The sequence below is a fragment of the Longimicrobium sp. genome, from assembly GCF_036399935.1.
Taxonomy (GTDB): domain Bacteria; phylum Gemmatimonadota; class Gemmatimonadetes; order Longimicrobiales; family Longimicrobiaceae; genus Longimicrobium.
Map to the genome: position 1 here is coordinate 342,604 of NZ_DASWMD010000016.1, position 57,149 is coordinate 399,752.

The 57,149-nt window shown below is 70.1% G+C and carries 51 protein-coding genes (1 of these 51 running past the window's edge); 35 read left to right on the plus strand and 16 right to left on the minus strand.

From position 1 onward, the window contains the following. Window positions 1-51: 51 nt before the first annotated feature. Both VGB24_RS06185 and VGB24_RS06190 read left to right on the plus strand, forming a co-directional pair. A complete protein-coding gene (locus VGB24_RS06185) occupies window positions 52-1,821 on the plus strand; it encodes a DUF2339 domain-containing protein (RefSeq protein ID WP_331072090.1) in 1,770 nt (589 codons plus the stop codon). Beyond that, window positions 1,818-2,015 carry a hypothetical protein gene (locus VGB24_RS06190; protein ID WP_331072091.1) on the plus strand — a complete coding sequence of 66 codons (198 nt, stop codon included), beginning with the start codon at window positions 1,818-1,820 and terminating at the stop codon, window positions 2,013-2,015. The genes VGB24_RS06185 and VGB24_RS06190 overlap by 4 nt, the downstream gene beginning before the upstream one ends. 74 nt (window positions 2,016-2,089) lie before the next feature. Here the strand turns inward: VGB24_RS06190 and VGB24_RS06195 are convergent, their stop codons facing one another. From VGB24_RS06195 to dcd, 9 genes are all read right to left on the minus strand, one after another. Further along, entirely contained in the window at window positions 2,090-2,668 is a 579-nt protein-coding gene (locus tag VGB24_RS06195; RefSeq protein ID WP_331072092.1) for a hypothetical protein, read from the minus strand. A gap of 56 nt (window positions 2,669-2,724) precedes the next feature. Beyond that, window positions 2,725-3,480 carry a carboxypeptidase-like regulatory domain-containing protein gene (locus tag VGB24_RS06200; protein WP_331072093.1) on the minus strand — a complete coding sequence of 252 codons (756 nt, stop codon included), beginning with the start codon at window positions 3,478-3,480 and terminating at the stop codon, window positions 2,725-2,727. Between the two features lie 196 nt (window positions 3,481-3,676). Continuing rightward, on the minus strand, window positions 3,677-5,209 hold the full coding sequence (locus VGB24_RS06205) for a hypothetical protein (protein ID WP_331072094.1): 1,533 nt from the start codon (window positions 5,207-5,209) through the stop codon (window positions 3,677-3,679). Between the two features lie 16 nt (window positions 5,210-5,225). Then, window positions 5,226-8,423 carry a SusC/RagA family TonB-linked outer membrane protein gene (locus tag VGB24_RS06210; protein WP_331072095.1) on the minus strand — a complete coding sequence of 1,066 codons (3,198 nt, stop codon included), beginning with the start codon at window positions 8,421-8,423 and terminating at the stop codon, window positions 5,226-5,228. A gap of 429 nt (window positions 8,424-8,852) precedes the next feature. Beyond that, on the minus strand, window positions 8,853-8,981 hold the full coding sequence (locus VGB24_RS06215) for a hypothetical protein (protein ID WP_331072096.1): 129 nt from the start codon (window positions 8,979-8,981) through the stop codon (window positions 8,853-8,855). 139 nt (window positions 8,982-9,120) lie between these two features. Next, a complete protein-coding gene (locus tag VGB24_RS06220) occupies window positions 9,121-10,815 on the minus strand; it encodes a glycerol-3-phosphate dehydrogenase/oxidase (protein ID WP_331072097.1) in 1,695 nt (564 codons plus the stop codon). An 11-nt stretch (window positions 10,816-10,826) separates the two neighbouring features. Beyond that, entirely contained in the window at window positions 10,827-11,438 is a 612-nt protein-coding gene (locus VGB24_RS06225; protein ID WP_331072098.1) for a chemotaxis protein CheC, read from the minus strand. 205 nt (window positions 11,439-11,643) lie between these two features. Continuing rightward, window positions 11,644-12,066 carry a Bor family protein gene (locus VGB24_RS06230; RefSeq protein ID WP_331072099.1) on the minus strand — a complete coding sequence of 141 codons (423 nt, stop codon included), beginning with the start codon at window positions 12,064-12,066 and terminating at the stop codon, window positions 11,644-11,646. A 164-nt stretch (window positions 12,067-12,230) separates the two neighbouring features. Next, window positions 12,231-12,785, minus strand: a complete 555-nt coding sequence (dcd, locus tag VGB24_RS06235) for a dCTP deaminase (RefSeq protein ID WP_331025139.1) — start codon at window positions 12,783-12,785, stop codon at window positions 12,231-12,233. A gap of 257 nt (window positions 12,786-13,042) precedes the next feature. On the opposite strand from dcd, the gene VGB24_RS06240 reads away from it, so the two are divergent. The 20 genes from VGB24_RS06240 to VGB24_RS06335 all read left to right on the plus strand — a co-directional run bounded on the left by VGB24_RS06240 (window position 13,043) and on the right by VGB24_RS06335 (window position 35,658). Continuing rightward, window positions 13,043-13,399, plus strand: coding sequence for an NADH-quinone oxidoreductase subunit A (locus VGB24_RS06240; RefSeq protein WP_331025138.1), 357 nt, complete (start codon window positions 13,043-13,045; stop codon window positions 13,397-13,399). A gap of 29 nt (window positions 13,400-13,428) precedes the next feature. Next, window positions 13,429-14,154, plus strand: a complete 726-nt coding sequence (locus VGB24_RS06245; protein WP_414676717.1) for an NADH-quinone oxidoreductase subunit B — start codon at window positions 13,429-13,431, stop codon at window positions 14,152-14,154. A 5-nt stretch (window positions 14,155-14,159) separates the two neighbouring features. Continuing rightward, a complete protein-coding gene (locus tag VGB24_RS06250) occupies window positions 14,160-14,891 on the plus strand; it encodes an NADH-quinone oxidoreductase subunit C (protein WP_331072101.1) in 732 nt (243 codons plus the stop codon). Further along, window positions 14,891-16,180: an NADH dehydrogenase (quinone) subunit D gene (nuoD, locus tag VGB24_RS06255; RefSeq protein WP_331072102.1), complete on the plus strand. Its 1,290-nt coding sequence runs from the start codon at window positions 14,891-14,893 to the stop codon at window positions 16,178-16,180. The genes VGB24_RS06250 and nuoD overlap by 1 nt, the downstream gene beginning before the upstream one ends. Beyond that, the gene (locus VGB24_RS06260) at window positions 16,177-16,866 is read left to right on the plus strand and encodes an NAD(P)H-dependent oxidoreductase subunit E (RefSeq protein WP_331072103.1); all 690 of its coding nucleotides are present in this window, start codon (window positions 16,177-16,179) and stop codon (window positions 16,864-16,866) included. The genes nuoD and VGB24_RS06260 overlap by 4 nt, the downstream gene beginning before the upstream one ends. A 7-nt stretch (window positions 16,867-16,873) precedes the next feature. Then, the gene (gene nuoF / locus VGB24_RS06265) at window positions 16,874-18,172 is read left to right on the plus strand and encodes an NADH-quinone oxidoreductase subunit NuoF (protein ID WP_331072104.1); all 1,299 of its coding nucleotides are present in this window, start codon (window positions 16,874-16,876) and stop codon (window positions 18,170-18,172) included. Between the two features lie 35 nt (window positions 18,173-18,207). Then, window positions 18,208-19,830, plus strand: coding sequence for a 2Fe-2S iron-sulfur cluster-binding protein (locus tag VGB24_RS06270; protein ID WP_331072105.1), 1,623 nt, complete (start codon window positions 18,208-18,210; stop codon window positions 19,828-19,830). Between the two features lie 105 nt (window positions 19,831-19,935). Continuing rightward, the gene (nuoH, locus tag VGB24_RS06275; protein WP_331072106.1) at window positions 19,936-21,282 is read left to right on the plus strand and encodes an NADH-quinone oxidoreductase subunit NuoH; all 1,347 of its coding nucleotides are present in this window, start codon (window positions 19,936-19,938) and stop codon (window positions 21,280-21,282) included. A 33-nt stretch (window positions 21,283-21,315) separates the two neighbouring features. Beyond that, window positions 21,316-21,804 (plus strand): NADH-quinone oxidoreductase subunit I, encoded by a 489-nt coding sequence (locus tag VGB24_RS06280; protein ID WP_331072107.1) that lies wholly within the window; start codon window positions 21,316-21,318, stop codon window positions 21,802-21,804. 422 nt (window positions 21,805-22,226) lie between these two features. Beyond that, a complete protein-coding gene (locus tag VGB24_RS06285) occupies window positions 22,227-22,751 on the plus strand; it encodes an NADH-quinone oxidoreductase subunit J (RefSeq protein WP_331072108.1) in 525 nt (174 codons plus the stop codon). A gap of 7 nt (window positions 22,752-22,758) precedes the next feature. Then, entirely contained in the window at window positions 22,759-23,064 is a 306-nt protein-coding gene (gene nuoK / locus VGB24_RS06290; protein WP_331025128.1) for an NADH-quinone oxidoreductase subunit NuoK, read from the plus strand. A gap of 5 nt (window positions 23,065-23,069) precedes the next feature. Continuing rightward, entirely contained in the window at window positions 23,070-25,475 is a 2,406-nt protein-coding gene (gene nuoL, locus VGB24_RS06295) for an NADH-quinone oxidoreductase subunit L (RefSeq protein ID WP_331072109.1), read from the plus strand. 13 nt (window positions 25,476-25,488) lie between these two features. Further along, window positions 25,489-27,099, plus strand: a complete 1,611-nt coding sequence (locus VGB24_RS06300; RefSeq protein WP_331072110.1) for an NADH-quinone oxidoreductase subunit M — start codon at window positions 25,489-25,491, stop codon at window positions 27,097-27,099. 19 nt (window positions 27,100-27,118) lie between these two features. Beyond that, window positions 27,119-28,693, plus strand: a complete 1,575-nt coding sequence (locus VGB24_RS06305) for an NADH-quinone oxidoreductase subunit N (RefSeq protein WP_331072111.1) — start codon at window positions 27,119-27,121, stop codon at window positions 28,691-28,693. A gap of 127 nt (window positions 28,694-28,820) precedes the next feature. Then, window positions 28,821-29,891 (plus strand): alpha/beta hydrolase, encoded by a 1,071-nt coding sequence (locus VGB24_RS06310; protein ID WP_331072112.1) that lies wholly within the window; start codon window positions 28,821-28,823, stop codon window positions 29,889-29,891. Window positions 29,892-29,940: 49 nt separating this feature from the next. Further along, on the plus strand, window positions 29,941-30,279 hold the full coding sequence (locus VGB24_RS06315; protein ID WP_331072113.1) for a hypothetical protein: 339 nt from the start codon (window positions 29,941-29,943) through the stop codon (window positions 30,277-30,279). 307 nt (window positions 30,280-30,586) lie between these two features. Beyond that, window positions 30,587-32,230, plus strand: a complete 1,644-nt coding sequence (locus VGB24_RS06320) for an Ig-like domain-containing protein (protein ID WP_331072114.1) — start codon at window positions 30,587-30,589, stop codon at window positions 32,228-32,230. Window positions 32,231-32,382: 152 nt separating this feature from the next. Continuing rightward, on the plus strand, window positions 32,383-34,224 hold the full coding sequence (locus VGB24_RS06325; RefSeq protein WP_331072115.1) for a M2 family metallopeptidase: 1,842 nt from the start codon (window positions 32,383-32,385) through the stop codon (window positions 34,222-34,224). A gap of 223 nt (window positions 34,225-34,447) precedes the next feature. Beyond that, entirely contained in the window at window positions 34,448-35,215 is a 768-nt protein-coding gene (locus VGB24_RS06330) for a GGDEF domain-containing protein (RefSeq protein WP_331072116.1), read from the plus strand. A 146-nt stretch (window positions 35,216-35,361) separates the two neighbouring features. Continuing rightward, window positions 35,362-35,658, plus strand: coding sequence for a hypothetical protein (locus VGB24_RS06335; protein ID WP_331072117.1), 297 nt, complete (start codon window positions 35,362-35,364; stop codon window positions 35,656-35,658). A 610-nt stretch (window positions 35,659-36,268) separates the two neighbouring features. Here VGB24_RS06335 and VGB24_RS06340 read toward each other — a convergent pair. Then, window positions 36,269-37,204 carry a hypothetical protein gene (locus tag VGB24_RS06340; RefSeq protein WP_331072118.1) on the minus strand — a complete coding sequence of 312 codons (936 nt, stop codon included), beginning with the start codon at window positions 37,202-37,204 and terminating at the stop codon, window positions 36,269-36,271. Between the two features lie 285 nt (window positions 37,205-37,489). Continuing rightward, window positions 37,490-38,488, minus strand: coding sequence for an L-threonylcarbamoyladenylate synthase (locus VGB24_RS06345; protein ID WP_331072119.1), 999 nt, complete (start codon window positions 38,486-38,488; stop codon window positions 37,490-37,492). Window positions 38,489-38,677: 189 nt separating this feature from the next. Between VGB24_RS06345 and VGB24_RS06350 the strand changes: the two genes are divergently transcribed. After that, complete coding sequence (locus VGB24_RS06350; protein WP_331025094.1) at window positions 38,678-38,992, plus strand: hypothetical protein; 315 nt, start codon at window positions 38,678-38,680, stop codon at window positions 38,990-38,992. A 70-nt stretch (window positions 38,993-39,062) separates the two neighbouring features. On the opposite strand, the gene VGB24_RS06355 is transcribed toward VGB24_RS06350, so the two are convergent. Next, on the minus strand, window positions 39,063-40,391 hold the full coding sequence (locus VGB24_RS06355) for a pitrilysin family protein (protein ID WP_331072120.1): 1,329 nt from the start codon (window positions 40,389-40,391) through the stop codon (window positions 39,063-39,065). Beyond that, window positions 40,384-41,703 carry a pitrilysin family protein gene (locus VGB24_RS06360; RefSeq protein ID WP_331072121.1) on the minus strand — a complete coding sequence of 440 codons (1,320 nt, stop codon included), beginning with the start codon at window positions 41,701-41,703 and terminating at the stop codon, window positions 40,384-40,386. The genes VGB24_RS06355 and VGB24_RS06360 overlap by 8 nt, the downstream gene beginning before the upstream one ends. 84 nt (window positions 41,704-41,787) lie before the next feature. On the opposite strand from VGB24_RS06360, the gene asd reads away from it, so the two are divergent. Beyond that, window positions 41,788-42,765 carry an archaetidylserine decarboxylase gene (gene asd / locus VGB24_RS06365; RefSeq protein WP_331072122.1) on the plus strand — a complete coding sequence of 326 codons (978 nt, stop codon included), beginning with the start codon at window positions 41,788-41,790 and terminating at the stop codon, window positions 42,763-42,765. Window positions 42,766-43,124: 359 nt separating this feature from the next. Here the strand turns inward: asd and VGB24_RS06370 are convergent, their stop codons facing one another. Both VGB24_RS06370 and VGB24_RS06375 read right to left on the minus strand, forming a co-directional pair. Continuing rightward, window positions 43,125-44,738: a M2 family metallopeptidase gene (locus VGB24_RS06370; RefSeq protein WP_331072123.1), complete on the minus strand. Its 1,614-nt coding sequence runs from the start codon at window positions 44,736-44,738 to the stop codon at window positions 43,125-43,127. Further along, on the minus strand, window positions 44,735-46,096 hold the full coding sequence (locus tag VGB24_RS06375) for a dipeptidase (protein ID WP_331072124.1): 1,362 nt from the start codon (window positions 46,094-46,096) through the stop codon (window positions 44,735-44,737). Before VGB24_RS06375 ends, VGB24_RS06370 begins: the two co-directional genes overlap by 4 nt. 191 nt (window positions 46,097-46,287) lie before the next feature. On the opposite strand from VGB24_RS06375, the gene VGB24_RS06380 reads away from it, so the two are divergent. After that, on the plus strand, window positions 46,288-47,235 hold the full coding sequence (locus tag VGB24_RS06380; RefSeq protein ID WP_331072125.1) for an SMP-30/gluconolactonase/LRE family protein: 948 nt from the start codon (window positions 46,288-46,290) through the stop codon (window positions 47,233-47,235). A 63-nt stretch (window positions 47,236-47,298) separates the two neighbouring features. Here VGB24_RS06380 and VGB24_RS06385 read toward each other — a convergent pair whose 3' ends face one another. Continuing rightward, window positions 47,299-47,478, minus strand: coding sequence for a hypothetical protein (locus VGB24_RS06385; protein WP_331072126.1), 180 nt, complete (start codon window positions 47,476-47,478; stop codon window positions 47,299-47,301). Window positions 47,479-47,607: 129 nt separating this feature from the next. Between VGB24_RS06385 and VGB24_RS06390 the strand changes: the two genes are divergently transcribed. The 10 genes from VGB24_RS06390 to nadC all read left to right on the plus strand — a co-directional run. Beyond that, entirely contained in the window at window positions 47,608-48,039 is a 432-nt protein-coding gene (locus tag VGB24_RS06390) for a DUF4186 domain-containing protein (protein ID WP_331072127.1), read from the plus strand. 134 nt (window positions 48,040-48,173) lie between these two features. Then, window positions 48,174-48,989, plus strand: a complete 816-nt coding sequence (locus tag VGB24_RS06395) for a methyltransferase domain-containing protein (protein WP_331072128.1) — start codon at window positions 48,174-48,176, stop codon at window positions 48,987-48,989. A gap of 1 nt (window position 48,990) precedes the next feature. Further along, the gene (gene dtd / locus VGB24_RS06400) at window positions 48,991-49,428 is read left to right on the plus strand and encodes a D-aminoacyl-tRNA deacylase (RefSeq protein ID WP_331072129.1); all 438 of its coding nucleotides are present in this window, start codon (window positions 48,991-48,993) and stop codon (window positions 49,426-49,428) included. Window positions 49,429-49,430: 2 nt separating this feature from the next. Further along, on the plus strand, window positions 49,431-49,739 hold the full coding sequence (locus VGB24_RS06405; protein ID WP_331025081.1) for a hypothetical protein: 309 nt from the start codon (window positions 49,431-49,433) through the stop codon (window positions 49,737-49,739). A 10-nt stretch (window positions 49,740-49,749) separates the two neighbouring features. Further along, window positions 49,750-50,370, plus strand: coding sequence for a Maf family protein (locus VGB24_RS06410; RefSeq protein WP_331072130.1), 621 nt, complete (start codon window positions 49,750-49,752; stop codon window positions 50,368-50,370). A 294-nt stretch (window positions 50,371-50,664) separates the two neighbouring features. Next, window positions 50,665-51,429, plus strand: a complete 765-nt coding sequence (locus VGB24_RS06415) for a TatD family hydrolase (RefSeq protein WP_331072131.1) — start codon at window positions 50,665-50,667, stop codon at window positions 51,427-51,429. Window positions 51,430-51,814: 385 nt separating this feature from the next. Beyond that, window positions 51,815-53,656: a DNA mismatch repair endonuclease MutL gene (gene mutL / locus VGB24_RS06420; protein ID WP_331072132.1), complete on the plus strand. Its 1,842-nt coding sequence runs from the start codon at window positions 51,815-51,817 to the stop codon at window positions 53,654-53,656. A gap of 673 nt (window positions 53,657-54,329) precedes the next feature. Beyond that, window positions 54,330-55,277: a tRNA (adenosine(37)-N6)-dimethylallyltransferase MiaA gene (gene miaA, locus VGB24_RS06425; RefSeq protein WP_331072133.1), complete on the plus strand. Its 948-nt coding sequence runs from the start codon at window positions 54,330-54,332 to the stop codon at window positions 55,275-55,277. An 88-nt stretch (window positions 55,278-55,365) separates the two neighbouring features. Next, a complete protein-coding gene (gene bshA / locus VGB24_RS06430) occupies window positions 55,366-56,535 on the plus strand; it encodes an N-acetyl-alpha-D-glucosaminyl L-malate synthase BshA (RefSeq protein WP_331025076.1) in 1,170 nt (389 codons plus the stop codon). Continuing rightward, window positions 56,536-57,149: the 5' portion of a carboxylating nicotinate-nucleotide diphosphorylase gene (gene nadC, locus VGB24_RS06435; protein ID WP_331072134.1), read on the plus strand. The gene runs 235 nt beyond the window's last position; the window shows 614 of its 849 coding nt (coding positions 1-614); the start codon lies at window positions 56,536-56,538; its stop codon lies beyond the right edge, outside the window.

Here is a 57,149-nt window from a genome sequence, read left to right on the forward strand (position 1 = left end):
CGGCGCCGGGATCCATTGCCCTCCGCGGACCCACCCACCACAACCGACCGCATGAGCACGCTTCCGGACGACGCCCTCGAACAGCGGCTGGCCCGCCTCGAACGGATGGTGGAGGAGCTGCACCGCCGCCTTCCGCCCCTCCGCGACGAGGCGGTGAAATCGTCGCGTCCGCCGCTTCCGGCCCAGGCGCGGCCGGTTCCCCACACGCCGGACGACCTTGGTGGATGGGGCACGCGCGGACCGCGGACGGCCCCGCGGCCCCCCCCGTCGGACCTGAGCCTGGCGGCGCTCTTCCCGTGGGATGGGCAGACCTGGCTCAACCGGCTGGGCATCGTGATGCTGCTGCTGGGTGTGGGGCTGCTCTTCCGCTACTCCATCGACCAGGGGTGGGTGACGCCGCAGGTGCGGGTGGGCTTCGGCGCGGCGGTGGGCGCGGTGCTCTCCGGGCTGGGGCTGCGCATCGACCAGCAGCGGCGGTTCGCGCCCGTGCTCCTGGGCGGTGGCGCGGCAACGTTCTACATCACCGGCTGGGCGGCGTACTACCTGTACGCGCTGGTGCCGTACACCGCGGCCTTTGGGGCGATGGTGGCCATCACCCTCGCCGCCTTCGGGCTGGCCCTTTCGCGTGGGCAGCCGGCGCTCGCCGTGCTGGGCGCGGGGGGCGGGTTGGGCGTTCCGCTGCTGCTGGGGATTTCGCTCGCCAGCCCACGCGGCCTGGCGGCGTATACCTCGTTCATCCTGGCGTGGACGGTGGTGCCCTACCTGCGCCGGGGATGGCGTTCCAGCCTGTGGACCTCGATGGCGCTGGCGTGGACGCTCCTGGCGCTGTACGCTAACCTGCTCGCAGGGACGTTCCGCGCGGGAGCGGGGGGGCGGGGATGGATCCAGGCGGCCGTGGCGTTCGCCTGGATCGTGCTGGGCGTGCTGCCGCTCGCGCGGCGGGTGGCGGACTGGCGCGCGGCGGAGCACGGGGGGCACGGCCGCTGGTCGGGCAGGGACGTGCTCCACTGGTACGGCATCGCCCTGGTGCCGCCGGTGATGGCCCTGGCGGTCAGCGGCATCACGTGGAGAATGAGCGTCGATCGCTGGGGCGCCGCCGCCATCTCCCTCGCCGCCCTCTACCTGCTCGCCGCGTGGGCCCTGCGCGTGCGCGACGCGCGGATCGCGAAGGTGCTGCTGTTTTCCGCGGCCGTGCTCCTCCCCGCCGGGTGCCTGGGCGCCGTGGACGGCGAGGCCCTGCTGGTGGCGCTGGCGCTGCAGGGGCTGGCGCTTCACGTGCTGGCGCGCCGCGGCGCCGGGGTGGCGGTGCGGTGGATGGCGCACAAGCTGGTGCTGGCCGCGGGCGCGTGGCTGGCGTGGCGCATCGCCTTTCCGGGCGCCACGGGCCCCTGGCGGCTGGCGGCCGACGCGGCGGTGGTCGGGGCGACCTTGGCGGCGGCGGGGTGGATCCGCGTACCCTCCGAGGCCATGGCGTACCGCATCGCCGCGCAGATGGGCGCCATGGCGCTGGTGGTGCGCGAGGTGGCGCACCTGCCGGGGGGGCAGGGGATCGCCACCATCGCGTGGGGCGCGTACGGGCTGGGGCTCCTCGTCCATGCGCTGCGGCGGGGCTCGCGGGTGCTGGAGCGGCTGGCCATCCTGACGCTGCTCGCGGCGGTCGCCAAGCTGTTCATGGTAGACCTGGCCCGGCTCGACGCGCTCTTCCGCGTGCTGCTGTTCCTGGGCTTCGGGTCGGTGTTCCTGTGGCTGAGCTACTCGCTCTCCGGGTGGTGGGACGCATCGGCCGAGGCGCGCGCGCGGCCGGCGGGGCGCGACGCGTGACCCGGCCCCACGCGCCGCCGCCCGGCCTGTGCGGCTCGTGCGCCAACGTCCGCATCGTCGAAACGCGCAAGGGCTCGCGCTTCTTCCTCTGCCAGCTCTCGGAAACGGACCCGCGCTTTCCGAAGTACCCGCCCATTCCCGTGCTGCGGTGCGGCGGCTTCGTGCCGATCACAGCGAGCCCGGGCGGCGGCTGACATCGTGGGGACCCCACAAGCGAAAGAGGGCCCGGCGTCCGCCGGGCCCTCTTTTCCTGGTCCCTCCCGCGGCGTCAGTTCGCGGTGACGCGCACCTGCACGGCCCGCGCGATGGCGCCTTCCAGCTCTCCCGTGCTGGAGCAGGCGACGGCGCCGCTGGACTCGGCGCTCGTGTAGACACCCTCGACCACCGTACGGAGGCGGCTTCCCTCGCCCTCGGGGGTCACGGACGAAAGCACCGAGAGGCGAACCGGGAAGGAGTTCGCCGCGGCGCCCTGCAGCCCCGTGTTCCCGCAGTCCAGGTAGGTGGAGATCGGTGCCCGTCCCAGGCGCCCGCGGGCCCGGATCTGGGTGTTGCCGGTGGTGCGGTTCGGCGCGTCGATGGTGCCGACCGTGATCCCCAGGTCCTCGTACACGCCCCCCAGTACGCCGAACACGGCGTCGGGTGCGCGGGCGATCTGCGTCTCGGCCGCCGCCGCGTAGCTGGTCGTGGTGACGGACGTCACCTTGGAGCCGCCCGCGGCGTCGACGGTGGTCACCATCGTCGTGTTGCGGGTCACCCTCTCGGGGCCCCGGGTCGTCGCGGGCTCGGCGGCCGCCGCGCACCCCGCGGCGGCCCAAACGAGCGTGGAAGCAAGGATCGATCGTAGCATGTGTGGCTCTCCGGAAAAGATTGAAGGCAGCGCCAGGGCGGCTGCCAGGACTTCGCTTACGCCTGCCGCCGGCTCCAGATCACGATGACGCCGCACCCCGTTTCCGGCCCGGCGAACTGCGGCGGTGTCTGGCTGGGCCCGCGGTACACCTCCATCGCCTCGATGGCGGTGACGGCGATGATGTCGTCGATGCCCTCGGCCCTCACCACCGGCATCCCGTCCAGGAACACCGCGGGCGGGCACGCCCGGCCCGTCCCCCCGGACCGGCCCAGCGAAACGCCGGCGCGGCCCTGGATGGTGGCCCTTCGCACCCCGGGAACGGAGCCCAGGACGTCCGACATCCGTGCCCCGCGGGTGCGGGCGATGTCGTCGCGCCTCATGAACAGCCCCGGCGCCGTCCGCTCGCGCGCATAGAACCCCGCGCGCTCCAGGTCGGGCAGGTGCGGAGGCGCGGCGCGGCCGTGGATGACCAGCGGATCCAGGTTGATGGACTCCACCGTCATGTTCAGGTCTACCTCGAGCACCTCGCGCGCGCCCACGTCGAAGCCGGGGCTGGTCACGGGCCGGTAGCCGATGCGCTGGGCCTCGAGGCGGTAGCTGCCGGCGTTCCGCAGATCGAGCGAAAAGGCACCGGCGGAATCGGAGATCGTCTGCCCGATGCGCCGGCCGCCGACGGTCACGGCCGTCACCTCGGTCGTGGCGATGGGCTGCTTCGTCGCCCTGTCAACGACCCGGCCGCGGACGACCTGCGCGTCCAGTGCGGCGGCGGCGAAAAGGCAGAGGGTGGCGTGGAGAAAGGTGTGACGCAGCATAGGGGTGCGCTCCGGGTTGGAGGCAGCGTTCTCTTCGTACCGCCGGCGGGGTGCCGGGCGTGGCCGCGGGAATGCCCTGTATGTAGCCTATCTGGGCCGTGCGTGTTTGTCCAGCCTGGTGGAAGGGGGTGCCGAAAACATCTCGGCACCCCCTTCCCGCAATCAGTCCCGCCGCAGTACCGTGGTCAGGCCTGGATCAGGCCTGGTCCACGTTGCACTTGGACGCATCGAACTGCGTGTTGTTGACCTCGGTGAACGGAATCGGGAACGCCACGTCGTTGCCGAACACCCCGAGGGGGCCGTAGAAGTAGGCGCCGGTGGGGAACACCGACGACTCCGCACGGCCGTACTGGCGGATCAGGCGGCGCATGTCGCCCAGGCGGTGGCCGGTCACGTACATCCAAAGCGCGCGCTCGCGGAAGAGCAGGTCCACGCGGCCGGCTGCCGTGCCCGGGTCCGTCAGCGGAGCCAGCGTCTGCGGGAACGTGGCCTTGAGGGCATCCGTAATGGCCGGGTACAGGATCGGGATCAGCGTGGAAGCCGAGGCCCGAAGCGTGTTCAGCGTGGCCAGCCACGCGCCATCACCCGGGTTGGCCGCCAGCTGCGCCTCGGCCTCGATCAGGCGCGCCTCGACGCCCGAAGCGAGCGGTACGTCGGAGTTCTGGTCGATGTACCGGCCGTCCCGGAACAGGTTCACGCCGCCCGCGAACGCGGCGCCACCGGCGAACCACGTCACGCGCGGGTCCATGTACGCACGGTACGCCAGCCCCTCGCCCTCATCCGTCCTGAAGCCGACGGTATCGGCCGGCGTGGCGCTGGTCGCCAGCTGGTCCGGGCGCTGGATCCCGCCCTCGTCGTTGGCCACGCCGTAGCGGCCGTTCGACTGCAGGCTCCAGATGGGGTTGGTCTGCGCTCCCGAGTTGGCCGAGTGCTCGATGCGGAACACGAACGAGGTGGGCACGCCCGCCACCGCCGCCGCCGCCGCCGCGTAGTTGCCGCGGTTCAGCTGGGCGCGGCCCAGCCCCACCTTGGCCAGGTAGCTGGCGTTGAGCGCCGCCGAGCCGGTCGGCGCCGGCTGCGCCGCCACGGCGGCAGTCATCCGCACGATGGCGCTGTCGAACGCCGCCAGCGTGGTGATGCCCGGCCGGAACTGCGTGGGGTCCACCGGATCGATGGGGCCCGAGTCCGGCGTAACCGAGAAGGGGATGTTGCCGCAGAAGCCCTCGGCGAGCGCCACGTACGTGAAGCCCTCGATGGCGCGCAGCGTGGCCAGCGTGGCCGGAAGGCTCGCCGCACCCGCGCTGCCCACGCCGAATTTTTCCGCCGCCGCCGCGGCGCGCCGCGCGTTCACGCGGGCAAGCTGCAGGCGTGCATACGCGGCGTCGGAGGTGTTGCCCACCACCGGCGGCTGCTGGTCGCGCTTGTCCGTCGCCTGCCGCGTGACGAAGGTGTCGGCGGTGTACAGCTCGTCGGACAGCGCCCCCGATACCGTCAGGTAGGCGTCGTCGGCCGCGCCGCTGTAGGCGACGAAGAACGAGCGCAGCGCGCCGTTGTACAGCCCCGGCACCGACTCGGGGTTCTCCAGCTCTTCCGGCGCCACCTGCTCCGGGTCCCGCACCGCCAGGATCCGGTCCAGGTCGCAGGCGCCCAGCGGCAGCGCAAGCACGCCGAGAGCAAGGATCCTGGGAAGAGGCCGAAGCCCCTTCCCGAAAATTCCAGTGAATTTCATTGGTTCAGCTCACCGCTCAGAAGGAGAGGTCCAGGCGGACCGTGAAGTAGCGGACCGGCGGCTGCGTGTTGAACTCATTCTGGTTGAAGTTCGTGCCGCCGCCCGACTCGTTGATTTCCGGATCCAGCCCGGTGTAGTTCGTCCACGTCTTCAGGTTGCGGCCCGAGAACGTCACGCTGGCGCCGCGAAGCGCGGGCAGGCTCTGTCCCAGGCGGTCGGGCACGCCCACGCGCAGCGCAAGCTCGCGCCACTTGATGAACTCGCCGTCCTCGATGTAGCCGAAGGTGGTGGCGCCCAGCCCCTGGGCCGCCGGGGCCGTCTGGGCCACGTAGCGCGCCTGGTCGGCGAGGTCCGCGTCCGGGTTGCCGGTGGCGTTGCACTGCGACTGCGTCTGGCTGCGGCAGCGGAAGTACTCGGTGTAGTTCAGCTGCTTGTGGCCGGCCCGGCGCTCGAAGAGCGTCGTGATGGACACGGTGCCGAACAGCGTGAGGTCGGCCGAGAACGACTGGGTGTTGGTGGGAAGCGACGGCCCCACGTACATGAAGTTGAGCGTGTCGCTGCTCAGCCCCTGCGCCAGGCGGCCGGCGTTGGTCGTGGGAACCACCAGGAACCGTGACGAGTCGACCTTCACCTCGGTGCGGCTGATCAGCCCGTCGCCGTTCGCGTCGGCGTAGGTGTACGGCGTCGCGAAGAAGGCGCCCGTGGGGAACCCTTCGCGGTGGTTCTGCGGGCCGCGGCCGAAGACGATGGGAGCGATGTCCTTGCCCAGCTCCTCGACCTCGTTGTTGAGAGTGGTCAGCGCCAGGCGCACGTTCAGACGGGTGTTCGTGCGGTCCAGGAGCAGCGCGTTGATGCCCAGCTCGGTTCCCGAGTTGCGGATGCTGCCCAGGTTCTGGTACACCGCGCCGCCCGCGAGGCCCTGCGAGGGGGCAAGGGGGCGCAGCACCAGCGCGTCCTGCGAGCGCTTGGTGTAGACGGTGAAGTCGGCGGCCAAACGGTCGTTGAGCAGGCCCACGTCCAGGCCGCCCTCGTACTCCGTCGTGATTTCCGGCTTCAGGTTCGGGTTGCCCGTGGACGAGGGCACCGCCGCGATCTGCGTGCTCGCCGCAAGCTCCACCGGCACCGCGCGGGCAAAGCTCTCGGCGTCGCCGAACGACGGGCGAAGGCCGCTGCGGCCGGCGGCGGCGCGCAGGCGCAGGTTGCTCAGGAACGAGCTCTGCGGGAAGAAGGGCTCCTCGCTCACCACCCACGACGCGCTGGCCGAGGGGTAGACCACGAAGTCCTCCACCAGCCCCGAGTTGCGGTCGCCGCGAAGGCTGGCGGCCAGGAACAGGCGGTCGTTGAGCGCAAGCTCCTGGCGGCCGAAGATGCCGAAGGTCTTGTTGTCGGAATCGTCCTCGTTCACCGCGTACTGGGCCGTGCTGCCGCCGCAGGAATCGGTGCCCACCAGGATGCCTTCACCGTAGCAGGTCACGTTGCCGAAACGCTGCTGCTGGTAGCTGAGGCCGGCCGTGGTGGTGGTGGTGAGCGCGCTCGACACCTCGAAGGTGCCCACGGCGGTTCCGTTCAGGGTGTACTGGTAGTTGTTCGCCCGCCGCGCGTCGCGATACCCGATGATGTAGCTGTTGGCGAGCGGCAGGTTGTTCGGGTCGATCGTCTGCTGGTCGAACCGCGAGAAGAAGTCGAGGCCCGTGTTGCCGTTCAGCGCCAGCCACGACGTCGGCCGGAAGTTGGTGTTGGCACCAACGATGAAGCGGTCCACGCTCTGGTTCGCCACCACGAACCGCATGTCCTCGTTGTTGTAGTTGAACTGCGCACCCAGCCGCTTGCCGCCGCAGGTGGGCGTCGTGCACTGCGTGGCGCCCGAGGCGAAATTGCGGCCGATCGTGGCGCTCTCCATCCCCGGGATGTACTGCCCCGGCCCGGTCAGGCCGTTGATCAGGGGGCTGAAGACGTTGTTGTCGCCGGAGGGCGACTGGAGGTCGGTGCGGACGTAGCCCGCGTTGACCTGGGCGGTCAGGTTGGGCCGCAGCTGGGCGTTCAGGTTGGCGCGGAGGTTGGTGCGGCTGAGGGTGTTGTAGTCCACCACCCCGCGCTCACCCTCGCGGTCGCCCGAAAGATAGTACGTCAGGTTCGCCGTGCCGCCGGAAACGTTCAGGCCGACCTTGCGGCGCTGGCCCGTGCTGAACGGCGTGGTGCGGGGATCCCGGAACTGGTTGAAGCTGTACGTGGCACCCTGGACGCAGCGGCCGGCCGCGCCCACCGCGCGGGTGGAGGCCTCGTTGGAGCAGAGGCTGAGCCCGGTCGCCAGCGCACCGGTGCTGGGATTGTAGATGGTGGTGTCGGCGTTGGTCGTGCCCGCCACCGTGGCGAAGTTCAGGGGATACTGGTTGACGTCCTCGATGGACCCCGACTCCACGTACCCGCGCCACACCGTCTGGCCGGCGCGGCCGCGGCGGGTGGTGATCAGCAGCACGCCGTTGGCGGCCGCGGTGCCGTACAGCGCCGAGGCGGCGGGCCCCTTCAGGACCTCGATGTTCTCGATGTCGTCGGGGTTCAGGTCGTTCAGACGGGTCGGCTGCTGGCCGCCCACGCCGATGCCGCCCTGGCTGGTGCTGGCGAGCACGCCGTCGATGTAGACCAGCGGATCGTTGCTGAGCGACAGCGAGTTGGCGCCGCGGATCCGGATGCGCTGCGAGGTGCCGGTGGTGCCGGCCACGCCCTGCAGCGTCACGCCCGTGGTGCGGCCGGTAAGCACGTCGGCCACCTTCGTGATGGGACCCATGTTCAGGTCACCCACGTTGATGTTCGACGTGTTGGTTCCCGCCTCGCGGCGGCGCTCCTGCTGGCCCGTCACCGCGTTCACCACCACGCCTTCCAGCAGAACCGCCGACGGCGACAGCTGGAAGTTGGCGGTGGTGGTCTGCCCGGCGACGACCGTGATCGTCCGCGAGCTGGCGCTGCGGCCCACCAGGCTTACCGCCAGGGTGTGCGTACCCGCCGACAGCTGGCCCATCCGATAGCGGCCTCCCGCGTCGGTCACCACCTGCTGAGTCGTTCCCTGAACCCGAACCTGGACGCCGCTGAGCGGCTCTCCGGTTTCGGACGCCGTCACCTGCCCCGCTACCTCACCCCGACCCTGCGCATGCGCAGAGGAGGGGAGGGCAGCCAGGGCGAGCAGCAACGACGCACCGAGCGCACGAAGCTTGGACATGCTGATCCTCCTGATGGTTTCCCGATTTGATGTCACGAGCAGAGGTGCTCGCGACACCGCCCATCACCCCGCGCCGCACGAGCCTTCGCCGAACAGTCGGCAGGCTCGTGAGGGCGGATACGCATCCCGGTGCGCGGCATGAACGGACGTTCGCTCATGGCCGAACCCCGAGATTCGCGGCGGAGATACCGCCGCACCACTGGAAAAGAACCCGGACACCCGGGCCGTGCACCGCCAGGTGACGGCCGCCGTGGCCGCCGCGTCACAGATTCGTTTATATCCGGGGCTCAGGCGTGGCAACCGCGTGCACAACCGAAAGCCCGGTACGATGTAACTGCATGGAGTGTATGGAGGATAGGGCACCGGGAGGCCCGTGTCAACGCCCGGGCCGTCGTTCGGTCGCGGCTCCGCTCGCCCACCATCGGAATACTACACCTGCGCGGCCCCGGTCCGCCAGCCGTCCGTGTCGCGCACGGGTGGGAACGCGCGCCCCGCGCGGCTGGCGAGAGGGATTCGCACCATCGTCACGACGTTGTACGAACCCGGAACGGCTCGCATCGTGGCCTGCGAGTTTCGGGCCAACTGATCCAGCCCGCCGTTGCAGCGGGCGCCGCTACCGCCCGTCCGGCATGCGCGCACCGGGTTCGGCGGAGCGGCTGCGGGCGATGCTCGGCGTTTGCCACGCCGGCCCGGCGGTTCAGCCGCCGAAGCCGCGCGTCGCCTCGACGGACGTGCGGTACGCATCCACCTGGGCGGCGATCTGGGCCGCGGACCAGCCGATCCCTGGCTGCGCCCCCATCAGCCGCGCCACGCGTTCCGCCACCGCGAGCCCGCCGTCCATCGCCTCGTAGAACAGGTGAAGGCGGCGGACCAGGACGTCGTCGACGCTCATCGCCATCTCGGCGCGCACGGCGTGCACCACCTCGGCCCAGATGTAGGGGTGTCCCTCCATGAGCCGCGCGGAAAGCGACGCGTCGGCGCGGGCGGCGGCGAGGATGGCGTCGGCGTCTTCGCCGTAGGCCCGCGCCAGGTGCTCGCCCGTGTCCGCCCCCAGCCCGGCCGCCACCGCCTCGCCCACCAGGCGCTCGCGGAAGGCCTCCCAGGGCTCGCGCGGGTCGCCGGGAAGGGGAAGGTGCGCCGTGGGCGACATCCCCGCCTGCACGCCCCGGGGCTTCAGCTCGCGCAGGGCCCGGTCCACCAGCTGGCGCGCCATCACGCGATAGGTGGTCAGCTTCCCCCCGCCGATGTTCAGCAGCCCGCCGGGGTCGCGCCAGATCTCGTGCTCGCGCGAGGTGGCGCTGGCCGTCAGCCCGTCGCCCGCGCCCTTGTGCGGGGCCAGGAGAGGGCGCACCCCCGCCCAGGTGCTGACGACGTCGGACTCCGTGAGCTTCGCGCCCGGGAAGATGCCGTTGGCCGAGTCCAGCAGGTACTTCACGTCTTCCGCGTCCGCCCGCACCTCGGCGGGCGAGCCGGTGAAGTCGGTGTCGGTGGTGCCCACGTAGCTGAACTCGCCCCAGGGAAGGACGAACATCACGCGGCCGTCCACGGGCGAGCGGAAGGTGACGGCGCTGCGGTTGCCGATGCGCTCGCGGGGAACGACCAGGTGCACGCCCTTGGTGGGCCGCAGGCGGGGCGCGGCGCCGGGATCCGCCAGCTTGCGCACGGAATCGCACCACGGCCCGGTGGCGTTGATCACCACCCGCGCGCGCACCTCCACCGGCTCGGCGCCGGGGCGCAGGCAGTCGCGCACGCGCGCCCCCACCAGGGAGCCGCCCTCGCGCAGGAAGCCGACGACCGCCGCGTGCGGAACCACGGCCGCTCCCGCCTCGTGCGCGCCGCGGGCGTTTGCCAGCGTCAGCCGCGCGTCGTCGACCGAGGCGTCGAAGTAGCGCGCCGCGCCCACCAGCCCGTCGGTGCGCAGCCCCGGCTCTTCCTCGCGCAGGCGCGCGCGCGGAAGCATTCTGTGGCGCGCGATGTTGCGGAAGAGCGAAAGGCCGTCGTACAGCCACATCCCCGCCTGCAGCTTGCGGTAGCCCACGGGCCCGCCGCGGTAGACGGGAAAGAGGAAGGGCAGGGGATGCACCAGGTGCGAGGCCAGCCCCAGCAGGCGGCGCCGCTCGGCGCTGGCCTCGAAGACCAGGCGGAACTCGAAGGTTTCCAGGTAGCGGATGCCGCCGTGGATCAGCCGCGACGAGGCGCTGCTAGTGCCGCGGCCCACGTCGCCGGCGTCCACCAGGGCCACCCGCAGCCCGCGCCCCGCCGCGTCGCGCGCCGCCGCCGCGCCGGTGATCCCCGCGCCGATCACCAGCAGGTCCCAGGTCTCGCCCGGCAGCGACCGCAGGTGCTCGTGGCGCGCGGCGGCCGAAAACGGGGCGAACCCCTCGTCCGGCATGGCGGAGATCGTCAGGCGGACGCGGCGGTACGGCCGGCGTCCGGAAAGCCGAGCGCCTGCAGCAGCGAGGTGAACGACACCTCGCTGTGGCTGAGGACGAAGATGCCCTCGAAGGTGGTGGCCAGGAAGGTGAAGTCGGTTTCGATCACCAGCCCGTGCGCGGCCTGGGGCGCCAGCTCGCTCCGCGGGCCCACCTTCATCTCGGGGGTGCCGATCATGATGCCCTTGCCCAGGAAGGTGCCCAGCACCCCCACGTAGGCCGCGCAGACGATGTTGCCCATCTCCATGAGCGCCGACTTTTCGAACGCGCCCACCTCCTGGTGCATGGACGGGTCGCGGCGCAGCATCAGCGCCACCATGCGCAGGGCCGTCTCCGTCGCCAGGACCAGGGAGGCGCGCTCGCCGCCGGCCTCGCTGACGCCGGTGATGGGCACGGTGATCACCACCAGGTCGCCGTCGCCGGGAAGGGCGGCGCCCACGCCCGCCCACTGGATGCGCGGGACGGAGATCATCACGGTCAGGCCGGTGAGGGCCGACAGGTTGGTGGCCGCGTGGCCGGCGCCGATGTTCACCACCTCGCGGATGGCGTCCATCTGCTTGGGGGTGACGGGGGTCTGGTTCATCGGGTAGTGACGATGCGTTGAACGATGGGCGACGAGTATGCGTCCGGCTGCCCCGGGCGATTTCCGGGCCGCGCCGTCGCGCGGGCGGGCACCCCCGCTCGCGCGGGGGTGCCCCTCATCATCGAGCCCGTGAAGCCGTCCACGGTGCGCCCCACCGCCCATCGCTCCGATGCACCGGATGGTGGGGCGCCGCGAGCAGGAGACGTTACTCGGCGAACTCGACGAAGACGGGCGCGTCGGAGTCGCGCGACAGGGCGACCGCCGAGTTCAGCGCCGCTTCCGCGCTCTCCCCCTTGGCCACGCGGATGACTTCCGCGTCCGCGTTCAGCGCCGTCGCCCCGGCACACTGCACGGTGATCGTCATCGGCGAGTAGATCCCGCCCGTCAGGAAGTTCGCCAGCAGGTTGAGGAACGAATGCTGGGTCTCGACCCTCGCCACCCCGTTCGGGCACTGCGCGGCGGTCTCGACGGTGGACGGCGGAACCAGCCCGCCGATGAACGAGTGCGCCCATTCATTTTCGACGACGACCCCGTTGGGGGTGAGGCCGGTATCGATGGAGGCATGGTAGCAGCCGGCCGCGGCGACGCTGAGGGCGAGGGTGGAGAGCACGATCCCGATCTTCTTCATTGGAACGAACCTTTGCCTTGGTCGTGTATCGCCCCTGCAGGGTCGGCGGAGGGGCGCGCCGTCGCACCGGGGTGTGGTGCCGTGACAACGTGTGGTCGTGGACGCGGGGCGCTACCGCGTCGTGTGGCAGGCCCTGCTACGCGGCGGGCATTCACGCACCGCCGTTACAGCCGGGGCGTGGTGACCCCCACCTGTCCCATGTACTTGCCCTTGCGGTCGGCGTAGCTCACCTCGGGGGGCTCGTCGCCCTGGAAGAAGAGCACCTGGGCGATCCCTTCGTTGGCGTAGATCTTGGCCGGCAGCGGCGTGGTGTTGCTGATCTCCAGCGTCACGAACCCCTCCCACTCGGGCTCGAAGGGCGTCACGTTGGTGATGATCCCGCACCGCGCGTACGTCGATTTTCCCACGCACAGCGTGATCACGTCGCGGGGGATGCGGAAGTACTCCACCGAGCGGGCCAGCGCGAACGAATTGGGCGGCACGATGCACACGTCGCCCTCGAAGGGCACGAACGACTTGTCGCTGAACGCCTTGGGATCGACGATGGCGTTGTTGACGTTCGTGAAGATCTTGAACTCGTTCGCCACCCGCATGTCGTAGCCGTAGCTCGACACGCCGTAGCTGATGGTTCCCGCCCGCACCTGCGCGTCCTCGAACGGGTCAATCATCCCGTGCTCGCGGGCCATGCGCCGGATCCACTTGTCGGAGCGTATGCTCATGCGGCGGAACGAAGCTTGAAGGGGTCGGGAAGGCCGCGCGCCGGGGACCGCACGGGGCAGCCCGTACGGAGCAGGCGGGAAGGCACGGGCAAGGCTGAAGTCCGGCGCCCAAGCTACGCCCGCCCGCGGGGGGCGGCAAGGGGCCGGAAACCCGCGCCGGGGCTGGCTTGACCCCGGTGATACGGGGCTGTATCTTGCCGCGGCTCCACCCTAGTGAAACGTTTCACAAACTCCTGTTACAGGACAGGCCCGAAGCGATGCTTCGACCCTACATCCCGGTGCTGATCCTCCTGGCCGTCTCGGTGGTCAACGCCATCTTCATGGTGGTGCTGTCCACGGTGCTCAGCCCGGGAAAGGCCACCAAGAACAAGTCTGCGCCCTACGAAAGCGGCATGGTGCCGCTGGGGGGAACGCGCGAGCGGTTCTCGGTGAAGTTCTACGTCGTGGCGATCCTGTTCATCGTCTTCGACGTGGAAACCGTGTTCCTGCTCCCGTGGGCCGTTTCGGCCCGGGCGCTGGGATGGCACGGGTTCGCCACGGCGATGATCTTCGTGTTCATCCTGACGGTGGGCCTGGTCTACGAATGGAAGAAAGGAGCGCTGGAATGGGACTGAACGACCGCCCGTCCGGCAGCAGTGGCGATATGACCGAGGGCCAGCCGCGCGACCACCGCGGGCTGGCCGTGCACCAGGGGCTGCCCGGAACCGTGCAGCCCGCCACCCAGCAGCAGCAGGGCAACCTGTTCGACGGCTCGCCGGGGTTCCTGACCACCCGCGTGGACGCCGTCGTCAACTGGGCGCGCACCAACTCGCTCTGGCCCATGCCCTTCGGCACGGCGTGCTGCGCCATCGAGATGATGGCCACCGCCGCCACCCGGTTCGACCTGGCCCGCTTCGGCATGGAGCGTATGAGCTTCAGCCCGCGCCAGGCCGACCTGCTGATCTGCGCGGGGCGCGTGAGCTACAAGATGGCGCCCGTGCTCAAGAAGATCTGGGAGCAGATGCCCTCGCCCAAGTGGAGCATCAGCATGGGCGCCTGCGCCAGCACGGGCGGCGTGTTCGACGTGTACAGCATGGTGCAGGGCATCGACACCATCATCCCCGTCGACGTGTACGTCCCCGGCTGCCCGCCGCGCCCCGAGTCGCTGATCTACGGCATCCTGCTGATCCAGGAAAAGATCCGGAACTCGTCGCCCAGCTCCGAGGACGAGTGGAACGCGGTGGACCAGCTTCCGGAAACGGGGAGCTACCTCCCGCAGGAAACCATCGACCGCATCACGCTGCCGTTCGGCAACAGCACCAACCAGAACCGCGCGAGCGGGCTGGTGAGCACGGGTGCCGTGGTGCGCGTCAGCGACCGCCTGCCCTGACGGACATGGCCAACGGCGAGTTCAAGAAGGGCCTCGAGGGGCTGGACCAGGGCCCCGGCCCCTCCGAGGCCCAGGCGCCCGAAGCGCCCCCGCAGGCCGGCGACCTGCCCCCGCACCCCACCGTCGACGCGCTGCGCGAGCACTTCGGCGCGGGCGTGCTGCGGCACGAGGTGGTGGCGGGCGACGAGCACATCGTGTACATCCCGCCCGAGCGCAACCTGGAGGTGCTGGGCTGGCTGAAGGACGCCTGCCGGTACGACTTCCTGCAGGACCTGACCGCCATCGACTACGGCGGCGGCCGGGCCATCCAGGTGGTGTACCAGCTCTGGTCGATCCCCACGAAGCTGAACCTCCGCGTGAAGTGCGAGCTTCCCCTGGAGGCGCTGGAAATCGACAGCACCTACTTCCTGTGGCGCGCCGCCGACTGGATGGAGCGCGAGGTGTACGACATGTTCGGCGTGGTGTTCCGCGGGCACCCCGACCTGCGCCGCATCCTCATGCCGTACAACTACGCCGAGGGGCACCCGCTGCGGAAGGATTTCCCGCTGCGCGGGCGCTTCAGCCGCGCCGAGCAGACCCGCCGTGCGCTATCCATGAAGACCGAAGACCACTACTCGCCGCAGGAGCTGGAGATCGCCCACGTGCTGGGGCAGCCGCTTCCCGACGTGATCGTCGAGGGCGGCCCCGGCGTGCCCAACCAGGGCACGATGCCCGGCATCGGGATCGGAGCGGGCTGATGGCGCTGCGCAGAGTCGTCTACAACGTCACCCGCAGCCCCGAGCTGGCCTCCGGCGGCAGCCTGGTGCACGCCCCCATCGTTCCCGTGCAGGGCGAAGCCCGCGAGGTGCACGAGGACGTGGCGGGCGAGCACATGCTCATCAACATCGGCCCGCAGCACCCCGCCACCCACGGCGTGCTGCGGCTGGTGCTGGAGCTGGACGGCGAAACGGTGGTGCGCTGCATCCCGCACATCGGCTACCTGCACAGCAGCTTCGAAAAGCTGGGCGAGTACCGCGACTGGAACCAGATCGTCCCGCTGACCGACCGCATGGACTACCTGGCGCCCCTCATCTACAACTGCGCCTACGCCATGGCGGTTGAAAAGATGATGGGGATCCAGGTGACGGAGCGGTGCAAGGTGGTGCGGGTGATGTGCATGGAGCTGGACCGCATCTTCAGCCACCTGCTGTGGCTGGGCACGACGGCCATCGACCTGGGCGCCTTCACCGTCTTCCTGTACACCTTCCAGCAGCGCGAGCTGATCTACGACCTTCACGAGTCGCTGACCGGCGCGCGGATCACCACCTCGTCCACCCGCATCGGGGGGATGATGGCCGACCTGCCGGCCGGGTGGGTGGAGCAGCTGAGCAAGTGGATGGACGGCTTTCTCCCCGTCCTCGACGAGGTGGAGACGCTGCTCACCAACAACGCCATCTGGGTGGGCCGCACCCAGGGCGTGGGCGTCATCTCGGCCGAGGACGCGGTGAACTTCGGCCTCAGCGGGCCCAACCTGCGCGCCTCGGGGGTGGACTACGACGTCCGCAAGGACCGCCCGTACTACGACTACGACCAGTACGACTTCGTGGTGCCCGTGGGCGAGCACGGCGACATCTACGACCGCTACATGTGCCGGATGGAGGAGATGCGCCAGAGCATCCGCATCCTGCGCCAGGCCATCGAGCGGCTTCCCGGCGGACCCATCAACATCGACGACCCGCGCGTGATCCTGCCGACCAAGACGGCGGCGATGAACGACATGGAGTCGATGATCCACCACTTCAAGGTGGTGATGGAGGGGGTGCGCGCGCCGGTGGGCGAGTCGTGGTTCTCGGTCGAGTCGTCCAAGGGCGAATTGGGCATGTACGTCGTCAGCGACGGCGGCGCCAAGCCCGTCCGCTGGCGCGTGCGCGGCCCCAGCTTCATCAACATCGCCGCCCTGCCGCACATGATCGAGGGGGCGCTTCTTTCCGACGTGATCGCCGTGAACGCGTCGCTCGACATCGTGCTGGGAGAGATCGACCGATGAGCGCCGAGCCGATTCGCGCCGGGAGCGAGTACGACCCGACGTCGTGGCCCGAGGCCGTGCAGAACCCCGGCTTCGTGGGCGACACCGGCGAGTTCGCGGGGCTGACGGAAGCCGACGTGCGGGGCACCGCCTTCATCGGGCGGCGCCCGGCGGACGGCGGCCACGCCTCCGTCGCCGGCACCCTGCCGTACCACACGGCGACCAAGGACCCGCAGGCGCCCATCTTCCACGGCCCCTACGAGGACCGGCTGGAGAAGATCCTCAGCCGCTACCCGGACCGGCAGGCGGCGCTGCTTCCGGCGCTTCACCTGGCGCACGAGATCCGCGGGTACCTGTCGCCCGAAACGCAGGACGAGGTGGCCGAGAAGCTCCAGCTTCCGCCGGCGTACGTGCGCGGCGTGGCCACCTTCTACACCATGTACAACCTGGCCCCGGTCGGGAAGTACCTGATCCAGGTGTGCACCAACATCTCGTGCAACCTGTGCGGGGGCGACGCCGTGCTCGAGGCCTTCCTCAAGCACACCGGCACCGAGCTGGGCGAGACCTCGGCCAACGGGCTGTGGACGGTGATCGAGGTGGAGTGCCTGGGCGCCTGCGGGTTCCCGACGGCGGTGCAGATCAACGAGTTCTACTACGAGAACGTGCGGCCCGAGAGCGTGCCCGACGTGCTCGCGCGGCTGACCTGAGGCGGCCATGGCATATCCGTACCGGCACCCGGCCGAGACGCTCGTCATCTCCGAGCACTTCGGCAACCCCGAGGCCCGCACCCTGAAGGGGTGGGAGGCGCTCGGCGGCTACAAGCCCATGCGCACGGCGCTGGGGCTGGACCGCGCCGAGGTGGTGAACATCGTCAAGGCGTCGGGGCTGCGCGGCCGCGGCGGCGCGGGCTTTCCCACGGGGATGAAGTGGAGCTTCATGCCCAAGAAGGAAGCGGGCAAGCCCCACTTCCTGGTGTGCAACGCCGACGAGAGCGAGCCCGGCACCTTCAAGGACCGCGAGCTGATGCGGTGGACGCCGCACGCCCTGATCGAGGGGTGCGTCGTAGGCGCCTACGCCATCAACGCCGAGCACGCGTACATCTACGTGCGGGGCGAGTTCTTCGAGCCGGCCCAGGTGATGGCGCGGGCCATCGAAGAGGCGTACGCCGCGGGGTACCTGGGCAAGAACATCATGGGCTCGGGCGTCGACATCGACATCACCCTGCACATCGGCGCGGGCGCGTACATCTGCGGCGAAGAGACGGGGCTGCTCAACTCGCTCGAGGGGCGCCGCGGCGAGCCCCGGGTGAAGCCGCCGTACCCGGCCATCGCGGGCGCCTTCCGCTACCCCACGGCGGTGAACAACGTGGAGTCGCTGATCGCCGCCGCGCACATCGTGCACCACGGCGCCGACTGGTACAAGCAGTGGGGCACCGAGAAGTCGGTGGGCACCAAGCTGTTCTGCGTATCCGGCCACGTGAAGCGCCCCGGCAACTACGAGGTGCCGCTGGGCTTCAACTTCCGCGAGTTCATCTACGAGGTCTGCGGCGGCACGCCCAGCGGCAAGCCGATCAAGGCGGTGATCCCCGGCGGCTCGTCGGTGCCCATCCTTACCGCCGACGAGCTGGACATCGGCATGGACTACGAGTCGATGGCCGCCGCCGGCACCATGCTGGGGTGCGGCTCGGTGATCGTGATGGACTCCGGCACCAACGTGGTCAAGCAGGTTCGCCGCATGGTGGACTTCTACGCCCACGAAAGCTGCGGCCAGTGCACGCCCTGCCGTGAGGGTACGGCGTGGGCCAGCAAGATCCTGAAGCGCGTGGAGCGCGGCCGCGGCACTCCCGACGACCTCGACACGCTGCTGGACATTTCCGACAAGATGTCGGGAAAGACCATCTGCGTGCTTTCGGACGCGGCCGCCGCGCCCATCGTGTCGTCCATCCAGAAGTTCCGCGACGACTACCTGGCGCTGATGGACGCCGGGCAGCTCGCCGGGGCCGGCGGGCGATGACCGCCGGCCACGACTGAACGAAAGAGAAGCCGGCGATGGCCGAACCGACCCCGACGCCTGAGACCGTTTCCGTCACCGTAGACGGAATGACGCTGGACGTGCCCAAGGGCACGCGCCTGCTGGACGCGTGCGCCCAGGCGGGCGTCGACGTCCCCCACTACTGCTACCACCCCGGCATGTCGGCCCCGGCCCAGTGCCGCATGTGCCTGGTCGAGGTGGAAAAGTCGCCCAAGCTGATCCCCGCCTGCGTGGGGTCGGTGACGGACGGCATGGTGGTGCACACCCAGAGCGAGAACGCCCTCAAGGCGCGCGAGGGGGTGCTGGAGTTCTACCTGGTCAACCACCCGCTGGACTGCCCGGTGTGCGACCAGTCGGGCGAGTGCAAGCTGCAGGACTACGTCTCGGCCGAGGGCCCCGCCATGGGCCGCTCGCGCGAGCCCAAGCGGGTGCTGGGGCGCGACGACTTCGGCGGCGACGTGCTGTTCTACGCCGACCGCTGCGTGATGTGCACCCGCTGCGTGCGCTTCATGCGCGAGGTCGCGCAGGACGAGCGGCTGACTGTGGTGCAGCGCGGGAGCCGCGCCGTGATCGACACCTTCTACGACGAGGGGCTCACGGGGAACATCTGGGCCGACAACATCGTCGACATCTGCCCCGTGGGCGCGCTGGTCAGCAAGGACTTCCTTCACAAGGCGCGCGCCTGGGACCTGGACCGGGTTCCCTCCGTCTGCCCCAACTGCAGCATGGGGTGCAACATCCGGCTGGAGACGCGCGACGACCAGGTGATGCGCCTGAAGCCGCGCCCCAACCCCGAGGTGAACGCGCACTGGATGTGCGACTTCGGCCGGCTGAACTACAACTGGATGAACCGCGTGGACCGCATCGAGGCGCCGCTGGTGCGCGACGCCTCGGGCCGCCACGTGCCGATGTCGTGGGCCGACACGCTGACCCGCCTGGCCGAGGCCCTGCGCGGCGCCGGCGGCGGCGGCGGCGCGCGGGCGGTCGTCTCGCCCTTCGAGTCGAACGAGGGAATGGGCGCGCTGCGCCGGGTGATGGAGGCCGTGGGCGGCGGCGACGGCGTGTTCCGCTGCGAGCAGGGCGAAGAGGTGGTTCTTCCCGGCTTCCCGGACCTGGCGCTGCGCCGTGACCGCGCCGCCAACGTCGTGGGTGCGGAGCTGTTCGGCTTCGGGCGGACGGGCAGGCCCGACGGCAAGGGCGGGCTGGAGTCGGTGGGCGCGCACACGGGCGTGCTCCTGGTCCTGGGCGACGAGCTGGGCGACGCGCCGGCGGACTTCGGAGCCAACGCGTCCCTCTTCGTGTACGTGGGCCAGCACCTGGCCCCCGCGGCGCGCAACGCCCACTTCGTGCTGCCGGCGACCACCTTCGCCGAGATGGAAGGGACGTTCACGAACATCCAGCGCCGCGTGCAGCGCTTCTGGCCCGCGGTGCGGGCGCCGGGAATGGCGCGGCCGGCGTGGCAGATCCTGGGCGTGCTGCTGGCCGGCATCAGCGAGGCGGGAGCGCCGGGAACGGCGGCCGACGCGTTCGGCACGCTGGGCGCGGTTTGCCCCGAGTTCGGCCAGCTGGCCTGGGCGGACCTGGGCGCCAACGGGGCGGTGCTCCCCGGCGTGCGCGAGCTGCAGGAGATGGGCGACTGATTTCGCGGATCGCGCGGGCGATCTGATCTGAGCAGGGCGGGGGACCGGCACGCAGGCCGGCCCCTGACGAACGCGGGCCCAACGGACCGAACGCGAATGCAAGCAGTGCAGACGATCTCGAACCTTCACCAGCCGTCGGACATGGCGTTCCTGGTGTGGTCGATGATCAAGGTGATCGCGGCCTTCAGCGTGGTCATGGTGACGGTGGCCATGCTGACGCTGATGGAGCGCAAGGTGAGCGCCTGGATGCAGGACCGCCTGGGCCCCAACCGCGTGGGCCCCGGCGGCCTGGGGCAGCCCCTGGCCGACGGCATCAAGAACATCCTGAAGGAAGAGACGAACCCGGCCGAGGCCAACCGGGTGTTCTTCACGCTGGCCCCCATGCTGTCCATCATCCCGGCGCTGGTGACCTTCGCGGTGATCCCCTTCGCGGCGCCGCTCCCCACGCGCTGGGGGGTGATCCCCATGATCGTGGCCGACCTGCCGGTGGGCATTTTGTTCCTGCTGGCGTTCAGCTCGCTGGGCGTGTACGGGATCGTCCTCGCCGGCTGGGCCAGCAGCAACAAGTACGCGCTGCTGGGCGGCCTGCGGGCGGGCGCGCAGATGATCAGCTACGAGATCGCGCTGGGGCTGTCGCTGATGTCGCTGTTCTTCGTCGTCGGCAACGTGGGGCTCCCCGAGATCGTGTACAAGCAGCAGCAGATGAACCTGTGGTTCGCGCTGCCGTTCTCGGTGTCGTTCTTCTTCTTCTGGATCAGCTGCTTCGCCGAGACCAACCGCCTGCCCTTCGACCTTCCCGAGGCGGAGAGCGAGCTGGTGACCGGCTACCACACCGAGTACAGCGCCATGAAGTTCAGCATGTTCTTCATCGCCGAGTACGCGCACGTGCTGACGGTGTCGGCGCTGATGGCCACGCTCTTCCTGGGTGGCTGGGACATCCCCGGCTACGGCGGCGACGACATGCTGGGCTTCGGGGCCGACGGGCGCTGGATCGGCGCGCAGCCGGCCATCTGGAAGACCATCGTGAGCTTCGGCTTCTTCACCGCGAAGACCTTCTTCTTCATCCTTATCTTCATGCTGGTGCGCTGGACGGTTCCGCGCTTCCGGTACGACCAGGTGATGGACCTGGGGTGGAAGATCATGCTTCCCGCCGCCCTGGTGGCCGTCGTGGTGACGGGCGCCACGGTGCTGGGGCTGGACAGCGCGGGCGAGCCGTTCGTGCAGGTGGCGCCCGACGGCACGCGCGGGGCCATCACCCTGTTCGGCGGGCTGGTGCTGACGGCGGTGAACGGGGTGATGCTCTTCCTGGTGATGTGGCTGATGGACCGGGGGCGCGTGCTTTCCGGCACGGGCTCGATGGACGAAAAGCGGATTCACGCGCAGCACCTGGCGCGGCGGCGGGCGGAGCAGATGCGCCAGCGGCTGACGACGCCGGGCTCTGCCGTCAGATAGAGGCACGGAACTATGGCGGCCACGGTTCAGGTCATGAAGCGCCCGGTGCGGAAGTCGTCGTACATCCGCGCCACGCTTTCGGGGATGGCGCTCACCTTCCGGCACCTGGTGCAGTCGGCGGGCGACCGCTCGGAAAAGACCATCCAGTATCCGGACGAGAAGAAGCAGCTGAGCCCGCGATGGCGGGGAACGCACGTGATGGAGACGCACGACGACGGGCGTCCCAAGTGCGTGGCGTGCGGCCTGTGCCCCACCATCTGCCCGGCCAACTGCATCAAGCTGGTGCCGGGCGAGGACGACCAGGGCAACCGCTACCCGATCGTCTACGAGATCGACGAGTTCCGCTGCATCTTCTGCGGGATGTGCCAGGAGGTGTGCCCGGTGGAGGCCATCCACGTGGGCAACCACTATGAGTCCGGCGAGTACACGCGCGACAACTTCGTGTATGACCTGGACCGCCTGATGAAGCAGACGCACCCCAGCACGCTGCTGTGGGACCCGGCCGATCCAGCCGGCGAGTGAGCGGCTGGCTGTCGTGCGGAAGTGCGTGAGTGCGTGAGTGCGTGCGGAAGTAACGGCGGAGTGAGCGCTCTCCGCCCCCGGTGAGTGCCCCGGGCTCCGTCGAACCGCACGGATGCAGAGGAAGCAGTCCGCGAAGGCGGACTTCGTGAGGTTCCAGCCGCGGTTTAAACCGCCACTGGAGGGGGACCGCGCCGTGTTTTGTCGAGGCGCACGATTGCAGAGGGTGCCGCCCGGAGAGGCGGACTGCGCCGTCTGTCATCGAGGCGCACCGATGCAGCGGAAGCAGTCCGCGAAGGCGGACTTCGGGCCGTTGTTGCCGCGGTTTCAACCGCCCCTGCAGGGGCATGCGCCGGCCCGGCCGCCGCGCACCGACGACGTCGTTTCGAGGGCCCCCGGATGAGGGTGCACAACGTGGATACCAGATGCTGACCCAGATCCTTTTCTTCTTCTTCGCGGCCTGCGCCATCGGCTCGGCCGTGATGGTGATCTCGCGGAAGAACCCCGTGTCGAGCGCCCTGTGGCTGATCGGCACCTTCTTCGCGCTGGCCGCCATCTACACCCTCCTGGGCGCCTTCTTCATCGGCATCGTCCAGATCCTGGTGTACGCCGGCGCCATCATGGTGCTGTTCCTCTTCGTGATCATGCTGCTGAACCTGGGCAACGACTACGAGGTGGACATCCGCGGCACCGGGTGGAAGATCATGGCGGGGGGCGCCGCGCTGGTGATGATCGCGCTGCTGGGCCGCATGTTCACCGGCCTTCCGCCCACGGGCGTGGGCGCCGAGGTAGGGCACGCCGCCCTGGCCGCGCAGACGGCCGAGCGCGGCACCGTGGGGCTGATCGGCATTCCCATGTACCAGGAGTACGTCGTTCCGCTGCAGGCCACGGCCATGCTGCTGCTGATCGCGGTGGTGGGCGCGGTGGCGCTGGCCAAGAGAAAGATCTGAGGAGCACGTGGAGCACGTTCCGCTGCAGTACTCGCTGGCGCTCAGCGCCATCCTGTTCTCCATCGGCGTCGCGGGGGTGGTCATCCGCCGCAACGCGATCGTCCTGTTCATGTGCATCGAGCTCATGCTCAACGCCGTGAACCTGGCCTTCGTGTCGCTTTCGCCCTACGCCGGGGTGCAGGGGCAGGTGTTCGTCTTCTTCGTGATCGCCGTCGCCGCAGCCGAAGCCGCGGTGGGGCTGGCCATCATCATCTCGGTCTTCCGCCACAGCGAGTCGGTGGACATCAAGAACTTCAGCCTGCTACGGTGGTAGGGGTGATGCTCCTCCTTCAAGCCGCCGAAGCGGCGCACGGCGCGCCGGCCGCCGCCGCGCACGGCGCCGAAGCGGCCTCGCACGGCGCCACGTTCCACCCGGTGCTGCCCTGGCTGATCCTGGCCCTGCCGCTGCTGGGCTTTCTGGTCAACGGCCTGATCGCGCTGTACGCCGCGCGCAAGGCGCTCCCCGCCGTTCCCCCCGTGGGCGACCCCTACTGGGACGCGCACGGGCACGACGCGCACGAGCACGCCCACGCCGCCGCCCCGGCCCTGTCGCACGCCCACGCGGGGGCGCCCAGCGAGCAGGAGCACCTGGACAGCGGCCTGCGCCCCAACCCCGGCGACCACGCGGACGACGCGCACCACGGCCACGCGCGCGACGCGCACGGGCATGACGCACACGGCCACGATGCGCACGACGATCACGCGCATCACGGCGGCCCCAGGCCGTGGACGCACGTCGCGCCGTCGTTCATCGCGCCGGGCGTGCTGCTGGCGGCGTTCGCCATCGCCGTGCTCAACTGGATGAGCATGCGCGGGGCGGGGACGTTCGAGGACATCAAGGGCTGGGAGTGGATGCCCGTCGGCGACCTGCAGGTGGGCTTCGACCTGCTGCTGGATCCGCTCTCGATGGTGATGACGCTGATCATCACCGGCGTGGGCTCGCTGATCCACATCTTCTCCATCGGCTACATGAAGGAGGACCCCGGGTATCCGCGCTTCATGGCGTACCTGAACCTCTTCATCTTCTTCATGCTGATCCTGGTCCTGGGCAGCTCCTACCCGCTGATGTTCGTGGGGTGGGAGGGCGTGGGCCTGTGCAGCTACCTGCTGATCGGCTTCTGGTTCAAGGAAAAGGCGAACGCCGACGCGGGGAAGAAGGCGTTCATCGTCAACCGCATCGGCGACTTCGGGTTCCTGATCGCCATGTTCCTGCTGTTCGTGAACGTGGGCACGCTCACGTTCAGCGAGGTGATGGAGCGGGCCCCCTCGGAGCTGGAGTTCGGCGGGGCGGTGGTGACGGCGATCGCGCTCTTCTTCTTCCTGGGCGCCGCCGGCAAGAGCGCGCAGCTGCCGCTGTACGTGTGGCTGCCGGACGCCATGGCCGGCCCCACGCCCGTTTCGGCGCTGATCCACGCCGCGACCATGGTGACGGCGGGCGTGTACCTGGTCGTCCGCTCGTCGGTGATCTTCACCATGGCGCCCCGCGCCTCGCTGGTGGTGGCCGTCGTGGGCACGCTGACGGCGCTGTTCGCGGCGACCATCGGCCTGAAGCAGTGGGACATCAAGAAGGTGCTGGCGTACTCCACCGTGTCGCAGCTGGGCTTCATGTTCGCCGCGGTGGGGATGGGCGCCTACACGGCGGGGGTGTTCCACCTGATGACCCACGCCTTCTTCAAGGCCTGCCTGTTCCTGGGCTCGGGCGCGGTGATCCACGCCATGCACGGGGCCTTTCACGCCACGCACAACCCGGCCGACGCGCAGGACATGCGCAACATGGGCGGGCTGAAGAGGCACCTGCCCATCACCTTCGCCACCATGGGCATCGCCACGCTGGCCATCGCCGGCGTGCCGCCGTTCGCGGGCTTCTTCTCCAAGGACGAGATCATCGGCGCGGCCTGGCTGGGGGCCGGCGGCGCCAACCCGCTCGCGGCGGGAATGAGCCACGTGGGGATGAACCCGGCGCCCTGGATGTGGGCCATCGGCATCATCCTGTCGATCACCGCCTTCATCACGGCCTTCTACATGGGCCGCATGATGATCTACACCTTCTTCGGCCGCTTCCGCGGGACCGACGCGGAGCGCAGCCACCTGCACGAGGGCAACTGGACGCTCACGCTGCCGCTCATCGTGCTGGCGCTCCTTTCGACGGTGGGCGGCCTGCTGAACGTCGAGGAGCACGTGCCCGTGGTCGAGTGGTTCGACTTCGGCCAGGGCGCGGCGCTGCACCACTGGCTGCACCCGGTGATCGCCGGTTCCGAGACGGTGATGCGCGAGAACGTGCAGAACGCCGTGGAGCCGCACCACGCGGCCTGGCCCATCATCCTGGCCATCGTCATCGGCCTGGGCGGCTTGGCGCTGGCGTGGGGGATGGTGAGCAAGCGCAACGAGCGGGTGCGGACGGCCGACGTGGAGCCGGCGTACGAGGGCGGGCTGCAGAAGGCGCTCTACAACAAGTGGTACGTGGACGAGTTCTACGACCGCACGGTGGTGAAGCCGGTGAACTTCCTGTCGCGCCTGCAGTGGGGGTTCGACCGGGGCATCGACGGCATGGTCGACATGTTCGGCCGCATGGCGCAGGCGCTGGGGCTGTGGATGGGCCGGGCCCAGACCGGATACGTGAACACCTACGCGTTCGTGCTGATCGTGGGTGTGCTGGTGGTGCTGGGCAGCTTCATGGCCCTTTGACGCGCGAACGGAAATGGAATCGATCTACCAGAGCCACTGGATCCTCACCTTCTTGATCCTGTTCCCCGTGCTGGGCGCGCTGGCCGCGTACCTGGCGGGCGAGCGGAACGCGCGGATGGTCGCGCTGGGGGCGGGGATCCTGGAGTTCGTCGCCTCGGTGCCGCTGTTCTTCAGCTTCGACCCGGCCGGCCGCTGCACCTTCGCGGGGTCGGGCGGACAGCTGGGGCTGGGGGTGCGTGAGCCCGTGAACGCCCTGATGCAGAACTGCGCCAATGCCGCGTGGTTCCCCGACTGGGGCATCCGCTACCAGATCGGGATGGACGGCATCAGCCTGTTCATGGTGCTGCTGACCACGCTGCTGCTGCCGCTGATGGTGCTGGGCTCGTGGACGTACATCCGCGACCGCCAGCGCACCTTCTACCCCGCGCTGCTCACCCTCACGTCGGGCGTCGTCGGCGTGTTCGTGGCCCTGGACATGTTCCTGTTCTACATGTTCTGGGAGATGATGCTGATCCCCATGTACTTCCTGATCGGCGTGTGGGGCGGCAGGGAGCGGGTGTACGCGGCGGTGAAGTTCTTCTTGTACACCACCATTGGCTCGCTGCTGATGCTGGTGGCCATCCTGTACCTGTGGTGGCGGGCGCAGGCCGGCGGCGCGGGCCCCAGCTTCAGCTACTTCGCCTTCCTGGAGGTGCGGACCACGTCGGCCGAGCAGTTCCTGCTGTTCCTGGCCTTCGCGCTGGCGTTCGCCATCAAGGTGCCCGTGTTCCCGTTCCACACCTGGCTGCCGCACGCCCACGTGCAGGCGCCCACGGCGGGCTCGGTGATCCTGGCCGGCGTGCTGCTGAAGATGGGCACCTACGGCTTCATCCGCTTCGGCGTGACGCTGTTCCCCGACGCGGCGACGGACCCGCGCACCATCTTCTGGGCGATGGTGCTGGGGGTGGTGGGCATCATCTACACGGCCATGGTGGCGGCGGTGCAGCCCAACGCGAAGAAGCTGGTGGCGTATACCTCGGTGGCGCACCTGGGCTTCGTGATCCTGGGGATCTTCGCCTTCAACCTGCAGGGGCTGCAGGGCGCGCTGCTGGTGATGATCGGCCACGGCCTTTCCACGCCCATGCTCTTCTTTTTGCTGGGCATGCTGTACGAGCGGCGCCACAGCTACGAGATCGAGGACTTCGGCGGGCTGGCGGCCACGGTGCCACTGCTGTCGGTGATGCTGGTGTTCGCGGCGATGGCCTCCATCGGGCTGCCGGGGACGGCCGGGTTCTTCTCGGAGTTCCTGGTGCTGCTGGGCACCTTCCGCAGCGCGCCCTGGATGGCGCTGATCGCCAGCACCGGCGTGATCTTCGCCGCGTACTACATGCTGCCGATGGTGCAGCGAATCCTGTTCAACCCGCTCGACAAGCCGGCCAACCGCCGGCTGCCGGACCTGAACCTGCGCGAGATGGCGATCCTGGTGCCGCTGGTGGCGCTGATCCTGTGGCTGGGCTTCTACCCCAAGCCCGTGCTGGACCGCATGGAGCCCGCGGCGAAGATCATCCTGGAAATGAGCAAGCGGTCGACGGTGGTGGAGCCCTTCGGCTTTGCCGCCCTCGACGCCGCCGAACCGAACCGCTGACCCGCGCCCGAGCCGATTGATGGAACTGAACCTGGCCAACCAGGGCCACTACTTCTGGGCGCTGCTGCCGGAAATCGTCCTTTCGCTCTGCGCGATGGCGGTGCTGCTGGTGGACGTGTTCCAGAAGGGCAACCGCTCCGAGCCCTCCAGCCGCGCCATTCCCTGGCTGTCCATCGGCAGCCTGGTGCTGACGGCCGTGGCCAACGTGGCCCTGTACCGGATGAGCCACCAGGCCGGCTCGGTGCCGGGGATGGTGGCGCTGGACTCGTTCCGGGTGATCGTGAACTTCATCTGCCTGCTGGCGGCCGGGATGGCGCTGCTGCTGTCGTTGGGGTACCTGGACCGGCGGGGGATCAACCGCGGCGAGTTCCACGCGCTGATCCTGTTCGCCACGCTGGGGATGATGCTGATGGCCGGCGCCACCGACCTGCTGATGGTGTTCATCGGCCTGGAGGTGATGTCGGTGGCCATCTACGTGCTGGTGGGCTTCGACCGCCTGGACGCGCGCTCCACCGAGGGCTCGCTGAAGTACTTCCTGCTGGGCGCCTTCACCAGCGCGTTCTTCTTGTACGGCATCGCGCTGACCTTCGGCGCCACGGGGACCACGAACATCGCCCGGCTGAACCAGCTGCTCATCTCCGGCAACCGCGACGAGCCCATGCTGATGGCGGGGATGGCGCTGCTGCTGGTGGGCTTCGGGTTCAAGGTGGCGGCCATGCCCTTCCACATGTGGACCCCCGACGCCTACGACGGCGCCCCCACGCCGGTGACGGCGCTGATGGCCACGGGGGTGAAGGCGGCGGCGTTCGCGGCGTTCATCCGCGTGTTCCTGGTGGGCTTCGCGGGGGGGTACGAGCACTGGGCCAACCCCATCTTCTTCATCGCCATGCTCACCATGATCGGGGGCAACCTGATCGCGGCCACGCAGGGCTCGGTGAAGCGCATGCTGGCGTATTCGTCCATCGCCCACGCGGGGTACCTGCTGGCCGCGCTGCTGGCCATCAACTCCGGCGGGCCCGGCGCCTTCCTCTTCTACCTGCTGGTGTACACGCTGATGACGGCGGGCGCCTTCGGGGTGGTGATCGCCAACGCGCGCGGCGCCGACGAGCGGGTGACGCTGGAAGACTACTCGGGGCTGGCGCACCAGAAGCCGCTGCTGGCGGCGGTGTTCTCGATCTTCCTGCTGTCGCTGGCGGGCTTTCCGCTGACGGCGGGGTTCCTGGGCAAGCTGTACATCCTGCGCGCGCTGGTGTCGGCCCCGCAGAACCTGACGCCCATGGCGGTGATCCTGGTGCTGGCGTCGCTGGTGTCGTACTTCTACTACCTGCGCGTGATCGTGGTGATGTACATGCGCCCCGCGCGCGGCGCCGACGAGCACGCGCACGCGCGGCTCCCCCGTCCGGCCATGGCGGGGGTGGTGGCCGCGGCGGCGCTGATCGTGCTGCTGTTCTTTACCGCCGGCGTGCGCGTCTTTCCCGGCGGGATGACGGCGTCGGGGGTGCGGGAGCGCTGGGGGATCCTGGACCTGGCCGACCGGGGGTGGCAGTCGCTGAACGCGCCGCGCGAGGCGGTGGCGTCGGCGGCCGAGCCCTGAGGACGGGCGCGGCCGGGGACCGAGGACGAGCTGCACGGGCCCGGCGGAGTCGCCGGGCCTTGGTGTTTGCACGGGGATTGCACGGGGGATGGACGGGGCTGGCGGGGAGCGAACGCGAGAGGAGCGGATGGCCGTGAACGAGGGCCCGAAGACGGGCCGCGAGGGGCGCCCGGAAGAGCGCCAGGACGAAGCGAAGGGCACGCCGCTGCTGGGCAGCACGCGGCGCAAGGCGGCCGCCGGCCTGGGTGCGGCGGCGTTGGGCGCGTACGCGGTGTACCTGCTGGGCGCCCGCAAGGCGCGCCGCAAGCCGGTGACGGAGCTGCCCAACGCGCTGGGGCTCCCCCTGGAGTACGTGCCGTGGGGCGACGTGTTCTACGCGTACTACCAGCGCGAGGGCACGGGCCGGCCCGTGGTGTTCCTGCACTCCATCAACGCGGTGGCCTCTGCGCACGAGATGCGGCCCATGGTGCGGGCCTTCGCGCGCTACACCGACCGGCCGCTGTTCGCGCTGGAGTGGGTGGGCTTCGGGCACAGCGATCGGCCGGAGATCGCCTACGAGCCGGGGCTGATGGAAGACCAGCTGGAGCACTTCCTGGAGCGGGTGGTGAAGCCCGCGGGCGGGGCCGACGTGGTGGCCCTGTCGCTGGGCGCGGCGTACGCGGCCGAGGTGGCGCGGCGGCGGCCGGACCTGGTGCACGCCCTGGTGGCGCTGGAGCCCTCGGGACTGGGCAAGAACCCCGGCGCCCTGCCGCGCATCTGGTCGCGCCTGCTGTTCACCCTTCCCGGGGTGCAGCGCGCCTTCTACGACCGGCTGACCACGCCGGAGTCGCTGTACCAGTTCGCGGCCGACAACCTGTTCACCCCCGAGTTCGGCGTGCCGGAGGAGTTCGTGGACTTCGCTGCCGAGACCTCGCGGATGGAGGGGGCCGCCCTGCCGCTGGACGACTTCCTGAGCGGGCGGATGTTCCCGCGCGACTCGGCCGACGCCTTCCGCCGGCTGCGGCAGCCGCTGCTGGTGATCCACGGCACGGTGGAGAACCGCCGGCAGGAGAACTACGACCGCCTTCCCGAGCTGGACGGCCGACCCAACGTCACCGTCGTGGGCCTTCCCACGGGCGGGCTTCCGCACTGGGAGCGGGCCGTCGAAGTGTGGGAGCGCGTCCGCGACTTCCTGGACGCGGCGGGCCCGCGCGCCTGAGCGCGGGCCGCCGCCTTTCGTCTTTTCGAGATCCTACGGAGACGCCATCATGCCGATGTCTGGGTTCCGCCGTTTGCCCCTGGCGCTCGCCGCCGCGTTGCTCCTGGCCGCGTGCGGAAGGGGCGGGGAGAAGGGCGCGGGGGGGCCGGCCAAGATGGATACCACCAACAAGGAGTGGGAGGACGGGCTGTCGTCGCAGCAGGTGCAGACCGAGGCCAAGGCGCTTTCTCCCGAAGAGGCGGCGCAGATGGGGATGGCCGTCGACACCAGCATTCACCTGGAGGCGCTGGACGCGCGCGACTCGGCGCTGGTGGAGCGCGGCCGGGTGAGCGCGCCGGCCCGCGGCGACACCGCCAGCGCCCCCGTGCGCGTGGACAGCACGCCCTGAAGGGTTCGCTGCGCCGGAGCAGGATGGAACGCAGGGAGCCGTGGCGGCTCTCCGCGTTTTCTTTTTGTCGGGAGATAACTCTTGTGTTCCCCGCCCCTAAGTGCCACATTATGGCGTAGCAGCTCTCCGCAACTCCTGTCGTTCCGCCGACTTGCGCCACGTCGTCAACAGAGCGGCACCGTAGACCGTTCCGAATCGTCATTCCATCGGCCCTGACCGTTCCAACCGCGCACCCTCCCTGGGTGCGCAGGCCCTCGCCGCGGGGTACGCGGCGGTTTTTCTTCCTATCCATTCCTCCCGAGGATCCATGAGCAGACTTCGCGGGTGTTTCCTTCTCGTTGGCGTCGCCGCGCTCGCCAGCGCGTGCGCCGACCTGAAGAACCCGGCTGCCCCCACAGGCGTGGCGGCGTCTTCCATCTCCGACGCCACGCACGGCGGCACGCCCGGCTTCTTCTGGCTGCCCCCGATGGTGAAGAACCCCGGCTCGGCCGGCACGCTGGACACGAACCTCGACCCCACCGTCACCATCTGCGCATGGTCGGGCACCGCCTGCACCTCGGCCGTGGCCGAGTACACGCGGGCCGGAGGCACCGGCGGCGAAGCGGTGAAGGTTTCCGATTCGCACTACCACGTCGGCTGGCACACCCGCCAGTTCACCCTGGACGCGGCGCAGGTGTACCGCATTCGCGTGAGCGTGGGTGCGCGTGAGCTGGGCCACGCCGACGTGCGCGTGGTGGCGACCGCGGCGGCGGCGCGGGGCGTGGACGGCAGCCAGTACGTGGCCGTGGTGAACGGGCAGACGCTGGCGGTGAAGTTCCGCATCGAGGCGGGCATCCCCGGGGCCATCACCGTCACCCCGGGGACCGCGACGGTGCAGCCCGGCGAAACCCAGCAGTACACCGCGGTGGTCACCGACCTGCACGGCAACGTCATCGCGGGCGCGCCCATCACCTGGTCGTCGAGCATCGCCAGCGTGGGCACGGTTGACGCGAACGGGCTGGCCACGGGCGACCAGGCGGGGTTCACCACCATCACGGCGGCGAGCGGATCGCTCACCGGCACCGCGGCGCTGATCGTGGACCAGCCGATCCACCGCTGGACGCTGATGGACACGGCCCACGACCAGGGGAACTGGGCGGTGTGGGGCACGTCGGCCAGCAACGTGTACGTGGCCAACTGGACCAGCATCCTGCACTTCGACGGCACCCGGTGGCACAACGTCGACACGGTGCAGTGGCACGGCACGCTGGACATCTGGGGCACCGGCGAGGACAACATCTACGCCGTGGGCCAGACCGGGCGCATCCTTCACTGGAACGGGACCGCCTGGTACTACGAGCGCTTCGACGGCAACATCGTGTATGCCCAGGCGCTGGGCGACTGGAGCAACCCCCCGGCGAACATCTACCTGTGGGGCGTGTGGGCGGCCGCGCCGGACGACTGGTTCATCGTGGGCGACCAGGGCACCGTGCTGCGCGGCAGCCATGGCAACTGGACGAAGATGAGCACCCCGGTGAACACGCTGCTGCGCCGGGTGTGGGGCACGTCGGCCAACGACGTGTACGCCACCGGCGACAACGGGGTGCTGCTGCACTTCGACGGGACGTCGTGGTCGCAGGTGACGCTGCCCGGCGCCCCGGGCGACCTCTTCGGGGTGTGGGGTTCGTCGTCGAACGACGTGTTCGTGGCGGGCACCGTGGGCAGGGTGTACCGCTTCGACGGCTCGGCGTGGACCGTTACGCAGCTCCCGACGCAGAACCAGCTGTTCGGCGTGTGGGGCACCTCGTCCGCCAACGTGTTCGTCGGCGGGCAGGGGGGCGTGATCTACCGCTGGAACGGCGCGCGGTGGATCTTCGAGGAGGCCCCGGCCCAGCAGGTGTTCGACTTCTGGGGACCCACGGACACGGACGTGTTCGCTGCCCTCAGCGGCTGGCAGATCCTGCGCCGCTGACGCCCGCCGGCGGCGGATGACCAAAGGGCCGGCCCCGCGCGTGCGGGGCCGGCCCTCTTCGCATTCCGCCGCCCCTTGTGGAACCCGGCGCGGCGTGTCACTGTGCACCGGTTCCACGAGTGAAGAGCCGCATCTCCCGAGGACGTAACTGCATGCAACGTAAGTTGTTCGCCCGCCTGGGCGCGCTGGTGCTGGCCGGGGCCGCGCCCGGGTGCGCAGGACGGTCCTTCGTGCCGGAGGAAACGTCGCTGGTGGTACCGGCCGCGGCCACGCCGGAGCAGGCCGCCGCCTTCATCGCCGAGAGCGAGGCCGAGCTTCGCGAGCTGTCGCTGCGCTCCAACCAGGCGGGGTGGGTGGCCGCCACCTACATCACCGGCGACACCGAGGCGCTTTCGGCCGAGGCGCAGAAGAACCTGAACGTGGCCATCCAGCGCCGGGCGCTGGCCGCGCGGCGCTTCGACGAGGTGCAGCTTCCCGCGGACCAGCGCCGCAAGCTGAACCTGCTGAAGCTGGCCCTGGTCGCGCCGCCGCCGGGGAACCCGGAAGAGGCGTCGGAGCTCACCCGCCTGACCGTGGGGATGGAGGCCGACTACGGGCGTGGGCAGTACTGCCGCGCCGGGGGCGAGTGCCTGGACATCGGCGCGGCGTCGCGCATCATGGCCACCAGCCGCGACCCGCGGGAGCTGCGCGACGTGTGGGCGGGCTGGCACGCCGTGGGCGCGCCCATGCGCCAGCGCTACTCGCGTTTCGTGGAGCTTTCCAACAAGGGCGCGCGCGAGCTGGGGCACCCCAACACCGGCGCCATGTGGCGCTCGGGCTACGACATGGGGCCCGACCCCTTCGAGGCCGAGGTGGAGCGCCTGTGGCAGCAGGTGCGCCCCTTGTACCAGTCGCTTCATGCGTACGTCCGCACGCGGCTGGTGGAGCAGTACGGACCGCAGGTGGTGCCGGTGAACGGGATGATTCCCGCGCACCTGCTGGGGAACATGTGGGCGCAGGAGTGGGGGAACATCTACCCGCTGGTGGCGCCCCGGAACGCGGCGGGGGCCGGGTTCGACCTGACGGAGCTGATCCGCCGCAAGGGGCTGGACGCCCGCGGGATGACGCAGTACGGCGAGCGCTTCTTCACCTCGCTGGGCTTCGACTCGCTGCCGGCGACCTTCTGGGAGCGGTCGATGCTCACGCAGCCGCGCGACCGCGAGGCGGTGTGCCATGCCAGCGCCTGGAACGTGAACGACGAGGACGACGTGCGCATCAAGATGTGCATCGAGCCAACGGGCGAGGACTTCGTCACCATCCACCACGAGCTGGGCCACAACTTCTACCAGCGCGCCTACCGCGTGCAGCCGCAGCTGTTCCGCAACGGCGCGCACGACGGATTTCACGAGGCCATCGGCGACGCCATCGCGCTTTCCATCACGCCCGCGTACCTGAAGCAGGTGGGCCTGCTGGACCAGGTGCCCGCCCCCGCGGCCGACACGGCGCTGCTGCTGCGCCAGGCCATGGACAAGGTGGCGTTCCTGCCCTTCGGCCTGATGGTGGACAAGTGGCGGTGGGGCGTGTTTTCGGGGCAGATCACCCCCGCCAGCTACAACGCGGCGTGGTGGGAGCTGCGCAACCGCTACCAGGGGGTGTCGGCGCCGGTGGCTCGCTCCGAGGCAGACTTCGACCCGGGCGCCAAGTACCACATTCCGGCCAACACGCCGTACATGCGGTACTTCCTGGCGCGCATCCTCCAGTTCCAGTTCTACCGCTCGCTCTGCCGCGAGTCGGGGCACACGGGGCCGCTGTACCGGTGCTCGTTCTACGGCAGCGAAGCGGCGGGGGCCAAGCTGGCGCGGATGCTGGAGGCGGGGCAGAGCCAGCCCTGGCAGGAAACGCTGTTCGCCATGACCGGCGAGCGGCAGATGGACGCGGGCGCGATGATGGAGTACTTCGCGCCGCTCAAGGAGTGGCTCGACCGCCAGAACGCCGGCAAGCCGGTGGGCTGGTGACCTGACCTGGGGTCTCGCACCAACACGGAAGGCGCGGGGGAACATCCTGCGTGCCTTTCGTGTTTCGTGTGACGCGGGCTGCGCGTAGGCCTCATCCCGTGAACGGTGGCGGGAGATATTGCTTGCCTCTCCGCCGGGGAGGAAGCATCATTTGGGGCGGTCGGCGTTCGGCCTCGCGCGTGATCCCGCCGCCGGCTTCCTCCATCATCCCTGACCGCGCTTCATGATCCTTTCGCGCCTGCTCGACCGCTTCGGCACCCTGACGACGGGGATCATCGTCGTCGCCGCGTCCATCGTGGCGTCGGTGGCGGCGACCGCGGCGATGATGGTGCTGTGGTTCGGGGGGATGAACGCGACGGCGATGGCATTGTCGGCCCTGGTGCCGGCGGTGTGCGCGCCGCTGTTCGTGACGCTGGAGCTGCGGCTGGTGGTGCAGCTTCGCGCCGCGCGGGAAGAGATGCGCAGGCTGTCGATCGTCGATCCGCTGAGCGGCGCGTACAACCGCCGCCACCTGGTGGCCCTCGTGGAGCAGCAGGTGCAGCGCGCGCTTCGCTACGGCGAGCCGTTTTCGGTGGTGATGCTGGACGTGGACCGCTTCAAGCAGGTGAACGACCGGCACGGCCACATGGCGGGCGACTACGTGATCCGCGCGGTGGTGGAGTGCTGCCGGGGCGCGCTGCGCGACACCGACGTCTTCGCCCGCTTCGGCGGCGACGAGTTCATCGCGCTCCTGCCGCATACGGGTGCCGAGCGGGCCGCGGAGACGGCAGAGCGGCTGCGGCGCACCATCGCCGCCGCGAACGTGCGGTGGGCCGGCGCGCGCATCCCGCTCTCCATCAGCAGCGGCGTGGCCGAGTTCGCGCCGCCCATGGCCGGGTTGGACGATCTTCTCCTGGCATCCGACCGGGCGCTCATGGAAGCCAAGCACCGCCAGAGTCCCGGCCCACAGCCGGAGGCGCGTTCCACCACTCCCCTCCTTTCGAGCACATGATCCTGCCCGCCCTCTTCGCCGCGGCGCTCTCGTTTGCCGGTCCCTGCAGCACATGCAGGTGCGTGGGACCGCCGACGCCCCAGTTCGCGCTGGAGTCCGCGACTGCCGTGTTCACGGGCACCGTGGTCAGGGTCCGGGAAACGACGGTGAGCCCCGAACCTGGCCGCTGGGCGCCAGCGCGGATGGTCCATTTTCGCGTGGACGGAGCCTGGAAGGGCGTCTCCGCTCCCAAGGTGGTCGTGCTCACCGGCATGGGCGGAGGGGACTGCGGGTTGGATTTCGACCGCGGTGTTCGGTACCTCGTGTACGCCCACGCAGGCGCGGACGGCAAGCTCTCGACCGGGGTGTGCAGGCGGACGGCTCGGGCAGCCGGCGCCTCGGAGGACCTGGGAGCCCTGGGCAACCCCGAACGGCGCTGGCCCCGGCTGAACGTTCAGAACTGAGTCACCCGGAGCAGGCGCGCAGGCCGACGTTCAGCAGGATGGTGAGGACGATGGAGGCGATGATGCTGAACATGCATCCGGCGCTGCGTACCTGGAACGGCATGGGTTGCTCTCTGGCGTACGGGTGATCGATGCGTTCCGCCCCGGGCAGCATGCGTGCCTGATGGGCTGCATCAGGGAAATGACGCGGGGCCGGATCGTTGATCGGGCCCCCGCGCCCGTTCCACCACCAGAACTTCGGTCGGGGTTCGACTGGCTGCCGGTGCATGCCGCGGGACCCCCCTCTCCCGGCCTCTCCCCCGCAAACAGCGCGGGAGAGAGGAGAACGTCGATTGGGATTCGACGGGCTGCCTCGCATGCTGCGGGAGCCCCCTCCCCCCGGCCCCGTCCCCCGCTGCGCAGGGGAGGGGGAGACCTGAACTGCGCTTCGGCCGGCCTGTGTGTACTCGACTGCGCGGGCAGTCCGCGAAGGCGGACTTTGGGCCCTTGTTGCCGCGACTTCAGTCGCCCCAGCAGGGCCGCGGCGTTCGCGTACGGGCTCGTTTCCGGGATGACGAAAAGCGGGCCGGCGATTGCTCGCCGGCCCGCTTCATTCCTTCCGATCCGCGGCTCAGTGGCCCTGGTGCGCGCGGCCGGACTGTACCAGGCGCTGGCGGCTCGTGTTGCCCGGCACCGCGATGTGCGTGGCCGGATCGTACTCCTTGCCCACCGCCGGGCTGCCCTGCGGTACCCAGAGCTGCGTGACCGTGTAGCTGTAGCCCTGCGGAATGTAGCGCACGTAGTAGCCGTCCGGGTGCAGCGACCAGCGCCCGCTGGGGACCGCGCGGCTGCCCGGGCCCATGCCCACGGCACCCGCCAGCACGGCCACGCGCTCCATCTCGGCGAAGCTGGCGCCCGGGTCCGTCACCATGCGGCGGAGCTGGTTCTCGGCCTCCACGATCTGGCGCAGCGGGCCGGGAACGCGGTTCATCAGCGCGCCCATCTCGTCGCCCGGAACCAGGTCCAGCGCGCTGCGGTTCAGCCGCGTGAGCTGGGCCGGCGTGAGCAGGCGCGCGGCGGTGGCCTTGTGCTCGGGCGAAAGGTCCTCGAACTTCGCCCGCGCGATGATGGCCCACAGCAGCGTCTGGATCTTGCTCTGCTCGATCTCGGGATGGTTTACCGAGTTGCGCAGGATGGTGGTCACGGCGTCCTCGGCCGGGCCCGCCGTGGGCGCGAAGAGGTAGCCGTCGCCGCCGCCGGGCCCGTGCGTGCCGGCCTTCAGGCAGTAGCTCTGGGTGTGCATCTCCCAGTAGCCGGGCTGCAGCACGAACCCGCCGTTGGGCGTGCGCTGAAGCTGCAGCATGGAGCGCTTGCTCTCGCGCGGGGTGAAGTTGTCGAGCGAGTCCACCGCCCAGCGCGCATGCTCCAGGCTGGTGGTGATGGGATGATCGCCGCCGACCAGCTGGTCCAGGCTCAGCCGGCCGCCCGTGACGCGCCCGACGGCGCCGCGAAGCCGGCCGCCGATCTGCGCCGACGCCGACTCGGCATAGGTAGCGCCCATTGTCATCGCAAGCGCCGCGACAGTGGCGAATCTGCGGGTGATGGATGTCTTCATTGCAAGTTCAGTCGTGCTGGTGGGATTGGCCGCGGCGGGGGAGGGGTGGTTTTGCCGCGACAATATTGTAGCGGCCCGAACCTCCGAACGCCAGAACTTTTTTGCTGCATCTCCACTGCTACAAACATGATACGCAACGGCAGGGCGTACGATGTTTGTGGCTGTGCGAGTGGTTACGACAAAGATCGCGGTGTCGTTTCGTTCCGGGATGGGTCGGTTGACCCAAACGAGCTGCGGCTACCGATGCGCCGCGCGGCGCAGGCGGTCGCGGATGCCGGCCCAGGCGGGGTCTTCCGGGACCGCATCGATCAGGATGGCGTCGCAGCCCGCGTCGTCCAACTCGTGAAGCGCGGCGTAGAGGCGGCTGGCATATCCCGCGGGATCGGCCGGCATGCGGATGACGGGCGCGATCCGCGGATCGGCCTCGTGGAGCATGAGGCCACCGATGCGCCTGCCTCCATCCACCTCGCGCGCGGCCGCCTCGATCGCGCGGTCCCGGTCCTCGCCAGGGACGATCCGCACGGTGGCCCGTGGGGCATAGTGCCGGTCCATCATCCCGGGCGACGGGCGCGCGTCTGCGGCGTGGGGATCGGCGGAGGGAAGCGCGACGTCGCCGATCACCGCGCGCAGGTCGTCGATGGAGACGGTTCCCGGGCGGAGCAGCGTGGGGCGGGGGCCGGCCAGGCTGATCACAGTCGATTCGATGCCTACGGGGCAGGGCCCGCCGTCCACGATTACGTCCACGCGGTCCCCCAGCCCTTGGAGCACGTGGGCGGCGGTCGTCGGCGAGACCTGGGTGGAGCGGTTGGCGCTGGGCGCCGCGACGGGGATGCCGGCCACTCGCAGGAGCGCATAGGCGACCGGATGCGCGGGGACGCGGAGCGCGACGCTGGGCAGCCCGGCGGTGACGGCATCGGGCACCGCGCCGTCCTTGGGCAGCACGAGGGTGAGGGGACCGGGCCAGAAGGCATCCGCCAGAAGACGCGCCTCGTCCGGCCACTGCGACGCGAGCCGGCGGGCCGCGTCCGCGTCTGCCACGTGGACGATCAGCGGGTTGTAGCTGGGCCGTCCCTTGGCGGCAAAGATGCGGGCAACGGCCTGCGGATCCAGCGCGTGCGCCCCCAGCCCGTAGACGGTTTCGGTGGGGAACGCCACGAGCCCGCCGGCGCGCAGCACCTGGGCGGCGTGCGCGAGCGTGGCGGGCTCGGGGTGGTCTGGATGCACCTTCAGCAGCATGGGCCGGGTCCGAAAATCGCCCTGGCCCCGTGGCGCGAACGGCTGCCGAAGTGCAAGGCAGCGGCCGGGCTGAAACGGATGTCCATGTGGCTACCGGGCGGCACGCGGGTTGCCTGAGCAGAAGGGCGATCGCACCGGTGGCGGCCGGTGCAGCCCCAAGGGCTCCGATGCAGGAACCAGGAGGACCCGATGTTCTGGATGTTCATGACGGCGCTGTGGGTGGTGATGCTCCTGGCGCCGCTGGCGCTCCTGGTGGCCCTGCTGCCCGCCGGCCGCGAATGCCCCCGCTGTAGCGGCGAAACCATCCTGCTGCGCCACCGCATGCTGACGCCCATCCGGCGCTTCATGGGCCGCCGCTGGTGCACGTCGTGCGGCTGGGAAGGAATGATGCGCTACTCGCGGAACGTGCCCGTTCCCGTGCTGGCCACCGCCGTCGCCGAGCACCGCGACGAGGCCGACGACGACGCGGTGTGGCGGCCGGAGCGAAACGATACGGTGTTCTAAACCCGGTCACGGCCGCACCGACGGTGCCCGGTCCCAGGCGATGCCCGCCTGGGACCGGGCACGTTTCGTTTCAGTCCGATTCTTCCGGCATCGCTCCGACCACCACGCGCACCACCCGGTCGGGGTGAAACACCTGGCGGGCGACGCGCTGCACGTCTTCCGCCGTCACCGCCTCCACGCGGTCGGCGTAGGTGTCCCAGTAGTCGTGGGGCAGGTTGTACGCTTCCAGGGTGACGAAGCGCCCGGCGACGCCGCTGGGCGTTTCGAAGTAGCGCGGAAGCGACAGGATCATGGCGTCCTTGGCCCGGCGCAGCTCGTCGTCGGGAACGCGTTCCTCCGCCAGCCGCTGCATCTCGCCCAGCATCTCCTGCACCGCGGCGGCCGTCACCTCCACGTCCACCGCCGTTTCCGCCACCCATCCGCCCAGCGCCAGCCCGGGTAGGAAGTACGAGCGCGCGCCGTACGTCCATCCCTTGTCCTCGCGCAGGTTGGATCCCAAGCGCCCGGTGATGGTGGACCCGCCCAGGACGTAGTTGGCGACGGACCCCGCGAACCAGTCCGGCGACAGGCGATCCAGCCCCACTCCCGCGATGCGGATCTCCGATTGCGCCGCGTCTTCCCACGGCACCACCACCAGCCGCCCCGCCGCTACGGCCGCGTCGGCGTCCGCCGCGTAATCGATCGACGGCGGCTCGCCCGTCCATCCCGCGAACGCGTCATCCAGCAGGGCGCGCAGCTCGGCGGTGTCGAAGTCGCCCGAAGCGACCAGGAAGGCGCCGCCCGGGCGGTAATGGGCGGCGTGAAAGGCCACCAGCGCGTCGCGCGGAACGGAGCGGATGCCCTCCGCCGTGCCGAACGGCGGGTGGCCGTACGGGTGCGCCGGGCCGAACACCTCCATCGCCGAACGGTCTTCGGCGAGGTTGGCGGGCTCGTCCAGGCGCGACAGGATGGCGTCGAGCGACTCGGCCCGGATGCGCTCCACCTCGCGCTCCGGGAACGTCGGGCGGATGGCGACCTCGGCCATCAGCGCGATCCCTTCCGCGAGCGTCTCGGAGAGGAAGACGGCCTCCACCTCGGCGAAGTCGTGGCCCACGCTGGCATGCACGGACGCGCCCAGGCCGTCGAGGCGCGCGTTCAGCTCGTCGGCCGTCATCGTCTGCGTCCCCTCCGTCAGCAGGCCGCCGGTGAGGGAAGCGGTGCCGGGGAACTCGGCGGGATCGGCGGCGGAGCCGGCGGCGAACGCCATGCGCAGCACCACCTGCGGCACGGTGGATCGCGGAAGGGCGATCACCCGCAGCCCGTTGTCCATCGTCCAGCGCTCCGGGCGCGGGGCGCGCGTGTGCGGAGGCGCGCCGGGAACCGGCGGCGGAAGGACGGCGACCGTGCTCGTCTCACTCATCGTCCGCCTCCTCGTCTTCGTCGTCCTGGCCAGGGCGGGGGATGACCACCAGCGTGGCGCCGCGCTCGGGGACCAAGTACTCGGCAGCCACGCGGCGCAGATCGTCGGTCGTCACCTCGGCGTAGCCGTCGAGCACCGTGTGCACGGCGTCCGCGTCACCCAGCACCGTCGCGGCGTAGGCGAGCGCATCGGCGCGCTCCTCCACCGTCGCCAGCTCCGACACCTGGTCGCGGCGCACGCGGCGGACGGCGCCGGTCAATTCCTCGTCCGTCACCCCGTTCGCGATCACCTCGTCCACCACCTGGCGGATGGCGTGCTCCAGCGCCTCGGGCTCCACCTCAGACCGCGCCGTGGCGACGAAGCCGAAGACGCCGCAGAGCGCGGTGGGATACAGGTACGAATCCACGTCCTGCGCCAGCCGCCCATCGCGCACCAGCGCCCGCTGCAGGCGGCTGCTGTCTCCATCCGCCAGCAGGTAGGCAAGCACGTCCAGCGCGATCCAGTCGGGCGTGCCGTACGCCGGGACGGCGAAGGCCTGCATGATGCGCGGAAAGGAGACGTCGTCCTCCATCACCCGCCGCGCGCCGTTGGGAGCGGGAGGCAGGAGCTGCGCGGGCGGCGGCGGAACGTCGGGTCCCGCGGGGAGGTCGCCGAAGTAGCGCTCGGCCAGCTCGAAGGCGCGCTCGGCGCCGATGTCGCCCGCCAGGACGAGCACCGCGTTGCCGGGGGTGTAGTAGGTCTGGTAGAATGCCCGCGCGTCCTCGAGCGTAATCTGCTCCAGGTCGCGCATGTAGCCGATGGTGGGCCACGAGTACGGGTGGTCGGCGGGAAAGAGCAGCTCGTGAAGCTGCTCGTCGGCCATTCCGTACGGGCGGTTCTCGATCACCTGGCGCCGCTCGTTCATCACCACCCCGCGCTGCAGCTCCAGCACCTCGCCGGTGAGCATGGGAAGGAAGAACGCCATGCGGTCGCGCTCCAGCCACAGCGGCAGCTCCACTGCGTGCGTGGGCACCGTCTCGTAGTAGTTGGTGCGGTCCAGCCAGGTGCTGCCGTTGTTGCTGCCGCCTACGCGCTCCAGCGCGTCGTCGAAGTGGCCCTTGGGCGCGTGCTGCGAGCCCTCGAACATCAGGTGCTCCAGCAGGTGCGCCAGCCCGGTGCGCCCCGGCCGCTCGTCGCGCGAGCCGGCCCGGAACATAAGGTGCACCGTGACGATGGGCGCCGACGAGTCTTCGTGCGCCACCACGCGCAGGCCGTTCGCCAGCACGCGGGTGGTGCTGGGGATTCGGATGGTGGATGAGATGATGGTACTCAAGCCGTTGCCGTTCTTGATGATGCGCGTTTTCGTCGACGTCGTCCCGAGCGCCGGGACGCGCCCAATCTAACACCACAGCGGCCGATGCGCTCCGTCACCGGGGCGACGGCCGGCACCGCCGCCGGAATGCACAGATCCCACGAATCGCCCGAGCTTCCCACCCTCCGCTGGCGCGCCGCGCTGTCGCTGCTGAAGCGCCTGCCGCAGGGCGCGCTCAGCCGCGGCTTCGGCCGGCTGGCGGACGCGCCCATTCCCCCGCGCATGCGGCCCGCCGTCCTCGGCGCCTTCGCCCGCGCCGTCGGCGCCGACGTGGCGGAGGCGGAGCTGCCGCTGGAGGCGTATCCCACGCTAAACGGCTTCTTCACCCGCAGGCTGGCGGCGGGCGCGCGCACCTGGCCGTCGGACCCGTCCGTGGTCGCCAGCCCCGTGGATGGGGCCGTGGGGCAGTTGGGCACGGTGCGCGAGGGCCGGCTGATCCAGGCCAAGGGGCGGCTGTACGAAGTGGGGCTGCTGCTGGAGGACGAGGCCGCCGCGGCGCGCTACGAGGGCGGGGCGTTCATCACCCTGTACCTCTCGCCCAAGGACTACCACCGCATCCACGCGCCGGTCGGCGGGGAGATCCGCGAGGCGCGGCACGTCCCGGGGTGGCTGCTGCCGGTGAACGCGCCGTCGGTGGCGCACATGCCGGACCTGTTCGCGCGCAACGAGCGGCTGATGTGCCACGTGGACGGGCCGATGGGGCGCGTGGCCGTCGTCGCGGTGGGCGCCTACAACGTGGGCCGCATCAGCGCCGCGTTCGACCGGGCGTGGAACGCGCCGCCGGGCGAGAACGCGTGGGTGACCAACCGCCGCGGCCTCCGATCCGCCGCGCGCACCTACGACCCGCCCGTCCGCGTGAACCGCGGCGACGAGGTGATGACCTTTCACCTGGGCTCCACCGTGGTCCTGGTCTTTGAGCCCGGCCGCGTGGAACTGCTGCCATCGCTCTCGGTGGACCAGCCCGTTCGCCTGGGCACGCCCATCGGCACGGTGGTGGAGCACGGGGCCGATCCGTCGCGATGAGGGATTCCACTGATGCGGCGCGCAGGCAGTGGCTGTCATCCCGATGGAGCGGCCAAAAATGAACCTGCCCTCACCCGGTAGTCCGCAGCGACTGAGGGATCCGCCACACACTCACCTCACGCAATCGCCTTCACCCCGTCACGGGCCCTGATTCGGTTGCATCGTTGTTCGTGGGAGGGGAACAGCAGCTATGTGTTTCCGCGGTTGCGGGGCGTCAGCGGACTGTGTGGCGGATCCCTCAGTCGCTGCGATCCGTGGTGTAGGGGAGGGTTTTCCGTGGCCGCTCCATCGGGATGACACGTGGAGCGGCATGGAGGTAGGAAGGTGCGCGTCGTCGATGTCCGGGGACGGCTCTGCTTCTAGCCGGCCACGAACTGATCTACGAAGTATCTCGGGGAAAGCTCCTCCCCCGTGGCGTGGACGAGCAACCCGTTCCAGTCGACCGTGGCGCCGGGGGCGAAGATGCGGTCGCGGAAGAAGGCGCCCACGCGCGGCTCGCCCGCGACGCTGCGGTCCGGTGGAAGGCCGGTCTCGAGGCGGATGGCGGCGGATACCTGCGAGGCCATCATTTCGCCCAGCAGGTAGTTGTGATAGTACACGGGCGAGAGCGACAGGTGGATCTTGCTGGCCCACTCCGTTCCGTCCGCCTGCGCTTCCGGGTGGCGCACGCCCTGGATCCGTTCCACGAGATCCCACCAGACCGCGTTCAGGTCCGTACGGTCGGGATCGCGGTACAGCTCGCGCTCAAAGTACACCATCACCAGCATCCACCGCGCCGCCACCAGCATTCCGGCGCGCAGCTGGCGGCGGATCTCGATTGCCTCGGCGGCGGACACCTCGGCGCTCATCACCTCGCGCAGCCACGCCGGCTCGCGCGTCAGCCGGCCGAAGTACATCGCGACGCTCTCGGTCGAGAGGATGTGCGCGGGCTGGCGCAGCACGTACGGCAGCGAGCGGGGGACGCCGCAGTCGTAGACGGCGTGCCCCAACTCGTGCAGCAGCGTGCCCATCCATTTTTCGTTCGGGCGCAGGTTGCACAGGATGCGCACGTCGCCCTGCCGGTCGATGTCCTGGCAGAAGGCGTGCTGGTCCTTGCCCTCGCGCTCGTACAGGTCGCTGCGCGCGAGCACCCCGTCCACCGGCAGGCCGATGCCGGAAAAGAAGCCGGCCGTGACCTCCACGGCGTCGCGGTCCTCGAACCAGGCATCCAGCTTCAACCCGCGCGCGGCCGGCGCCTCCTGCCCGAACGGGTCTTCCCAGTGCCACGGCCGCAGCTCGTCGGCCGAAACGCCAAACCGCGCCGCCATCTCGCGGTCCTGCTCCGCCCGCAGCGCGCGGAACGGCTCGTCGCTCAACGCGCGGAACTCGTCCATCAGCGCGAACAGCCGCGCCTCCGAAATCTCCTGCACCTGCAGGTCCATCACGTACGCGTCCGCGAACCCCAGCGAGCGCGCGGCGGCGTTGCGGCGGCGCACCAGCTCGCGCAGGGGATAGGCCACGCGCGCGCCCACCTGCTTGCTGGCACTCCACGCCGCGCGGCGCACCGCCGAGTCGTTCTCCGCTTCCAGGATGTCGACGATGCGGTTGTTGGTCACCCGCTCGCCGCCGATCTCCGCGCGAAAGCCGTAGTAGGTGCGCTCCAGCTCGGCCGTGCGCGCCACCAGGTCGTCGATGGTGTCGCGCGGCAGCTGGTTGGGGGTGAACTCGTAGTCCAGCAGCTGCAACTGCCGGCGAAGCAGCGGCTCGCGCACCTCGCTCGACGCGAGCCACGCGCGCACCCGCGCGGCGCCCGCGGGATCGGAAAACAGCGCCCGGTACTCCGACCGCGCGCGGGCCGAGCGCTCCAGCGCCGCGTCGCCGCCGCCCGTGGCCGCCTCCCACCACGCGAGGTTCGCCTCGGTCTGCAGGGGCGCGGCGCGCGCCTGCAGGTCCTCGACGAACGCCCGCGCTTCCGCCTCGCCGGCAGCGTTCACCGCAACTCCTCGTACATCAGCGCGACGGCCTCGGCGCCCTTCTGAAAGTTCTCCACCGACATCCACTCGTTGGGCGCGTGCGCGTTCTCACCCGGCAAGCCGAAGCCGATCATCAGCACCGGCGCGCCCAGCGTCTCCTGGAACGCCTGCACGATGGGGATGGAGCCGCCCTCGCGGATGAAGACCGGCTTGCGCCCCCACGCCTGCTCCAACGCGCGCGCGGCCGCGTCGAACACCGGGCCGCTGCCCTCGGCGTGCCAGGGCTGGCCGCCGTGCAGCGCGAGCACCTCCACCGTAACCCCCTCGGGCGCCAGCGAGCTGACGTGGTCGATGAACAGGCGCTCCACCTCGTGGAAGTCCTGGTCGGGCACCAGGCGCATGGACACCTTGGCCATGGCGCGCGCCGGGAGCACCGTCTTGGCACCCTCGCCGGTGTAGCCGGAAAGCATGCCGTTGACGTCCAGCGTGGGGCGCGCCCAGATGCGCTCCAGCGGCCCGAAGCCAGCCTCGCCGCCCAGCTTGGGGGCGCCCACTTCTTTGCGCAGGTTTTCTTCTTCGAAGGGCAGGGCGGCGATGGCCTCGCGCTGCTCGGCCGTCAGCTCGCGGACGCGGTCGTAGAAGCCGGGGATGTTCACCCGGCCGCGCTCGTCGTGAAGCTGCGAGATGATGCGGGCCAGCACGTTGGCCGGGTTCACCACGGCGCCGCCGTACGCGCCGGAGTGCAGGTCCGTCGACGGGCCCTGCACGCGGATTTCCATGTACGCCAGCCCGCGCAGCCCCGTGGTGATCGACGGCAGGCCGGGCGCGAACATGGTGGTGTCGGAAATGACCACCGCGTCGCAGGCCAGCCGCTGCACGTTGGCCTTCAGGAAGCCGGCCAGGTTGGGCGAGCCGATCTCCTCCTCGCCCTCCACGCAGAACACCACGTTCACGGGCAGCCTTCCGCCTTCGGCAAGCATGGCCTGCACGGCCTTCACGTGAAGGTATACCTGGCCCTTGTCGTCCACGGAACCGCGCGCGTACAGGTTGCCGTCGCGCACCTCGGGCTCGAACGGGGCGGTGGTCCACTCGTCGAGCGGCTCGGGAGGCTGCACGTCGTAGTGGCCGTAGATCAGCAGCGTGGGCGCGCCTTCCGGGGCGCCGCGCCACTCGCCCAGGACGACCGGGTGCCCCGCGGTGGGAATCACCTCCACCGTCTGCAAGCCGGCCTCGCGCATGCGGTCCGCAAGCCAGTCCGCGGCGCGCGCGGTGTCGGCCTTGTGCTCGCTCTTGGCGCTGACGCTGGGAATGCGGAGCCAGTCCTTCAGCTCGTCCAGGTGCTGTTCGCGGTTTCGCTGCAGAAAGTCGGTCGCGGGCATCGGCTCAATCCGTTGGCGGTCCGGGAAAAGGCATCCGGGAGAAGATACATCGCGGACCCGCACGGGCCAGACCCGCCGGTCCCGCCTTGCACCCCGCATGAGCATCGATGACCTCACGGCTGATGAAAAGCCGGGGCGGAAGTTGCATCCCCGTCGGTTGCGTTCACCCCGATTTCCAGAGCCAGCAGCTGATGCCGTCCATCCAGCCCCAGTCTGTCTGCCGCGTGCGCCAGCCCGGACCGCCCACGCCCGTGGCGGACGTCGGCGCACCTGTCGCGTACGATCCACGTTTCCAGCCGGTGCTGGCCCCCGGCGCGCGCCTGATGTCGCTCTACGACCAGGCGCTGTGGGCCGAGGGGCCGGTGTGGTGGGCCGCGCGCGACATGCTGGTGTGGAGCGACGTCGAAGGGCGGCGCCTGTTCGGGTGGCGACCGGACGGCGCGGTGGACGTGCTGATCGATGCGACCGCGTTCATGAACGGGAATGCGCTGGATGGTGGCCGACTGATCCACTGCGAGCACGGGCGGCGCTGCGTCAGCACCTCGGATGGGAGCGGTGAGCCCCGGATACTGGTGAGTCGCTACCAGGGCCGGCGCCTGAACTCACCGAACGATGCCGTCGTGGCCCCGGATGGCGCCATCTGGTTCACCGATCCCACGTACGGCCTGCAGAACCCGCGGCAGGGATGCCCGGGCGAGCCGGACCTGGACCATCGCAGCGTCTACCGGTTCCAACCCGGGACCGGCGCGCTGACGCGGATGGCGGACCTGGAGCAGCCGAACGGGATCGGGTTCGCGCCGGACGGGCGGACGCTGTACGTGGCCGATTCCGACCTGGACCGGCACGAGATCATCGCCTTCGACGTCGGGGTGGTCGGGGCGCTCTCCAATCGCCGCGTGTTCGCCGTGATCCAGGACGGGGTGCCGGATGGGTTCGCCGTGGATGCGCGCGGGTGGGTGTGGACCTCGTCCGGCGCAGGCGTGCAGGTGTTTTCGGCGGCGGGCGAGGCGCTGGGGCTGATCCCCACGCCCCACTCGTGCTCCAACTGCACGTTCGGCGGAGTGGATGGGCGGCGGCTGTTCATCACCGGCGAGGAAAGCCTGTGGGCCATCGACCTGGCGGGGCAGGCCGGACACTGAAAAGCGGGGTGCCCGGCCGCACGCGGCGGCCGGGCACCTCTCGTTTCGACCGACGAAACTCGATCAGCCGTCGCGGCGCTCCGACCGGCGGCCCTCGGCGGTCTCGCGCCCGTTGTCCAGCCGGTGGCGGCGCTTGACTCCCATGATGTACAGGAGGAGGCCGGCGGCGCCCAGCACCGCGGCTGCCTTGGACAGGTTGTTGCTTCTCGCGGGCTGCTGCCCGGCGTCGGTCGGGGATGCCATTCGGCTGTGTCTGGGGCGAGTGTCGGCGGTGGCGTGTCGCAAGACAGGACGATACACCGCCGCGCCCCGTCACGCGAGGGCGCGATCCACCTTTCTCACCATCGTTTCGCCGCGCGTGCACCGCCGCACATGAGCCAACCCTCCCCCGATCCGCTGGACGCGCTCTTCCAGGCACTCGGCCGCTCCACCTTCCGCAGCCGCTTCCGGTTGCGGGGAGCGGACCTGGCGTACCTGCGCGGCAAGGGGATGGACACCGTGCTGCGCCACGCCGACGAGATGATCGCCGCCCGCCTGGCCCCCGCCGAGCCGCTGAACGACGGCAAGCAGACGCCCATGCGCGGGCACCCGGTGTTCGTCGCCCAGCACGCCACCGCCACCTGCTGCCGCGGCTGCCTGGCCAAGTGGCACCGCATTCCGAAAGGGCGCGAGCTGTCGGATTCCGAGCGCGCGCACGTAGTCGCCGTCATCGAGCGGTGGATCCGGGAGCAGGACGCCGCCGCCCCCGCCTCGCCCGACGCCGCGCCGCACGCGGATGCGCAGCTCGGCATGGACCTGGGCTGAACATTTTTCGCAAATCGTGGCGGATCGCGTGCCTCTGATTTCCGTGTGTAAGGGGTGATCGTCGGGCGTCAAATGTTCCCCTCGCAGATCGGCTGCCCGCCGCTTATGTTGGGGCCCACGAACCCCCGACACCGATGCCTGAAGAAAACGAGTACCTGTTCGGTACCCACGACGACGAGCTGCGTCGGTTGGGTTTTCAGCACCAGGTGTGGATCCGCGAAGCGGCGGCGGCGTGGGAACTAGCCGGGTTGGGCGCCGGAAGCCACGTGCTGGACCTGGGCTGCGGGCCCGGCTACACCACCTGCGACCTGGCCCTGCTCGTCGGCGAGGCTGGGAGCGTGACGGGGGTGGACGTCTCGCCCCGATTCGTGGCGCACACGCGGGCGCAGGCCGCCGCGCGCGGGCTGGGGAACGTGGTGGCCCACGTGCAGGACGCGGAATCGCTGGACCTTGCGGCGGGGAAGTTCGACGGCGTCTACTCGCGCTGGGTGCTCACGTACCTTCGCCGTCCCGAAGCGGCCATTCGTGGCGCGGCGCGTGCGTTGAAGCCCGGCGGGCGGATGGTGATCCACGACTACTCGCACTACGAGGGGCTGCAGCTCGTTCCCGAGCATCCCGCATTCCGCCGCGGCATCGACATCGTGGTTGCGCAGTGGCGGGAAAGCGGGGGCGACCCCGGCGTGGGGGCGCGCCTGCCCGCGATGATGAGCGACGCGGGGCTGGAGGTGCTTTCCATCACCCCCGTGCAGCGCGTGGCCCGGCCGGGCGATGTCCTGTGGCGCTGGCCGCGGACTTTCTTCGACAACTACCTGCCGGCGCTGGTCGCCTCCGGAGCGATGACGGAGGACGAGCGGCTGGCGTTCGACGCCGCGTGGCAGGCCGCCGAGGCGCATCCCGGCGGGTTCTTCGCCACGCCGCCCATGCTGGAAGTACTCGCCATCCGCCACTGACATGCGCATCGTCCTGCAGCGTGTAACCCGCGCGCGCGTCACTGTCGGCGACCGCGTGACGGGTGAGATCGGCCCCGGGCTGCTGCTGCTCGTGGGCTTTACCGAAAGCGATGGCGACGACGCGCTTGCGTGGATGGCGGAAAAGGTGGCCGGCCTGCGCATCTTCGCGGACGACGAGGGCAAGATGAACCGCTCGGTGCAGGACGCCGGCGGGGGGCTGCTGGTGGTGTCGCAGTTCACCGTGTACGGCGACACGCGCAAGGGGCGCCGGCCCAGCTTCGTCGAGGCCGCGCGGCCGGAAGTCGCCATCCCGCTGTACGAGCGGTTCCTGCAGCTGCTGCGGGCCACGGGGCTCCCGGTGCAGACCGGCGAGTTCGGCGCGATGATGCAGGTGGAGCTGGTGAACGATGGTCCCGTCACCCTGATTCTGGAGCGCTGAGGATGGTCTGTTTCGGCCCCGTTACGCTGCAGAACGTGGTGGGCGTGTGGGTGGTCGATCCGGCCGACCCGATTCTCCGCACGGAGTTCGGGGACGTGACGATGATCATCGACGTCGATGGCGAGGTGCTGTACATGATCCTGGACCCGGGCGCCACGCTGGAGCTTCACGCGCAGATCGTGGAGGACGGCGGGCGGCTGTGGCTGGAGGGGCAGCCGGGGGTGCGCTCGCCCATCACCCTGACGCCGGACGGCAAGATGCTGCTGGACGACGGCGATTCGCAGTGCGTGCTCGTCCGCGTCCTGACCTGAACGAGAGCCCATGTACATCGAACCGATCGATTCGCCCACGCCGCCGCCGCTGGTGCTGGCCTCGCAGTCGCCCCGCCGCGCCGAGCTGCTGGGCCGCCTGGCGCTGCCTTTCGAAACGCTCCCGGCCGACATCGACGAGAGCTACCTGTCGGGCGAAACGCCGCCGCAGCACGCCGAGCGGCTGTCGCGCGAAAAGGCGCAGAAGATCGCGGCGCAGCGCCGGGAGGCCATCGTGATCGGCTCCGACACCATCGTAGTGATCGACGGCGAGGTGCTGGGCAAGCCGCGCGACCAGGAGCACGCGGTGGAGATGCTGACGCGGCTTTCCGGCCGGGAGCACGAGGTGTGCACCGGCGTGGCCATTGCGCACGGCAGCCGCGTGGAGACGGGGCTGGCGCGGGTGAAGGTGCGCTTTCGCGACCTGGACGAGCGCACCTGGATGGAGTACGTGGCCACGGGCGAGCCGATGGACAAGGCCGGCGCGTACGGAATCCAGGGCTTCGGCTCGGCGGTGGTGGAGTCGATCGACGGCGACTACTTCGCCGTCATGGGCCTGCCCGTGGTGCTGATGCTGGAATTGATCGAGCGCTTCGGGTGGCGCTACGCGTTCGGCACCCTGGTCAAGAGCTGATCCGGAGGCGGGCCACGAGAGCCTGTCATCCTGAGGCCCAGGCGCACTGTGCTCGCCCGCACGCCGAACCTCGCGGCCGAAGGATCTCGCCGCGGACGGGTACAAGCCTGGGCGCGGCAGCGGTGACGAAGGGCCGAGGCCTCGGCTGCCGTGGGGCCCTCACCCGGCCGCGCTGACACGCGTGCCACCCTCTCCCACAAACAGCGTGGGAGAGGGGGTACACCTCAGAGTCGGGCGCATTGAGCCAAGCCGATGCGCGGTCGAACATCGCACTTCCGCACTCACGCACTTCCCATGCAGTACACGGATTCACATGCGCACCTCGCGGACGACAAGGTTTTTCCCGACGTCGAGGGCGTCGTCGCCCGGGCGCGGGCGGCGGGGGTGACCACGATCGTAAGCGTCGCGACGGGGTCGGACGATGCGCGGACGTGCATCCAGCTGGCGGAGCGCTTTCCGGGGGTGTACGCCACTGCCGGCATCCATCCGCATCGCGCCGCGGAGTACGACGAGGACGCAATCCGCGACATCCGCCTGCTGCTGGACGACGCTCGCGTGGTGGCGGTCGGTGAGACGGGGCTGGACTACCACTACGACTTTTCGCCGCGCGACGTGCAGCGGACCTCGTTCGCGCGGCACCTGGAGCTGTCGTGTGAAACGGGAAAGCCGACCATCGTGCATTCGCGGGAGGCCGACGACGACATGCGCGCGCTGCTGCGCGAGGCGGGGCAGGGGACCGTGGGCGTGCTCCACTCCTTTTCCAGCGGACGCGCACTGCTGGAGGAGGCACTAGCGATGGGCTGGTACGCGTCATTTTCGGGGATGGTGACCTTCAAGAAGTACGAAGGCGCCGATTTCGTCCGCATGGTGCCCGCTGACCGCATCCTGGTGGAGACGGATACGCCCTACCTGGCACCCGTCCCGCACCGCGGAAAGCAGAACGAGCCCGCGTTCGTCCCCCACACCGCAGCGCGCTGCGCAGAACTCCGCAGCGAAGACCCCGCCGCGTTCGCTGCCCGGACGGTGGAGAACGCGCGCCGGTTCTACGGCCTGCGATAGAGGTCTCCGCACTTGGCCGGGGCGGGTGAACCCGCGTCTGGAACAGCGGAAAGCCCCGGCTCGGGCCGCTGTCGCGTCCCGCCCGGGGCTTCACCCGCAAGCGCGGCGCACCTGCCGAAGCGCGATCGAATTCTCCCCTCTCCCGCTTGCGGGAGAGGGGCCGGGGAGAGGGCAGCCGAGGCATGCGCCGGCCCCGGTCGAACCCCGATCGAAGTCGGGCGTGCCTCCCGTTCCCGCCACCGCCAGCCCACCCGGATCTCCCAATCCGCCGCACCCTCCGCACCGCTTCCCGCACGTGTGTCAACGGTTGACTCCGGCCCGTCCGGCGCGGTAGACTACCACCCGAAGTTCAGCCGAAAGCACGCCCGCGCCAACACGACCCAGCATGCCCCGCAGGATCCAGGTTCTTCCCGAAAAGCTCGCCAACCAGATCGCCGCCGGCGAAGTCGTCGAGCGCCCGGCGTCGGTGGTCAAGGAGCTCCTGGAGAACGCCCTGGACGCGGGGGCGTCGCGGGTGGACGTCACAGTGCGCAACGGCGGCAAGACCGAGATCCGCGTGGCCGACGACGGGCACGGGATGGGCCGCGAAGACGCGCTGCTGGCCATGGACCGCCACGCCACGAGCAAGATCCGCTCGGAACACGACCTGGCGGCCATTCGTACCCTGGGTTTCCGCGGCGAGGCGCTGCCCTCCATCGCCTCCGTCAGCCGGATGGTGCTGGAAACGGCCGAGCGCGAGGGGCACGGCACGCGGGTCGTCGTCACGGGCGGGCAGATGGCCGCCGTGGAAGACTGCGCGCGCCGTGTGGGGACGACGGTGTCGGTGCGCAGCCTGTTCTTCAACGTGCCCGCGCGCGCCAAGTTCCTGCGCTCCACCGCGGCCGAGAACCGCGCCATCGGCGAGGTGGTCACCACGGCCGCGCTGGCGACTCCGGGCATCGGCTTCACCTTCGATTCCGGCCCCAAGGACCTGCTGACGCTCCCCATCGCCACGGGGGTCGGCGAACGGATCGCGGCGCTGTGGGGGAACGATGCGGCGGCCGAGCTGCTCCCCATCACCCACCGGCTGAGCGCGGGCGCGCTTTCGGGGATGATCCAGCGTCCCAACGCGGCGCGGTCCGGCGGGCGGCGGACGTACCTGTTCGTCAACGGGCGCCCGTTCGGCGACCGCAGCCTGGTGCGCGCGGCGGACCGGGCCTACAAGACGACGATCTCGCCCGGCGTGCATCCCCACCTGTTCCTGTTCCTGGAGGTGCCGGACGGCGAGGTGGACGTCAACGTGCACCCGGCCAAGGCCGAGGTGCGCTTCCGCGACAAGATCGGGATCGAGCGGTTGATCGAGGAGGGCGTCCGCGCGGCCCTCGCCGGACTGGAAAGCACGCCCAGCATGGGCCTGCGGCAGCCGGCGGCGTACCCCATCGTTCCGGCCGGCTACGGCGTGATGACGGCGCGCGAGGTGCCGTCGCACGGCTACGGTTCCGAGCCCCCCCCGTCCGATCCCGCGGCCCCCTCGCTCCCGGAGGCCGCGGCGCCCGCCGAGCCCCGTGCCGAGCCGCAGATGACGCTGTTCGTCACCGGCGGCGGCGCCGATCCCGCTTCGAAGGAGGCAGGCCCGGAGCGCGCGCTTCCCGCGGACCTGTTCGCGGGCGCGGCGCCGGCCATGTGGCAGATCCACAACACGTACATCCTGGCCGAGACGCGCAGCGGCATCGTGATGGTGGACCAGCACTCGGCGCACGAGCGGGTGCTGTACGAGCAGATCGTGGGGCAGTTCGAGAACGGCGGGGCGGAGAGCCAGCGCCTGCTCTTTCCCATCACCCTGCGCCTGTCTCCCGCCGAGTACGCGCTAGTGGAGCAGATCCACGGCGTGCTGGAGCGCGCGGGGTTCGAGGTGGAGCCGTTCGGCGGTCGGTCGATCATCGTGCACGCGGTGCCTAATCCGCATCCGTACTTCGACGCCGAGCGCTGCCTGCGCGAGATGATCGCGGAGCTTTCGGACGGGTCGCCGCTGGTGGACAGCGCGCGCACGCAGCACCAGCGCATCGCGCTGTCGATGGCGTGCAAGGGGGCGATCAAGGCGGGGCAGAAGCTGAGCGCGCAGGAGATGACGGAGCTCTTCGACCGCCTGTTCGCGACGGAGCTGCCCTACCACGACATCCACGGCCGGCCGACGGTGATCCAGCTCTCCCTGGCCGAGCTGCACCGGCGGTTTGGGCGCAGCGGGTGATGGGGAGGTGCGTGAGTGCGTCAGTGCGTGAGTGCGGGAGTGAACGGGATTCCGCCACACGCACCGTCTGTCATCCTGAGGCCCAGGCGCGCCGGATTGTGGGCCCGAACCCTGGCCCCGGCGCATCCCGCGGCGCCCCCCATCCCCAGCCCTTCCCCCGCAAACTGCGCGGAGGAAGGGAGCCAGTTCGGCGCGTCGCGACAATCCGGCGCTCGGGCGGGTGGCCCTGGCGAGGTGTGGTGTGGTTCGGAGAGGCCGGCGCAGTCCCCGGCTGCCCTCTCCCCCGGCCCCTCTCCCGCAAGCGGGAGAGGGGAGAATTCGCGTGCGCTCGACCGGCCTCGCGCACTCGACCGGATTGGGACGCGTCTCAGCGCGGCCGCTCGGGCGCAGTCCGCGAAGGCGGACTTCGGGCCGTTGTTGCCGCGAATTCATTCGCCCCAGCAGGGCAGAGGTGCACTCCTCGGAACGGACCGAGACCTCGGCTTCCGTGCCGCTGCCGCGCCCGGGTTGAGAAGCATCCGCGGCTAGATCCCACGGCCCGCGAGGGATGTGCTGCGGGCCGTTTCGGTGCGCTCGGGCCTCTGGATGACAACGGGTGGTCGCCATTCGCCGATGTGCTCCCCTCTCCGCACGTAGTTTGTGCGGGGAGGGGCCGGGGGAGGGGCATCCCCGCATGAGCGCCGACGCGCTGGCCATCGTCGGCCCGACATCGTCGGGCAAGACCGCGCTCTCCATCGACGTTGCGCGGCGGCTGGATGCCGAGATCATCTCCATGGACTCGCGCGCCGTGTTCCGGGGGATGGACATCGGTACGGCGAAGCCCGCCGCCGAGGAGCGGGGCGGCATTCCGCACTGGGGGATCGACATCGCCAGCCCGGCGGAGCGGTTCAGCGCGGCCAAGTGGGCCACGTACGCACGCGAGAAGATCCAGGAGATCCGCGGCCGCGGGCGGGTGCCCATGCTCGTGGGCGGCACCGGGTTCTTTCTGCGCGCCCTCACGCATCCCATCTTTCAGGAGCCGCCGCTGGACGCCGCCGCCCGCGCCCGCATCACCTCGATGATGGAGCGGATGAGCGATGCCGAGCTGCTGCGCTGGCTGGAGCCGCACGATCCCGCGTCCGCCGAGCGCCTGCGGCACTGGGGCGGCCGCCAGCGGCTGATGCGTGCGCTGGAGGTGCCGCTGCTCACGGGACGGCCGCTGTCGTGGTGGCACGAGCACTCGCCGCCGGAAGATGCGCCCGTCCCCGTACTGCCGTTCGTGCTGCAGGTGCCGCGCGAACGGCTTCACGCGGGGATCGACCGGCGCATCGGCCAGATGGTGGAGGCGGGGCTGCTGGACGAGGTGCGCGCGCTGATCGAGAGATACGGAGAGAATGCCCCCGGGCTGAACGCCCACGGCTACGCCGAGCTGGTCCCGTATTTCCGTGGCGAGCGCACGCTGGACGAGGCGCTGGCGCTGGTGGGCGCGAACACCAAGTCGTACACCAAGCGCCAGATGACCTGGTTCCGCACCAAGCTCCCCGAGGGCGCCGCCTGGCTGGACGCCACGCGGCCGCGCGCGGAGTTGGTGAACGAGATTGTTACGAGCTGGCAGCAGGCAACGAGCGAACCTGAACCGTAGCGAGGGTACAAGAGAGAGGAATGCGCGTGAATGCCGACACTTCCGCACTCACGCACTTCCGCACTCACGCACTCTCGCGAAGCGAGCCATGAAGATCGGCATCACCTGTTATCCCACGTACGGCGGCTCCGGCGCCGTCGCGACGGAACTGGGGATCGAGCTGGCGCAGCGCGGCCACGAGATCCACTTCATCTCGTACGCGCAGCCGTTTCGCCTGCCGCACTTCGTGGAGCGCGTCTACTTTCACGAGGTGGAGACGGCGCGCTACCCGCTGTTCGAGCACCACAACTACTCGCTCGCCCTGGCCGCGGCCATGCACGACACCGTGGTGCGCAACGACCTGGACCTGCTTCACGTGCACTACGCCATCCCGCACGCCACCTCGGCGTGGATCGCCAAGGAGATGCTGGGGCACGACCATCCGCTGAAGATCGTCACCACGCTGCACGGCACCGACATCACGCTGGTGGGGCAGGAGCGCTCCTGGTTCGACATCACCCGCTTCTCCATCCAGAAGTCCGACGGCATCACCGCCGTTTCCAACTATCTCAAGGACGAAACGGTCAAGCACTTCGCCGTGCCGGGCGACGACATCGAGGTCATCTACAACTTCATCGATCCCAAGCTGTACGACCGGGCGTCGCACCCCTGCCACAAGGACACGCTCGCCCGGCCGGGGGAGATGCTGGTGCTTCACGTCTCCAACTTCCGCCCCGTGAAGCGGGTGCGCGACGTGGTGCGGATCTTCGAGCGGCTGAACCGCAAGGTGCCGTCGCGCCTGGTGCTCGTGGGCGACGGGCCGGACCGCCCGATGGCCATGGACGAGGCCGAGGCGCTCGGCATCAAGAACCGCGTCCGCTTCCTGGGCAAGCAGGACTCCGTGGCCGAGCTCATGGCCTGCGCCGACCTGCTGCTGCTGCCGTCCGAATCGGAGTCGTTCGGCCTGGTGGCGCTGGAGGCCATGGCCAGCGGCGTGCCCGTGGTCGCCAGCCGGGCCGGCGGCGTTCCCGAGGTGGTGGAAGACCAGGTGACCGGCTGCCTGGGCGAGATCGGGGACGTGGAAGGGATGGCCGACGCGGCCGTGGGCCTGCTCTCCGACCACGCCACCTGGGTGCGCACCAGCATCGCCGCCAAGCGCATCGCGGCCGAGCGATTCGCGGCGGACGTGATCGTGCCCCAATATGAGAGGTACTACGAGCGTGTGATCGCCGGATCGCCGGCCGCCGAGCCGGAACTAGCCGCCACGGGAGACGACTGAATGCTTCGACGCGACGCCCTTCTGCTGATCGACGCGGCCCTGGCCGAGGACGTGGGCCCGGGCGACTTCACCACCCTGTGGACCGTTCCCGAAGACCGCCAGGCCACGGCCGTCGTCGTCGCCAAGGCGTCGGGGGTGTTCGGCGGATGCTACGCGGCCACGGAAACGTTCCGTCGCGTGGACCCGCACCTGGAGATCGAGGCCGCCTTCGCCGAGGGCACGGCCATCGAGCCCGGCGACGTGACGATGACCATCCGCGGCTCCGCCCGCTCCATTCTGACCGCAGAGCGGACGGCGCTCAACTTCCTCCAGCGCCTTTCCGGCATCGCCACCGTCACCCGCCAGTACGTGCGCGCGGTCGAGGGCACGGGGGCGCGGGTGATCGACACGCGAAAGACCACGCCGGGCATGCGCTGGCTGGAAAAGGCTGCGGTCGCCGCGGGCGGCGGCACCAACCACCGCTTTGGCCTGCACGACATGGTGATGATCAAGGACAACCACATCGCGGCGGCGGGCGGCATCACCGCGGCGGTGGAGGCGGTCCGCAGCCAGAACGACCTGGGGCTGGCGGTGGAGGTGGAGACGGGCACGCTCGACGAGGTGCGCGAGGCGCT

Coding starts and splice junctions, on each gene's coding strand:
- VGB24_RS06195 (WP_331072092.1), bottom strand. CDS start 2,668: ATGCTACGATCGATCCTTGCTTCCACGCTCGTTTGGGCCGCCGCGGGG.
- VGB24_RS06325 (WP_331072115.1), top strand. CDS start 32,383: ATGCAACGTAAGTTGTTCGCCCGCCTGGGCGCGCTGGTGCTGGCCGGG.
- nuoL (WP_331072109.1), top strand. CDS start 23,070: ATGCTCCTCCTTCAAGCCGCCGAAGCGGCGCACGGCGCGCCGGCCGCC.
- mutL (WP_331072132.1), top strand. CDS start 51,815: ATGCCCCGCAGGATCCAGGTTCTTCCCGAAAAGCTCGCCAACCAGATC.
- VGB24_RS06355 (WP_331072120.1), bottom strand. CDS start 40,391: ATGAGTGAGACGAGCACGGTCGCCGTCCTTCCGCCGCCGGTTCCCGGC.
- VGB24_RS06280 (WP_331072107.1), top strand. CDS start 21,316: ATGAAGCGCCCGGTGCGGAAGTCGTCGTACATCCGCGCCACGCTTTCG.
- VGB24_RS06245 (WP_414676717.1), top strand. CDS start 13,429: ATGACCGAGGGCCAGCCGCGCGACCACCGCGGGCTGGCCGTGCACCAG.
- VGB24_RS06330 (WP_331072116.1), top strand. CDS start 34,448: ATGATCCTTTCGCGCCTGCTCGACCGCTTCGGCACCCTGACGACGGGG.
- VGB24_RS06205 (WP_331072094.1), bottom strand. CDS start 5,209: ATGAAATTCACTGGAATTTTCGGGAAGGGGCTTCGGCCTCTTCCCAGG.
- VGB24_RS06385 (WP_331072126.1), bottom strand. CDS start 47,478: ATGGCATCCCCGACCGACGCCGGGCAGCAGCCCGCGAGAAGCAACAAC.
- VGB24_RS06410 (WP_331072130.1), top strand. CDS start 49,750: ATGTACATCGAACCGATCGATTCGCCCACGCCGCCGCCGCTGGTGCTG.
- VGB24_RS06405 (WP_331025081.1), top strand. CDS start 49,431: ATGGTCTGTTTCGGCCCCGTTACGCTGCAGAACGTGGTGGGCGTGTGG.
- VGB24_RS06230 (WP_331072099.1), bottom strand. CDS start 12,066: ATGAAGAAGATCGGGATCGTGCTCTCCACCCTCGCCCTCAGCGTCGCC.
- VGB24_RS06225 (WP_331072098.1), bottom strand. CDS start 11,438: ATGAACCAGACCCCCGTCACCCCCAAGCAGATGGACGCCATCCGCGAG.
- VGB24_RS06185 (WP_331072090.1), top strand. CDS start 52: ATGAGCACGCTTCCGGACGACGCCCTCGAACAGCGGCTGGCCCGCCTC.
- VGB24_RS06300 (WP_331072110.1), top strand. CDS start 25,489: ATGGAATCGATCTACCAGAGCCACTGGATCCTCACCTTCTTGATCCTG.
- VGB24_RS06270 (WP_331072105.1), top strand. CDS start 18,208: ATGGCCGAACCGACCCCGACGCCTGAGACCGTTTCCGTCACCGTAGAC.
- VGB24_RS06215 (WP_331072096.1), bottom strand. CDS start 8,981: ATGCGAGCCGTTCCGGGTTCGTACAACGTCGTGACGATGGTGCGAATC.
- VGB24_RS06315 (WP_331072113.1), top strand. CDS start 29,941: ATGCCGATGTCTGGGTTCCGCCGTTTGCCCCTGGCGCTCGCCGCCGCG.
- VGB24_RS06395 (WP_331072128.1), top strand. CDS start 48,174: ATGCCTGAAGAAAACGAGTACCTGTTCGGTACCCACGACGACGAGCTG.
- VGB24_RS06260 (WP_331072103.1), top strand. CDS start 16,177: ATGAGCGCCGAGCCGATTCGCGCCGGGAGCGAGTACGACCCGACGTCG.
- VGB24_RS06310 (WP_331072112.1), top strand. CDS start 28,821: ATGGCCGTGAACGAGGGCCCGAAGACGGGCCGCGAGGGGCGCCCGGAA.
- VGB24_RS06415 (WP_331072131.1), top strand. CDS start 50,665: ATGCAGTACACGGATTCACATGCGCACCTCGCGGACGACAAGGTTTTT.
- VGB24_RS06305 (WP_331072111.1), top strand. CDS start 27,119: ATGGAACTGAACCTGGCCAACCAGGGCCACTACTTCTGGGCGCTGCTG.
- VGB24_RS06220 (WP_331072097.1), bottom strand. CDS start 10,815: ATGCCGGACGAGGGGTTCGCCCCGTTTTCGGCCGCCGCGCGCCACGAG.
- VGB24_RS06390 (WP_331072127.1), top strand. CDS start 47,608: ATGAGCCAACCCTCCCCCGATCCGCTGGACGCGCTCTTCCAGGCACTC.
- VGB24_RS06285 (WP_331072108.1), top strand. CDS start 22,227: ATGCTGACCCAGATCCTTTTCTTCTTCTTCGCGGCCTGCGCCATCGGC.
- VGB24_RS06210 (WP_331072095.1), bottom strand. CDS start 8,423: ATGTCCAAGCTTCGTGCGCTCGGTGCGTCGTTGCTGCTCGCCCTGGCT.
- nuoF (WP_331072104.1), top strand. CDS start 16,874: ATGGCATATCCGTACCGGCACCCGGCCGAGACGCTCGTCATCTCCGAG.
- asd (WP_331072122.1), top strand. CDS start 41,788: ATGCGCTCCGTCACCGGGGCGACGGCCGGCACCGCCGCCGGAATGCAC.
- miaA (WP_331072133.1), top strand. CDS start 54,330: ATGAGCGCCGACGCGCTGGCCATCGTCGGCCCGACATCGTCGGGCAAG.
- dcd (WP_331025139.1), bottom strand. CDS start 12,785: ATGAGCATACGCTCCGACAAGTGGATCCGGCGCATGGCCCGCGAGCAC.
- VGB24_RS06375 (WP_331072124.1), bottom strand. CDS start 46,096: ATGCCCGCGACCGACTTTCTGCAGCGAAACCGCGAACAGCACCTGGAC.
- bshA (WP_331025076.1), top strand. CDS start 55,366: ATGAAGATCGGCATCACCTGTTATCCCACGTACGGCGGCTCCGGCGCC.
- VGB24_RS06340 (WP_331072118.1), bottom strand. CDS start 37,204: ATGACAATGGGCGCTACCTATGCCGAGTCGGCGTCGGCGCAGATCGGC.
- dtd (WP_331072129.1), top strand. CDS start 48,991: ATGCGCATCGTCCTGCAGCGTGTAACCCGCGCGCGCGTCACTGTCGGC.
- VGB24_RS06240 (WP_331025138.1), top strand. CDS start 13,043: ATGCTTCGACCCTACATCCCGGTGCTGATCCTCCTGGCCGTCTCGGTG.
- VGB24_RS06250 (WP_331072101.1), top strand. CDS start 14,160: ATGGCCAACGGCGAGTTCAAGAAGGGCCTCGAGGGGCTGGACCAGGGC.
- VGB24_RS06320 (WP_331072114.1), top strand. CDS start 30,587: ATGAGCAGACTTCGCGGGTGTTTCCTTCTCGTTGGCGTCGCCGCGCTC.
- nuoD (WP_331072102.1), top strand. CDS start 14,891: ATGGCGCTGCGCAGAGTCGTCTACAACGTCACCCGCAGCCCCGAGCTG.
- VGB24_RS06345 (WP_331072119.1), bottom strand. CDS start 38,488: ATGCTGCTGAAGGTGCATCCAGACCACCCCGAGCCCGCCACGCTCGCG.
- VGB24_RS06350 (WP_331025094.1), top strand. CDS start 38,678: ATGTTCTGGATGTTCATGACGGCGCTGTGGGTGGTGATGCTCCTGGCG.
- VGB24_RS06200 (WP_331072093.1), bottom strand. CDS start 3,480: ATGCTGCGTCACACCTTTCTCCACGCCACCCTCTGCCTTTTCGCCGCC.
- VGB24_RS06380 (WP_331072125.1), top strand. CDS start 46,288: ATGCCGTCCATCCAGCCCCAGTCTGTCTGCCGCGTGCGCCAGCCCGGA.